Annotated in this window: 44 protein-coding genes and 2 pseudogenes; 26 read left to right on the top strand and 20 right to left on the bottom strand. The window is 57.5% G+C overall.

What is annotated here, in order from left to right; all coding sequences use genetic code 11:
* The first annotated feature begins 103 nt into the window (after nucleotides 1-103).
* The 11 genes and pseudogenes from AC1965_RS19865 (at nucleotide 104) to AC1965_RS19815 (ending at nucleotide 9,909) form a co-directional block, all read left to right on the top strand.
* Nucleotides 104-1,189, top strand: coding sequence for an oligopeptide/dipeptide ABC transporter ATP-binding protein (locus AC1965_RS19865; protein ID WP_483887369.1), 1,086 nt, complete (start codon nucleotides 104-106; stop codon nucleotides 1,187-1,189).
* A gap of 1 nt (nucleotide 1,190) precedes the next feature.
* On the top strand, nucleotides 1,191-2,162 hold the full coding sequence (locus tag AC1965_RS19860; protein WP_483887368.1) for an ABC transporter permease: 972 nt from the start codon (nucleotides 1,191-1,193) through the stop codon (nucleotides 2,160-2,162).
* 9 nt (nucleotides 2,163-2,171) lie between these two features.
* The gene (locus AC1965_RS19855; RefSeq protein ID WP_483887367.1) at nucleotides 2,172-3,035 is read left to right on the top strand and encodes an ABC transporter permease; all 864 of its coding nucleotides are present in this window, start codon (nucleotides 2,172-2,174) and stop codon (nucleotides 3,033-3,035) included.
* A 3-nt stretch (nucleotides 3,036-3,038) separates the two neighbouring features.
* Nucleotides 3,039-4,085 (top strand): ABC transporter ATP-binding protein, encoded by a 1,047-nt coding sequence (locus AC1965_RS19850; protein ID WP_483887366.1) that lies wholly within the window; start codon nucleotides 3,039-3,041, stop codon nucleotides 4,083-4,085.
* A gap of 48 nt (nucleotides 4,086-4,133) precedes the next feature.
* Nucleotides 4,134-4,598 (top strand): gamma-glutamylcyclotransferase family protein, encoded by a 465-nt coding sequence (locus AC1965_RS19845; RefSeq protein WP_483887365.1) that lies wholly within the window; start codon nucleotides 4,134-4,136, stop codon nucleotides 4,596-4,598.
* A 41-nt stretch (nucleotides 4,599-4,639) separates the two neighbouring features.
* On the top strand, nucleotides 4,640-6,250 hold the full coding sequence (locus AC1965_RS19840) for an ABC transporter substrate-binding protein (RefSeq protein WP_483887364.1): 1,611 nt from the start codon (nucleotides 4,640-4,642) through the stop codon (nucleotides 6,248-6,250).
* Nucleotides 6,251-6,337: 87 nt separating this feature from the next.
* On the top strand, nucleotides 6,338-7,495 hold the full coding sequence (locus AC1965_RS19835; protein WP_483887363.1) for an amidohydrolase: 1,158 nt from the start codon (nucleotides 6,338-6,340) through the stop codon (nucleotides 7,493-7,495).
* Nucleotides 7,496-8,013: 518 nt separating this feature from the next.
* On the top strand, nucleotides 8,014-8,430 hold the full coding sequence (locus AC1965_RS19830; protein WP_483887362.1) for a hypothetical protein: 417 nt from the start codon (nucleotides 8,014-8,016) through the stop codon (nucleotides 8,428-8,430).
* 3 nt (nucleotides 8,431-8,433) lie between these two features.
* On the top strand, nucleotides 8,434-8,649 hold the full coding sequence (locus AC1965_RS19825; protein ID WP_483887361.1) for a helix-turn-helix transcriptional regulator: 216 nt from the start codon (nucleotides 8,434-8,436) through the stop codon (nucleotides 8,647-8,649).
* A 216-nt stretch (nucleotides 8,650-8,865) separates the two neighbouring features.
* Nucleotides 8,866-8,964: pseudogene (locus AC1965_RS19820) on the top strand (IS6 family transposase); the annotation flags it as partial.
* 306 nt (nucleotides 8,965-9,270) lie between these two features.
* Nucleotides 9,271-9,909, top strand: coding sequence for a sugar transferase (locus AC1965_RS19815; RefSeq protein WP_483887394.1), 639 nt, complete (start codon nucleotides 9,271-9,273; stop codon nucleotides 9,907-9,909).
* 93 nt (nucleotides 9,910-10,002) lie between these two features.
* On the opposite strand, the gene AC1965_RS19810 is transcribed toward AC1965_RS19815, so the two are convergent.
* Nucleotides 10,003-10,503, bottom strand: coding sequence for a hypothetical protein (locus tag AC1965_RS19810; protein ID WP_483887360.1), 501 nt, complete (start codon nucleotides 10,501-10,503; stop codon nucleotides 10,003-10,005).
* A 200-nt stretch (nucleotides 10,504-10,703) separates the two neighbouring features.
* Nucleotides 10,704-10,967 carry a hypothetical protein gene (locus AC1965_RS19805; protein WP_483887359.1) on the bottom strand — a complete coding sequence of 88 codons (264 nt, stop codon included), beginning with the start codon at nucleotides 10,965-10,967 and terminating at the stop codon, nucleotides 10,704-10,706.
* A 201-nt stretch (nucleotides 10,968-11,168) separates the two neighbouring features.
* On the opposite strand from AC1965_RS19805, the gene AC1965_RS19800 reads away from it, so the two are divergent.
* Entirely contained in the window at nucleotides 11,169-13,319 is a 2,151-nt protein-coding gene (locus tag AC1965_RS19800) for a polysaccharide biosynthesis tyrosine autokinase (RefSeq protein ID WP_483887358.1), read from the top strand.
* Nucleotides 13,320-13,444: 125 nt separating this feature from the next.
* Here the strand turns inward: AC1965_RS19800 and AC1965_RS19795 are convergent, their stop codons facing one another.
* The 8 genes and pseudogenes from AC1965_RS19795 to AC1965_RS19760 form a co-directional block, all read right to left on the bottom strand.
* The gene (locus AC1965_RS19795; protein WP_483887393.1) at nucleotides 13,445-15,508 is read right to left on the bottom strand and encodes a CDP-glycerol glycerophosphotransferase family protein; all 2,064 of its coding nucleotides are present in this window, start codon (nucleotides 15,506-15,508) and stop codon (nucleotides 13,445-13,447) included.
* Between the two features lie 33 nt (nucleotides 15,509-15,541).
* Nucleotides 15,542-15,895 (bottom strand): annotated as a pseudogene (locus AC1965_RS19790) (FAD synthase family protein); the annotation flags it as partial.
* A gap of 173 nt (nucleotides 15,896-16,068) precedes the next feature.
* The gene (locus tag AC1965_RS19785; RefSeq protein WP_483887357.1) at nucleotides 16,069-16,869 is read right to left on the bottom strand and encodes a glycosyltransferase family protein; all 801 of its coding nucleotides are present in this window, start codon (nucleotides 16,867-16,869) and stop codon (nucleotides 16,069-16,071) included.
* 78 nt (nucleotides 16,870-16,947) lie between these two features.
* Nucleotides 16,948-18,426, bottom strand: coding sequence for a glycosyltransferase family protein (locus AC1965_RS19780; protein WP_483887356.1), 1,479 nt, complete (start codon nucleotides 18,424-18,426; stop codon nucleotides 16,948-16,950).
* Nucleotides 18,427-18,525: 99 nt separating this feature from the next.
* Complete coding sequence (locus AC1965_RS19775; RefSeq protein WP_483887355.1) at nucleotides 18,526-19,875, bottom strand: sulfotransferase family protein; 1,350 nt, start codon at nucleotides 19,873-19,875, stop codon at nucleotides 18,526-18,528.
* Between the two features lie 261 nt (nucleotides 19,876-20,136).
* Nucleotides 20,137-21,483 carry a polysaccharide biosynthesis/export family protein gene (locus tag AC1965_RS19770; protein ID WP_483887354.1) on the bottom strand — a complete coding sequence of 449 codons (1,347 nt, stop codon included), beginning with the start codon at nucleotides 21,481-21,483 and terminating at the stop codon, nucleotides 20,137-20,139.
* 31 nt (nucleotides 21,484-21,514) lie between these two features.
* Entirely contained in the window at nucleotides 21,515-22,147 is a 633-nt protein-coding gene (locus AC1965_RS19765; protein WP_483887353.1) for a YjbF family lipoprotein, read from the bottom strand.
* The gene (locus tag AC1965_RS19760; protein WP_483887352.1) at nucleotides 22,144-24,183 is read right to left on the bottom strand and encodes a YjbH domain-containing protein; all 2,040 of its coding nucleotides are present in this window, start codon (nucleotides 24,181-24,183) and stop codon (nucleotides 22,144-22,146) included. Before AC1965_RS19760 ends, AC1965_RS19765 begins: the two co-directional genes overlap by 4 nt.
* 206 nt (nucleotides 24,184-24,389) lie before the next feature.
* On the opposite strand from AC1965_RS19760, the gene AC1965_RS19755 reads away from it, so the two are divergent.
* Nucleotides 24,390-25,115, top strand: coding sequence for a metallophosphoesterase (locus tag AC1965_RS19755; RefSeq protein ID WP_483887351.1), 726 nt, complete (start codon nucleotides 24,390-24,392; stop codon nucleotides 25,113-25,115).
* 139 nt (nucleotides 25,116-25,254) lie between these two features.
* On the opposite strand, the gene AC1965_RS19750 is transcribed toward AC1965_RS19755, so the two are convergent.
* The 4 genes from AC1965_RS19750 to AC1965_RS19735 form a co-directional block, all read right to left on the bottom strand.
* The gene (locus AC1965_RS19750) at nucleotides 25,255-26,406 is read right to left on the bottom strand and encodes a glycosyltransferase family 4 protein (RefSeq protein ID WP_483887391.1); all 1,152 of its coding nucleotides are present in this window, start codon (nucleotides 26,404-26,406) and stop codon (nucleotides 25,255-25,257) included.
* Nucleotides 26,403-27,584 carry a glycosyltransferase gene (locus AC1965_RS19745; RefSeq protein WP_483887390.1) on the bottom strand — a complete coding sequence of 394 codons (1,182 nt, stop codon included), beginning with the start codon at nucleotides 27,582-27,584 and terminating at the stop codon, nucleotides 26,403-26,405. Before AC1965_RS19745 ends, AC1965_RS19750 begins: the two co-directional genes overlap by 4 nt.
* 106 nt (nucleotides 27,585-27,690) lie before the next feature.
* Nucleotides 27,691-28,092, bottom strand: coding sequence for a type II toxin-antitoxin system VapC family toxin (locus AC1965_RS19740; protein WP_483887389.1), 402 nt, complete (start codon nucleotides 28,090-28,092; stop codon nucleotides 27,691-27,693).
* Entirely contained in the window at nucleotides 28,089-28,337 is a 249-nt protein-coding gene (locus tag AC1965_RS19735; RefSeq protein ID WP_483887388.1) for an AbrB/MazE/SpoVT family DNA-binding domain-containing protein, read from the bottom strand. The genes AC1965_RS19740 and AC1965_RS19735 overlap by 4 nt, the downstream gene beginning before the upstream one ends.
* A 182-nt stretch (nucleotides 28,338-28,519) precedes the next feature.
* Here AC1965_RS19735 and AC1965_RS19730 point away from each other — a divergent pair, with 182 nt between their 5' ends.
* From AC1965_RS19730 to AC1965_RS19710, 5 genes are read left to right on the top strand one after another with little or no spacing between them, the layout of a single operon-like run.
* Nucleotides 28,520-29,218: a sulfotransferase family 2 domain-containing protein gene (locus AC1965_RS19730; protein ID WP_483887387.1), complete on the top strand. Its 699-nt coding sequence runs from the start codon at nucleotides 28,520-28,522 to the stop codon at nucleotides 29,216-29,218.
* Between the two features lie 59 nt (nucleotides 29,219-29,277).
* A complete protein-coding gene (locus AC1965_RS19725; protein WP_483887386.1) occupies nucleotides 29,278-30,522 on the top strand; it encodes a hypothetical protein in 1,245 nt (414 codons plus the stop codon).
* Entirely contained in the window at nucleotides 30,509-31,525 is a 1,017-nt protein-coding gene (locus AC1965_RS19720) for an acyltransferase family protein (RefSeq protein ID WP_483887385.1), read from the top strand. Before AC1965_RS19725 ends, AC1965_RS19720 begins: the two co-directional genes overlap by 14 nt.
* Nucleotides 31,522-32,850: an oligosaccharide flippase family protein gene (locus AC1965_RS19715; protein ID WP_483887384.1), complete on the top strand. Its 1,329-nt coding sequence runs from the start codon at nucleotides 31,522-31,524 to the stop codon at nucleotides 32,848-32,850. The genes AC1965_RS19720 and AC1965_RS19715 overlap by 4 nt, the downstream gene beginning before the upstream one ends.
* A complete protein-coding gene (locus AC1965_RS19710; protein WP_483887383.1) occupies nucleotides 32,847-34,019 on the top strand; it encodes a GumK N-terminal domain-containing glycosyltransferase in 1,173 nt (390 codons plus the stop codon). Before AC1965_RS19715 ends, AC1965_RS19710 begins: the two co-directional genes overlap by 4 nt.
* Here the strand turns inward: AC1965_RS19710 and AC1965_RS19705 are convergent.
* From AC1965_RS19705 to AC1965_RS19690, 4 genes are all read right to left on the bottom strand, one after another.
* A complete protein-coding gene (locus AC1965_RS19705) occupies nucleotides 34,009-35,259 on the bottom strand; it encodes a hypothetical protein (RefSeq protein WP_483887382.1) in 1,251 nt (416 codons plus the stop codon). The two genes, AC1965_RS19710 and AC1965_RS19705, sit on opposite strands and share 11 nt — an antisense overlap.
* Nucleotides 35,259-35,528 carry a spike base protein, RCAP_Rcc01079 family gene (locus AC1965_RS19700; protein WP_483887381.1) on the bottom strand — a complete coding sequence of 90 codons (270 nt, stop codon included), beginning with the start codon at nucleotides 35,526-35,528 and terminating at the stop codon, nucleotides 35,259-35,261. The genes AC1965_RS19705 and AC1965_RS19700 overlap by 1 nt, the downstream gene beginning before the upstream one ends.
* A 117-nt stretch (nucleotides 35,529-35,645) precedes the next feature.
* On the bottom strand, nucleotides 35,646-36,728 hold the full coding sequence (locus tag AC1965_RS19695) for a ParB/RepB/Spo0J family partition protein (RefSeq protein WP_483887380.1): 1,083 nt from the start codon (nucleotides 36,726-36,728) through the stop codon (nucleotides 35,646-35,648).
* A complete protein-coding gene (locus tag AC1965_RS19690; protein WP_483887379.1) occupies nucleotides 36,715-38,112 on the bottom strand; it encodes an AAA family ATPase in 1,398 nt (465 codons plus the stop codon). The genes AC1965_RS19695 and AC1965_RS19690 overlap by 14 nt, the downstream gene beginning before the upstream one ends.
* Before the next feature lie 585 nt (nucleotides 38,113-38,697).
* Between AC1965_RS19690 and AC1965_RS19685 the strand changes: the two genes are divergently transcribed.
* From AC1965_RS19685 to AC1965_RS19660, 6 genes are all read left to right on the top strand, one after another.
* Nucleotides 38,698-39,966, top strand: a complete 1,269-nt coding sequence (locus AC1965_RS19685; protein ID WP_483887378.1) for a replication initiation protein — start codon at nucleotides 38,698-38,700, stop codon at nucleotides 39,964-39,966.
* Nucleotides 39,967-40,547: 581 nt separating this feature from the next.
* Nucleotides 40,548-42,272 (top strand): thiamine pyrophosphate-binding protein, encoded by a 1,725-nt coding sequence (locus AC1965_RS19680; RefSeq protein ID WP_483887377.1) that lies wholly within the window; start codon nucleotides 40,548-40,550, stop codon nucleotides 42,270-42,272.
* A 35-nt stretch (nucleotides 42,273-42,307) separates the two neighbouring features.
* Entirely contained in the window at nucleotides 42,308-43,105 is a 798-nt protein-coding gene (locus AC1965_RS19675) for a transporter substrate-binding domain-containing protein (RefSeq protein ID WP_483887376.1), read from the top strand.
* Nucleotides 43,106-43,187: 82 nt separating this feature from the next.
* Nucleotides 43,188-43,856: an amino acid ABC transporter permease gene (locus tag AC1965_RS19670; RefSeq protein ID WP_483887375.1), complete on the top strand. Its 669-nt coding sequence runs from the start codon at nucleotides 43,188-43,190 to the stop codon at nucleotides 43,854-43,856.
* On the top strand, nucleotides 43,856-44,605 hold the full coding sequence (locus AC1965_RS19665) for an amino acid ABC transporter ATP-binding protein (RefSeq protein WP_483887374.1): 750 nt from the start codon (nucleotides 43,856-43,858) through the stop codon (nucleotides 44,603-44,605). Before AC1965_RS19670 ends, AC1965_RS19665 begins: the two co-directional genes overlap by 1 nt.
* Nucleotides 44,606-44,620: 15 nt before the next feature.
* Nucleotides 44,621-45,367: an IclR family transcriptional regulator gene (locus AC1965_RS19660; protein ID WP_483887373.1), complete on the top strand. Its 747-nt coding sequence runs from the start codon at nucleotides 44,621-44,623 to the stop codon at nucleotides 45,365-45,367.
* A gap of 68 nt (nucleotides 45,368-45,435) precedes the next feature.
* Here the strand turns inward: AC1965_RS19660 and AC1965_RS19655 are convergent, their stop codons facing one another.
* On the bottom strand, nucleotides 45,436-46,578 hold the full coding sequence (locus AC1965_RS19655; protein ID WP_483887392.1) for a pyridoxal phosphate-dependent aminotransferase: 1,143 nt from the start codon (nucleotides 46,576-46,578) through the stop codon (nucleotides 45,436-45,438).
* Nucleotides 46,579-46,819: 241 nt separating this feature from the next.
* Here AC1965_RS19655 and AC1965_RS19650 point away from each other — a divergent pair, with 241 nt between their 5' ends.
* Both AC1965_RS19650 and amaB read left to right on the top strand, forming a co-directional pair.
* Entirely contained in the window at nucleotides 46,820-47,731 is a 912-nt protein-coding gene (locus tag AC1965_RS19650; protein ID WP_483887372.1) for a LysR substrate-binding domain-containing protein, read from the top strand.
* A 129-nt stretch (nucleotides 47,732-47,860) separates the two neighbouring features.
* Nucleotides 47,861-49,372, top strand: a complete 1,512-nt coding sequence (gene amaB / locus AC1965_RS19645) for an L-piperidine-6-carboxylate dehydrogenase (protein WP_483887371.1) — start codon at nucleotides 47,861-47,863, stop codon at nucleotides 49,370-49,372.
* Between the two features lie 289 nt (nucleotides 49,373-49,661).
* Here the strand turns inward: amaB and AC1965_RS19640 are convergent, their stop codons facing one another.
* Entirely contained in the window at nucleotides 49,662-50,585 is a 924-nt protein-coding gene (locus AC1965_RS19640; protein WP_483887370.1) for a LysR substrate-binding domain-containing protein, read from the bottom strand.
* Nucleotides 50,586-50,595 lie beyond the last annotated feature (10 nt).

Below are 50,595 nucleotides of genomic sequence, written 5' to 3'. Positions count from 1 at the left end.
AAATCATTCCCATACGGAATGTTTGCACGGGAAATCGGCATTATGCAAACGCTTGTTTGTCGCCTAGCGTTGGGGCCTCTGGGATCACCTCAAAGGGCGACCTGTGCGTATCATCACTGATGCGCGCGGCAGCAAGGCGGTATCCAATTTGGCAGTGAAGGCAGATTTAATTGCGATGAACGACAAGGACATGATCAAGGTCGATAAACTTGCCAAGCATTTCATTCTGCGTCGCAGTCTAACTGCGGCCCTGACGGGGCGGGCACCTTTGGCGCTGCGCGCGGTGGACGGCGTGGATTTTGCCGTTGAACCCGGCAAGGTCATGGGGCTGGTGGGCGAAAGCGGCTGCGGGAAATCAACGCTGGCCCGTCTTCTGGTTGGGTTGGAAACGCCAACACATGGGGATGTATATTTCGGCACCGAAAGCGCGCTGGCGTTAAAACAGCGAGACAGACGCGCCTTTCACCGCCGGGTTCAAATGGTGTTTCAGGATCCATACGGATCGTTGAACCCGCAGCAGCGAATAAGCGAAATTGTGACGCGCCCGCTCATTTATCAGCGCAGCAACATGAGTGCGGAAGACATGCACAGATTGGCCTGCACCGCCTTGCAAGAGGCGGGGTTATCACCCGTTGACGATTATCTTGATAAATACCCGCATCAGTTAAGCGGTGGTCAACGGCAGCGGGTCTGCATTGCGCGGGCAATTGTGCTGGCCCCCGAATTGCTGGTCGCAGATGAACCCATTTCAATGCTGGATGTCTCAATCAAATGGGGCATCATCCAGTTGTTGAAACGTCTGGTGCGTGACCGCAAATTGGCCATGGTCTATATCACCCATGATCTGTCTTCGGCGGGGTCCGTCTGTGACCAACTGGCGGTGATGTATCTTGGCAAGATCGTCGAAACCGGCCCGACACAGCAAATCATTCGGAACCCGCAGCATCCCTACACCAAAGCCTTGCTTGCGTCGACGCCGTCGATTGATCCGGCGTTCACACGCGAGACCGCGCAGATCACCGGAGCCATCCCCAGCGCCGTTTCCGTTCCAAAAGGATGTCGGTTCCACCCGCGTTGCCCGATTGCGAAACCCATCTGCGGCACGGATGTGCCCCGGATCTGGACAACGACGGCCATCGCGCCGCCTGCCATTTCGCCTTTGGCCATACTCCTGAAGCGGAGGCATTGACATGAATGCATTCTGGGTACGCCGCCTGTGGCAATCGGTGCTGACACTACTGACCATGCTGACGCTGATGTTTTTCATGTTTCGCATGTTGCCAGGTGATCCAACCGCAACTGTCATCAGTCCGGCGCTTTATCCCAAGGCGCAGGAGATTCTACGCATTCAATTTGGTTTGGATAAACCCCTGTGGGAACAGTATTTTGTCTATCTCAAAAACCTGACGGTGTTGGATTTCGGCCTGTCCTTTCATACTGGGCGGCCAGTGGCGGATGAAATCAGTGGGCGGTTGCTGAATACTATCTTGTTGGTTTTCCCGTCGATGATAGCGGCCTATGCCTTGGGCGCTATCGTGGGGGCCATTGTGGGCTGGCGTCGGGGATCAAAGCTCGAAACGATCCTTGTGTTCCTGTCCACATCCTTGCAAAGCGCCCCGGTGTTCTGGCTGTCGATGTTGGCCATCCTATTCTTCTCGATCCGGCTTGATCTGTTTCCCATCGGGCATATCGTATCGCCCGGCATGTTCCCGGATGAAGATTGGCGCATGTACCTGTCGTGGGACTTTCTGCACCATCTGGCGCTGCCCTTTCTGGTTAACACGCTCTATCAGTTCTGTTTCCCTTTCCTGCTGATGCGATCCTCCATTCTGGCGACGGTGGGCGAAGACTATATCGAGCTGGCCAAGATGAAAGGCCTGACCGACCGGCGTGTTCTTTACCATCATGCGATGCGAAATTCGATGCTTCCGCTGGCCACGACCCTGCCCATGACGCTGGGCTGGGCGGTCGCGGGATCGGTGGTGATTGAAACCGTATTCTCATGGCCGGGACTGGGGCTGCTGATGGTCGAGGCCGTCGGGCGGTCAGACTACCCCGTTGTACAAGCGGCCTTTTTGCTGATCGCAGTCTTGACGGTCGTGGGCACACTTTTGGCCGACCTTCTCTACACGCTTTTAGATCCACGCATTGTGAATGAGTGAGCGAAACGAATGAAAACCTTTAAAACGTTCTTTAGCATTACGTGGAAAACGACCAGTGGCCGGATTAGTCTGTGCATTTTTGGCCTTTGCCTGCTTTTGGCTGTTATTGGCCCGGTCATCGCACCTTTTGGCCCGTCTGAACGGTGTTACGACGCCGCCGGAAAACTACTGCGCCTTGTGCCCCCGTCATGGGAACATCCGCTTGGCACTACCGTTCTGGGCCGCGATGTTCTGAGCCAAATGCTCTGGGGTGCACGCACGGCAATGATTGTGGGGCTTTTGACCGCCGCAGGTACGGTTGTTATCGGCCTGAACTTTGGCTTGGTCGCCGGGTATTTTGGCGGCCGCATTGATGCTATCCTCATGCGGATCACCGACATCATGCTAGGGCTGCCATTCTTGCCCTTCATCATCGTGTTGCTGGCCCTGACAGACCGTAACATCTGGACCATCATCCTTGCCATGACCTTTGTCATGTGGCGATCCACCGCGCGGATCGTACGGGCCGAGGTTATGTCACTGCGCGAACGCCAGTTTGTTGCCGCGGCCCGCACCACAGGGGCCAGTGACACCGACATTCTTTATCGTGAAATCGCGCCAAACGTCATGCCCCTCGCCGTGACCTCAATCACCTTTGCGCTGGCATGGGCAATCATCACCGAAGCAAGCATCGGGTTTCTGGGTTTTGGCGACCCCAACGTCGTGAGCTGGGGGTCCATCATCTATGACGCCTATGCATCGCAGGCCATGTACCGGGCCCCTTGGTGGGTTGTCCCACCGGGTGTGGCGATCATGGTTCTTGTCACGTCGGTGTATTTCATTGGCCGCGCTTACGAAGAGGTCATCAATCCTCGCTTGCAGGAAAGGATGTAACTGATGGCGCGCTTCACACCTGTCATTGACGTGAAAAACCTACATGTCAGCTACCGCACCGCAGCAGGCCCGGCACGGGCATTATTCGACATTAACTTGACCATCCAGCAAGGCGCGCGCATTGGCCTGGTCGGTGAATCCGGTTGTGGCAAAAGCACATTGCTTAAGACAATCATGGGGGTTTTGCCCCCCAACGGGGAAGTCACCGAGGGCCATATTTTTCTGGGTGACGATGATCTGTTAGAAATGGATGAGGAGCGCCGCCGCAAGACCCGCTGGGCCGAAATTTCGATGATCACGCAAAGCGCCCTGAACGCCCTGAATCCGGTCAGGCGTATTGATGCGCAAATTCTCGAAGCAGTCCGTGCGCATCGCAAGATCACTAGGGCAGAAGGTCAGGCGCTGGTTGCACGGCTGTTCGAAATGGTTGGCGTCAGCCCCGATCGCGCCCATGATTATCCACATCAGTTTTCCGGCGGTATGCGTCAGCGGGCAGTGATTGCGATGGCGCTGGCCCTGTCGCCGCAACTAATCGTTGCGGATGAACCGACCACCGCGCTTGATGTCATCGTGCAGGACCAGATATTTACGCAGCTGCGGGCGCTTCAGGACGAACGCGGGTTTGCCATGGTTCTTGTCACCCATGACATCGCCCTTGTTGTTGAAAACTGCCAGCGCATCTGTGTCATGTATGCCGGCATGATTGTGGAAACCGGGCTGACCCATGACATCGTCAAACGCCCGCGCCACCCCTACACCATCGGTTTGCTGAACGCGGTTTCCGTACTCGGATCTGAGCGCGAGCCGATCGCGATACCGGGCAGCCCGCCAAACCTGTTTGAAAAACTGGGCGGCTGCCGGTTTGCACCCCGCTGCCCCCTGGCCAGTAGGCTTTGTCACAATGAGGTGCCGCCTGTTGTCGATCTGGAAAACGATCAGACCGTGCGCTGCCACCACTGGCAACAGGCTGATGATTTCGCGCGCCGTGCGGCGGATTCCGAAACCTGGGCACAGGCCGCTACAGGACAATTTGATACTTCACCACCCTAATGCGCAACGGCACTGCCACGCATCACATTTCAGAACAGGAGACACCCTATGTACTACTTCGCCTATGGCACTTTGCTGGTTGAGGAAAACATGCGCAAGGCAGCACCCGGCGCACGCAATGTCGGATACATGCGCCTTGACGATTATGTTCTAGGCTTTGGGGAATGCAGTAAACCCGGCATCGCGGGTTGCAAGCTGATCCCTAAGAAGGGCGGCGTCACATATGGCATTCAATATGAACTGTCCGATGAATCCATGGCGGCCCTTGATGCGGCGGCACATGTACACGAAGAGCAATGGGTACATATCCCCGTCACGCTGAAAGACGAGGCAGGAAACACCGTCCAATCCAGCACATACACGATCCCCGGTGCACATAAGCCGTGGTCACCAACCGACGAATATGTCGCGCCCATCCTGCTGGGCCTGACCCAATGTGACTTTCCCGAGGAATACAAACATGGACTGCGGGCCATGATTGCGCATGAACAGGCAGCTGCCACTGCGCGCTAAAACCGCAACAACAAACTAAAAACGAAGATCAGGAGGATAATATGAAGCGATTAAAAACAACAGTTGCCGCGCTCAGCATTGTACTTGCGCCGATCTCTGCGCTGGCAGAAGGAAAGATTGTCCCGACGGTGGATTTCTTGACATGGCCATCGACGAAATATCAACATTATTACGAAACCAGTGCCTATCTGGCCGAAAGCTGGACCGAGCTTGGTCTTGACGTCAAACTCAACCCGCAGCCATTTCCAGCCCCCATGCTGGGCATGTGGTTCACCGACCATAAATTTGACGTTGTTCTGTCGGTCCTCTCCGGTTCCAGCGCAAGGTTTGAGCCGGATTTCTACAGCTCCAACCAGTTCGTGACTGAAAATTCTTCGCCCGGCGGTATGAACGTCGGGTCGTTTTCGAACCCAAAAGTGGACGAATTGACGAAAAAGCAACGCGCGATTTATGACCTCGATGAGCGCCGGAAGGTGATCTTTGAACTGCAAGAAGTGATCCAGGAAGAACAGCCCGAAGCGCTGGTGGCCTATGTGGTGAACACCACGGCCTATAACAAGGAAAACGTCAATATCGACAACTACCAAAGCACGCCCGAAGGGCTGCGGTCGATTTGGAACCTGCTCAAAATGAAGTCCCTGGACGGCGACGACCGGGTGTTGCTGGGTTGGACAATTGATCAGGACAGCTGGAACCCACTCACGTTCAAGACGCTGGAAGACCTGGACCGCCTTGGCCTTGTCTATGACCGATTGCTGGTGGTTGATCCGTCAGGCAAACCCGAAATGTGGGCCGCGCAAAGCCTTACCGCGGTCGATGACACAACATTCGAAGTGGTGCTGCGTGATGGCCTGATGTTCAACGATGGAGAGCCTGTAACGCCAGAGGATGTGAAGTTTTCCTTTAACTATCTAAAGGAAAACAACGCGGTCTATTTTCAGCAGTATCTGGAAAACCTCGAAGACATTTCTATCGATGGCCAGACAATCCGCTTTAAACTGGCAAGCCCCTCGGCGCCATTTGTTGCAGCGGCTTTGGGGCAAATCCCAATCCTGCCTGAACACGTCTGGTCAAATATCCTCGAAGAAACCGGGCTGAGCAAACCTCAGGATTACCGCAACACTGAAATCGTTGGCAGCGGGCCCTTTACGCTTGAATATTGGAAAGAAGGTCGCGAAATTTCTTTCAAGCGCAACGCCGATCACTTCATGAAGCCCCAGTCGGATCTATTGATGGTGCAATTCGGGTCAGCCGAAATTCTGACCTCGGCCTTGGCAAAGGGCGATATCGACATCTCGCTACAGCCCTTGGTGCCGACGGTCATTGAAGAGTTCCGCGAGTTTGACCAACTGGAATTGGTTCAAGCACAGTCAAATGGTTATATGTCTGCGCGCTACAACATCAATTCCGAAGCGTTCTCACACAAGGCGCTGCGGCAGGCCCTGTCACACGCGATCCCACGCGATGCCATCATCGAAGAAGTGCTGGGGGGTGATGCAGGACCAACTGCATCGTCTATTGTCCCATCAAACGGATTTTGGACAAACCCTGACATCGCGATCCCCGAATATGATCTGGATAAAGCACGTCAAATTTTGACGGATGCCGGATTTACTTGGGATGGTGATGGCAGGCTGCACTTCCCGGAATAGGGTCATCTGACGATAAAAACTTGAAAAGGGCCGCTCAGGCCCTTTTCACATGACTTAGCCTCACAGGTATAAGAAACCGGAGCCCCTATGCGCATCCCCAAACGCGTTACCGAAATTCACGACGATCTCATCCGTATCAGACGGCACATTCACGCCAACCCCGAATTGCAGTTTGACGTTCATCAAACGGCTGCATTGGTGGTAGCTGAATTGCATAAGTATGGAGTTGATCAAGTGGTGCCGGGTGTTGGCCGCACCGGCGTCGTCGGGGTTATCAAAGGCAATCGCCCCGGGCCGGTCATTGGTCTGCGGGCTGACATGGACGCCCTGCCAATCCATGAGGAAACTGGCAAATCCTATGCTTCTGGTGTTGCGGGGCATATGCATGCCTGCGGTCATGATGGGCATACGACGATGCTTTTAGGTGCGGCAAGGTGCCTATCCAAAAGCCGTGATTTCGCCGGAACCGTGGTTGTCATTTTTCAACCCGCCGAGGAGGGTGGTGGCGGTGGTCGAGAGATGGTTCAAGACGGGCTGATGTCACGTTTTGATATTGATCACGTCTATGGCCTGCATATCTTTCCCAACTATCCCGCAGGCAATTTTGCCATCCGCACCGGGCCTGTTCTGGCTGCGGTCGATACATTTTCTATCCGCATGATCGGACGCGGCGGCCATGCGGCCAAACCGCAAGCAACAAGTGACCCTCTCGTTGCCGGGGCCAATCTGGTCACCACGCTGCAAACCATCGTTTCGCGCGCGGTTGACCCAAAGGCAGCTTTGGTCGTTTCGGTGACAACGTTCAACGCGGGTCAAACTACAAACGTCATCCCACAAGAGGCCGTGCTAAGCGGCACAGTGCGCAGTCTGTCAGCGGAAGTGCGCGATCTCGCAGAAGCGCGCATTCGTGAAATTGTGCCTGCAACCGCCGTTGCCCATGGCTGCACCGCCGAGATCACCTATGATCGACATTACCCTGTGATGAGCAACCATGCCGAGCAGGCAGATATAGCCGCTGATACGGCCGCGTATCTAGTTGGTGCGGATCGAGTGAACCGTGACTACCCATCAAGCATGGGCGGCGAAGATTTTGCATTTATGTTAGAGGCAAAACCCGGTGCCATGATCTTTCTTGGGCAGGGTCCCGGTGCGGATCTGCACAACCCGGCCTTTGATTTCAACGACGATATGATCCCGCTGGGCGTTGCGTGGTGGTTGGAGTTGGTGAAAAACGCCAACGGGTAACATCGGCCATATATGCGTTTACGCGATCCTGCCGGCGGGATTTGAATTTGCTGAATATCTTCTCTCGTTTGCATGTCGGTCGATGGCAAGCCCAGACAGCATAACCGACGATCTCGCGAGGAAAACGGAAACCCTTCAGGCGCGGCATATGGGTTGGGATGGGCCATGATCTCTGTCCTTTGTGATCCGGTTTGAGGTCACAGGGCAAAAGGCGTTCTTTAACTTTCCTTCATGAGGCGGAGGGTCGGCAGAGAACGGCAGGCGTTGAAACCGCGGTGGTCCGGCTTCCAAACAGAAAATTTCGGAGCGACCCTTGGAGGTTACCACAATAAACGGCAACTCGGAGCCCTTGTCGACTGATCGCTTTGGTGCAGCGAATGTCTCCTCGGCCTATTTGAAGGGTCTCACCCAACTCGTTTTGAGGATCAATCGGTTCGCGGTGTGTCTAAAATATTTGACATGTTAAAAATATTCGACTATCCAGGTGTCGAAAATTCTTAACGCCAAGGAGGCGTCGCATGTCCACCCATCTCAAAACGATCTACTTTCTTTCGCTAGGCTTGTTGGCCGTTTTCGGATGGCATTTCGGTACCGTTTTCGGGCTTTTCGGTTCCGCTCCAGAAACTCAAATGGCGTTTATCGTTCGCATTGGTGGTATCCTGGTAGCGTTCTTTGTGGCGTCCGTAATCGCGTTTATGATGGTGGCCAAACGCGATGAAGATGCCGTGATGCCGGACGAACGGGAAGAGAAAGTCGAACTGAAAGCCGAGCGCAATGGTTTTTTTGCGATCTATGCCGGACTCTTGTGCCTGATGTGGTTCGTCTTTACGCCGATGACGCCGATGCAGATTGCAAATGGTATTTTGGCGATCGTATGCTTCACCGAGATCACAAAGCTTCTTTCGGGATTATACTTTCTGCGCAAGGGGGTGTAAAATGTGACCAAACGTCCACCGATTACAAACAGAGTCTGTGAACTTCGCAAAGCGAATGGTCAGATGAGCCAGGCGACATTGGCCAAGGCTATCGGCGTTACCCGCCAGACTATTATCGCAATTGAGCTAGGCCACTATTCCCCAAGTCTGGAAAGCGCATTTCGCATTTCGCATGTCTTCGATGTCGGCATTGAGGATGTATTCGGATGGGAAAAGTGATCTAGCGTTCATGAAAACCGTCCAATTCAGGACGGACATTCACCACGTTCCAGCCAAGGGCAGCTTCGTCCGCACTCCGAACCTTGCCATTAAGGGGGATGAAGGTCTGCTTGGAATGAACCGAAATCTCGAGAGGCTTTCGAGTTAGTTGCTCAAACCAGCAAAAAACTCCGCCAACACCACACTGCCCTCAGCTATTTCGCGACTTATTAGCTTCGCCCCCGCCGCTCCCGACTCACCGCAATCTCATACCGCCATGCCCGCTCGGATGCTTTCAGCCTCTGGGCCGACGACACCGTTAAAATGGCCGTATGATCCCGCCTTCTCAAAGCTTCACAAGTTGACGCCAACAACTTGGCGATACCGTCGTAAGGATTTTCTACCGGCTGCTGGTTAAATGATCCGTTAGAATATTGACTAAATTTTAACGAAGTTCCGCACAAACTACCCCCAGAAAAAAGATTCAATTCGGCTTTGCCACGGCCCGTTTGCTCGGATTTCCATGGTCGTAACCCTATGTAAACGCATCAGGTTTTGGCGCTTTCTGGTGGTTTAGCCGCGCTGGGGGACATCGTTAATTTGAAACACCAATCTATATATAATGCCGCTGTCGCAGATCATGTGGCTTTGGTTGATCAGGGTCGCGGTTCACATTACGCACGTTGGGGCAAAAGCGTTTTTGATGTCATGTTCGGGCTGGTCCTGCTGCCTGTCCTGCTGCCTGTTATTGTCGTGCTGTGCGCCTTGGTCGCGCTGGACGGCGGTTTGCCGGTTTTTGGCCACAAGCGGGTAGGAAAGGGCGGGCAAGAGTTTCGCTGTTGGAAAATTCGGACCATGGTCGTGGATTCACAGGAGCGGCTGAAAAAGCATCTCGCCGTCAACCCGGACGCGGCCGCCGAATGGCAGCGCAATTTCAAACTGGAAAATGACCCGCGCATCACCGGTATTGGACGATTTCTGCGCAAGAGCAGCCTCGACGAGTTGCCACAGATCTTGAACGTATTTCGCGGCGAGATGAGTTTTGTCGGCCCCCGCCCTGTCGTGCGCGAGGAGCTGGAGCGCTATGGCCTGAACCAGCAGATGTACAAAAGCATGCGCCCCGGTGTGACGGGGCTTTGGCAAGTGTCGGGTCGAAATGATGTAGCCTACGAAGAGCGCGTCACGCTGGATGTGCGATATGCCCGGCGCATGTGTCTGGCCGAAGATGTGCTAATCGTGGCAAAAACCGTAACGTCAGTTGTTGGGCTGACGGGGAAATAGAAAATTTTGCGGTCTCTGACATGTCGGGTTTATTGGCCTCGGTCCGCCCAAGACCGCAAATATTGTGTTCTTACGCGCCGGACGATCAGTCGCTCAACACGCCCTGATTCCCATTTTGATGATCTGAGCTCCCTTCACCTTGTAGAGAGTTTTGATCTTGTACCGCCCGGTTTCCATGTACCAGTTGCGCAGCGCCTGCGGATAGTGGCTGGCGATCAATCGCGATGCGCGGTTGAAGGTGATGGGGTCCAGGGCGCGACCGTAAGAGCTTGGCCCGTGAAAGCCGAAGGTCGTGTTTGGCGAGATGCAGGTTTGCGGCAACCCGAGCAACATCGTGCAGGTCGAATAGCAGATACCGCCGGTAATTTCGACGGGGCGGCCGGATTGACGCAACTCACCAAGCTGTAGCAGCCGCGCTCTGATCAGGCCGCCGCGGTCGTTTCCGACAACCACCGGGCTGGACTGCAAAGAGACGCGTGTTTGCGCCTGAACGGACGTGCCAGATGTCGACATCAGGCAGGCCAAGGCACCAACCGCCAAGCCAAAGACACAGTTCTTCATTTGGCGACGCACGCCATTTATCTGATTGGTCATTTTCCCACTCCACTCAACACGCTGCCAAGAACCGGCAGTACGGCGTGCCCCCACGCAGGAACAAGAAAACAGATCGGGATTAATGGCTGGTTTTCAGTGGCGGCCGCTCTCGCTTTAATTCAATACAAATTGAACATGACGGGGTGGCATCTCACAAAAACTTAGTCGGGGTGCCGAGGCTTTTGTAACCGCCTTGGGGATCAGTTGGTGCTTGGCGTGCTTGGTGTGCTGGAGGCTGATCCGCCACCGCCCAAACCTGCCAGTGCCGCTGCGCCCAGAACAGGGGCGACCAGGGGGACGAAATTGGTGATAGGCGCGTTTGGATCGGGCAGGCCCAGGCAGGCCTCCTTATCTATGTTCGCCGGGTTTTCGCAGTTGATGATCGGTGGCACGGCGGCAGTCTGCTGGGCAATCGCACCTTGAACGGGGAAAGCGATGGCCAAGATGGCCAAGATTTTTGTCATGACAAACAGCCTCCAAATTTAATTACCCATTTATGGCAGAGATCGGATACAACTTAAAGAGGTGGAGACTATATGGCCATGCAACTATAAGAAATTATGAATGATACCAAGTTTTGTTGCATTACCTGCGCGCGCGGCTGATCCGGTCACTGTGCCGCGATTGGTCGAAGGTCGCTTGCTTCGTAATAAGGTACTGTGCTTATGGAGATTTTCAGAGGTATCGGCCGGGGTTCTGGCAGTCATGTTACCCCCTCTTTCACGGCTGTGGACGAAGATGTAAGTGATCTGGGTGGCCTTTTCGCGACGCTATGGCGCGGGAAATGGGCCATTGCGCTTGGCGTCGTGATCGCAGTTCTGATCGGGGGCTACTACGCCTATGTCGTGGCGACGCCGCTTTATCGGTCGACGGCCGTGGTGATTCTTGAGACCAATCAGGATCAGATCGTGGATTTACAAAGCGTTGTTGGGGGGCTTTCCGGCGACACGTCCGAGGTAAATTCAGAGGTCGAAGTTCTGCGCGCACGCGGCCTGATGCGCAAAGTTGTGGCGCGGTTGAACCTGACCAGTGATCCGGAATTTAACGTGGCATTGCGAACGCCTGCGTTGGTCGAGCGGGCCAAGGATCGGATGAAATCGCTGATCGGGGTGGGTGACGCCGCCGTGATCCTGACGCGCGACGAAGAACAACAGCGCACCCGGGATGCCGTTATCTCCAAATTGCTGGAGAAGGTGACCGTGCGCAACGTGCCGTTGAGCCTGGTTTTTCAGGTGACGGTCGAAACCGAAAGCGCGCGGAAATCTGCGCGGATCGCGGACACTATTGTTGATCTGTATATTCTGAACCAGATCGAGGTGAAATTCGAGGCCACTGAACAGGCGACCATCTGGTTGAGCGAACGGGTGGCGGCCCTGCAAGGCAAACTTGAAACCGCAGAGGCGAAAGTGTCGGAGTTCAGCGCGTCGACGGAATTGGTGTCGGTCGAAGGGCTGCGCGCGCTTGAGCGGCAGATCAAGGAATTGCGCGACCGGATCGCATCGGCGCAGGCCAATCGGGTAGGGCAGGCCATGCAGATCGCGGCGCTTGGAAGGGCGGATGGCAGGGCGGAACAGGCGGACGCCGCCGACGACGCGCAGCTGTCGCGCTTTTTGCCAAGGCTGGAAACGGACCCCGAAACCGCCACCGCATTTGACACAAGGTTGCAGATCGTCATCCAGCGCAACCAGCAGAATCTGATGCGTGCGGATCAACAGCTTGCCGCGCTGCGCAGCTCTGAATCGGAACTGAACCGGCAGGTGGCGCAGCAAGGTGACGACCTGATCACGCTACAGCAATTGACCCGCGAGGCCGAGGCGACGCGAGTCCTTTATGAATATTTCCTGTCGCGGCTGAACGAAACCTCGGCGCAGCAGGGGGTTCAGCAGGCCGACAGCCGTATCCTGTCCGATGCCGTCGTGCCGACCGTTGCCTCCGCCCCACGCAAGTCTTTGATCCTGGCCATGTCGGCGATGCTGGGTCTGATGACCAGCGCCATGGTGATCCTGCTGCGCGAAATGCGCAACAACAGCTTTCGCACCGCGCGCGAACTTGAAGCGGTCACCGGGTATACGGTGCTGGGACAAATTCCCGCCATGCCTGCCGCATCGCGCATGAAAGTGTTGAAATACCTGTCTGACAAACCCACCTCTGCCGCTGCCGAAGCTGTGCGCAATCTGCGGACATCAATGATGTTGTCTGACGTGGACAATCCGCCAAAGGTGGTCATTTCCACCTCGTCGGTACCGGGCGAGGGCAAGACCACCAATTCGCTTGCGCTGGCGCAGAACTTTCTGGGCTTGGGCAAACGCGTGCTGTTGGTCGAAGGCGACATTCGCCGGCGCACCCTGCATCAGTATTTCAAGGATTTGCCGGACAAAGGCATCGTTTCGGTTCTAAGCGGCGAACAGACGCTGGAAGACGCCATCCACCGGACGCCGGACTTTGGGGCCGACATCCTGAGCGGCGAAAAATCCAACACCAACGCCGCCGATCTCTTTGCCTCTGATCGCTTCAAAGCACTGATCGACCAGGCCCGCGCCACCTATGACATGATCATCATCGACACCCCGCCAGTGCTGGTCGTGCCCGACGCCCGCATCATCGCCGACCAAGCGGACGCGATAATCTTTACTGTACAATGGGATAAGACGAGTAAAACTCAGGTCGAAGAAGCCCTGCGGATGTTTCACACGTCTCGGCAACGCATCACCGGTCTTGTCCTGAGCCAGATCAGCCCGAAAGGCATGAAACGCTATGGCTACGGCGGAACACATGGTGCGTATTCGGGTTTTGGGGCGTTGTACTATACAAATTGAAAGGGAGGTGCGGGCGTTTAGACGAAACGCCGAAAGCCATCCGCGCGATCGCATCCGGCCTTGTCTGCCACCCCGCGCTGCCTACCTAGGCGCGCAGGGGGTAGGGACGTACGGACCCCGGCAGATCAATACTCCAACCCCTGCTCCCGGCCGATCCGCATATAATGCGACGCTGCGCTGTCGATGGTGGTGACGCCGGCGGCCCGCAGCTTGGGGTTTTTGTCGATGTAGGAGCCATAATTAAAGCCCGCAGGCAGGTCGTATGCGAACAGCCTGTTTTCCTTGTGACCATAAGTCAGATAGTGGATCGCCGCCTGCACCTCGGTATCAATCCCGGCCGTCAGCAGATCACGGTTCAGAAACAGGTAGTGGCGCCAATTAAACCCTTCTGGGATGTCCTTGAACTCGAACTGGCGGCTGAAGTGGTCGGCGAACAGACCGACATTTTTCTTCAGAATCCGGGAATACTCTTCGGGTGGGGCGCCGTGTATGAACACCCGTTTCCAGAAAGCCTGCATGCGGGGCAGGGCAGGGTGATCGGCTGAAGGAACGCTCATGTGCTTGTTTGTATAGGGCACAGAGATGCCCCAGACAGCATCGGCGTTAATTTCGACACATCGGTTAATGAAGTCAAAGGCGTCGGTGCCCATGGGATCGCGGTAAAAATACTTCCAGACCGCCAGGATGACACGGTGGTAGCCCAGCCGCATCGCTTCGACAAAATCCGCAACCGAATAACATTGAATAACCGTCCGTTCGATCTGTCCATGCTCGGCGACGGCTTCGCGAATGGCTTGCGCCATCTGCTTGTATGTCTCGCCGGTCGGTTTGATGTCACAGACCAATGCCTTGCCGTTGCGGGTGCAGCGCTGGATCGCCTCGATCAGGGGCACCGGTGACAGCGCGTCCTCGTATTTGCTCGCGGCAAAGGTCGCGACATCGGTTTCGATAAACGGTGCGTTCAGCCCATAGCGTTCTTCAAAGCCGTCATGCGCGACGATGATACCGTCTTTGCCCATACAGAAATCCAATTCAACGATATTGGTCGCGTTCAACGCGGCCTCCATCGCTACTTGGCTGTTCGAGGCATGGTGGCGGTCGTAATTGCCGCCGCCATGGGCGATCATCCGGCTTTGCGCGAAAAACATATTGTGGCGGTGCCGTGGCGTCTTGCCCGACGTGGCAGCGGTCGCGGGCGTTTCGTCGGGCTCTTTGCGGGGCGTTTCACAGACCAGGGTTAACTGGTCGGCAATGCTATCGGTGGCCTGCGAACTGATGTAGGTCCCGGCGAGGATACGATCCTTGCAGGCGGTCATGGTGGCCACAACATCCACATCATCGCTCAACGCGCGCTCTACGGTCGCGACCAGATCCTCGGGTCGGCACGTCAGCCCGCCGCGGAAATGTTCGGCGGTCCCTGCCGACAGCGGAAGGTCATAGAGAAACGCGATGTTGTCGGGGTATTCCTTCAGCAGCACCTGGACGATGGGTTTACCCAGCGCGGCGGCCTCGTAGATCGTGGAAGAGAGGTCTGAGATCACCACATCGGCATGTTTCAGCAGTTCGGATGTGATCCCGTTGATGTTCCTGACGGTGTTCAGGGTGTTCATCGGCAAAAGCTGTGCGGTTTCCGGGTGGAAAGATGCGACATGGTTGTCGAGCTTGCGAACCTGTTCGATCGTGGCAATGATGTCGTCATTGGCGGTGATGTGCCACGTGGGGACAAACAGGACGATAGGCTTGTCCGGGTCCAGATTTGTCTGGGCGCACAGATCGGCACGGTTCATCTTTGGCGGCGACAACAGTTCGTCGGATTTGACAAAGCCTGCGGCGCGGACTTTGTTCATGCTTGGATCGTCTTCGAAAATTGCCTGAAGGGCGCGGACGTGGTCCGGTCCCGCCGTCAGGATCACGTCGAAGAAATCAAAACGGCTGCGCGACCCGAGGAACCATTTGAGGTGGCTGGCACCGTGGTCGATCAGCACACGCTGTTTTTCATCGTATTCCGAATAGGGATCATTGATGGGTTTGTTGAAATAGACCAGCGCATCGGCTTCGATACCGCGCGGCAGGGCGTTTTCCTTTGTCAGAATGGGTGCGACGTTGCGGCGAGTCATCGGGTTTACGATGCTCAGTGCGCAATCCATGTGTTTGTCGATATAGGTGTCGCCAAACAAAGCGCGCCCCATGCGGTGCCGATCCTTGATTTCGGTCTTGAGAAGGGTCGACGAGATGCCATCAGTACGCGGCAGGTATCTGACGTCGCAGCTTACCCAGTCGAATTTTCCGACCCAGTCATCACCCATCACCAGCAGGTCGGCGCCAAATTGCTTGACGTATTCGTCTTTAAGCTCGAGCGATTGTTCGAGAAAAACCTCGTCCACATAGCGCAGGTCCGCGACATAGGCGAGCCGCTGCGCTTCGGAAAAGACGGAGCGTTTACCCTTGCGGTCATTCAACTGGTCGCTAGAGACACCAACGATAAGATAGTCACCTTCGGCCTTCGCGCGTTCTAGAATGCGCAGGTGGCCTTCGTGCAACAGGTCGAACGTTCCGAAGGTGATAACTTTTTTCATCTGCTCATTTCCAAACTACCGGTCGTGGTCGCGTCGTCGACTTTGGCGCACTTTGCCTATTAACCCCCATACTGACAACTGCATCGATAGGACAGGTCAGTGTGCCGTTTCGGGCATTAATTTGCAAACCCGCAACGGAAACCGATGCGGGGTGGGGGTCTTTAATCGTGGCGTTACTTGATCCACTCTTCGCCGGCAAATTCCAGCCAGGCGGCGTTGCTGTGACGCAGGATCACGGTGTGCCGGGCCTGCGTCCACAGCTCATCCGCGACAACGTCATCGGGTGGCAGAAACACGTTCCGCGAGGAGTTCATCTGTTCGCCGCGCGACGAATAGAAGTTGTACAGACCGATCAGCCGTGACCGATGAAGGCCGGTGATCGGGTTCTGCGCAGCGACGCGCAGCAGCACATCATAATCCTCAAGCCGGATCAGGTCTTCGTCATAGCGCAAAAGCTGTCGGTCAATACGCGCGGTTTGGAACATATAGCTGTGCAGCGGCAGGAAATTGTCCTGCAATAGATTGCGCTTTGTTTTCTGGCTGATGTTAAAGATATTCTGAATATCGCGTAGATAGGTTTGCCCGCAGTCATAGAAAACATCTGCACAGTGTATGTCAGCATAAGACAGCACATATTTGCCGAGTTGAAGGGGCTCTACCAGTGTCGCAAGTGCGTTCTGGAACCAAATATCATCGTAGTCGATAAAGGCCAGATAGTCTGACCGGCCTGCGCTGTAATGGTAATCAACCAGGCTGTTCAGCAGGGCCGAGCGCAGGTCGCGCCCGTCAGGGTTGTGGATGTTCATCAGCTCAAAGTCGAACCCGGTGCCCAAAAGAGCGCGCTGCACGACGGCCTTTACCTCGGCTTCCTGCTCGGGGGTAAAGTTCTGCAAGGCAAGCAGAAGATGCACCGTAACGTCATTCTGCGCGGCGATACTGTCCAAGCAACGGCTCAGCAGTGGCAGGTGTCCCATGTTATGAAAGCGGACGCCAACAGATACATGCGGGAGGTCGGAGGAGTTATCGTTCAATGTTCAAGCCCTTTTGCATCATCATCCACCCCAGAACCGTAAGCGTGCAAACCGGTCTTTGGCCAGCAGCTCTTTGATTTTTGGGTCGACATCCGTCAATGCCACGGGCCGACGGGGCATCGGGATGTGAATATTCTTCTGCCGTTCGATCTCGCGCAGGATGGCATTGGCGCGGATTGCATCGCCCCATTTCTCGCAGAGATACCAAGACCCGATCAGCGACCGGTACTGGCGCCAGGGTTCGGGGGTATAAAACCGATAGCAGGTGTCGTGGTAATAGCGCGCGTTCGGCGCCACATAGAGCCCGACACCGGCTTGAAAGGCGCGGAATGACAGATCGACATCCTCGCAATACATCGGGAAATCAGGGTCGAAACCGCCGGTCAGCTCGTAAGCGCGCGCATCCAGAAGAAACGCGGCGCCTGACACCCAATGTGTGCGCCCGGTGACCGGGTGATACCATTTCGGATGGCTGAGTGGCTCGGCGTCCATTTCGATCAGCGCGGGCTTCGGCTTGGTCTTGGCAAAGCGGATGAGGTTTTCAACGCTTCTTGGCAGCAGGTGCCCATCGGGGTTCAGCCCGAGGTAATGGGTGCAGCCGGCGTCGAAACATTCCTGCATCAGGCCGTTGTGACCCTTGGAAAAACCGGGGTTTTCCGGGTGCGCCGCGAATATAATGTCGAGGCCCGGACAGACCTCGGCCAACGCGGCGGGATCCATCGGTTCGGGGCTGTTGTCCCAGATATGGAGCTGACACGGAAAGGAACATTCCCGCAGATTAGCCTCGTAAGAGCGCAGCAGCCGCGTGATCTCTCCCATATCGTTATTGTAGAACAACGTGCCAACCCCGAGCACGACATCAGAAGTGTCGACCTCGGCCTCCTTCAGGTGTCCTGACAGGTTGAGGGTAGCAAAACTGTTGCTTTTCAGGGGCTTGCTTTGGTTTAGCAGGAAATCATAATCGTGGTCATAGCGGTCGATATCCAGCAATTCTGGGATCAGGTGATTGCCCGAACGCAGGCGATTCTGGTGCAGGCCGTCGTAGAAAAGGTGCTGGATCGGATCGAGGTGAGACCGCAGCGCGACGTCCTTCTGGGCGCGCCAATAGGCCGCGATGTCGAAATTAAAGATTTCGGCATATGCTTTGTCGCCAACTGCGGCAGCTGCGTTAATCTCTTCCAGTGTGGCGGGCCCGCGCATCAGGGCATTGTGATAAATGCTGCCGCAAACCGTTGCCACAAACTCTTCGAACGAGGTGCTGCTGTCGGGGTACATCCGTTGGACAAACTGGGTATGCGTAAAGGGGTTTGGGTCGCGTCCCTCTTTCCAGCCAAACTTGGTGAAATGCAGGTACGGGTCCATCCCGTTTTCAGCAACATCCCTGTACCGGTAGCAGTAAAAGCTCGTATCCACGATCTTCTGTGCTGGACCCAGATCCGTAACTTCCTCTGTAACTGTCTTGGGCGCGCTGCGTCGCCAGTTGATCAAAGGTTTTGACATAATACTCTCTACCCGGTCGGGCTTTTGGACGGCCGCTGTGAAAAGGATTTGGCTCGGATAACCGGATACCAACATGAGCGCAAGCCGAGGCTAAAAAGGTCAGCTCGAACCGGCATGTTTTCCGCGTTTTAACGCGCCGATCAGCCGCCGCAGCGGAGTCGTTGAACGCCAAATCGTGCTGTTGAGCAGCGCATCGCGGTCGTGTTGGGCCTGCGCGACTTGCTGGGTCAACGCTTCTATCTCGTGCGCGCGACGGGCTGCCAGTTCCTGCGCCGTTGTCAGTTCGGCCACCGGACGCATCTGGGACATCTGCTGCTGCAAGACATCGTTGCGCGCCTCAAGCTGTCGCCGCACAAAGGTTTCTTGTTCGATGTGCCGGGCATTTTCCGCCAAGGTTTCTTGGCCTGCATTTACAGCATTGGATAGATCGCTCAGCCTGCTGTCTTTTTCCTGAAGCACCTGATTGACGTGGCGGCCCGTGCGCGCAAGAACGCCAGTCAACGCTGTGAGAGCCTTTTGGTCCAGGTCCGCTAGGTCCTGCGGTTCGGGCGCGCGTTCTGACCCGATCAATCGCAGTGCCAAAAGTAGTGTTTCAGGATCGGCGGCATCGCGGAGCGTCTCGATCAGGCAATCGTGAATCCGGTCGAGCGTCGCGTGATCTGCGGCGTCTTCCCCGGAGTCGGCCCATCGGTTCAGGATATCATAGACAGTGCGGATCATCGTCGGCAGCTCATCGGTCGTGGTTGTCTGGTGGTGGCGCTGATCAGGCGTCAGAAACGCTGCAAGCTCTTGTCGTTTACGCTCTGGCGGGTGGGGGAAACGGATGCCGAGCCGGTCCTGAACCAGCCGCAAAGTGTCGACCGGATTGGCAAGCAAATCGCCAAAACGGTTGAAACTCCGCCGACAGCCGCGGCTGTCCCGTTCGGCCTGAAGGACATGCCCAATCCACAGCAGCAGTCCCTGGCTGAGGGGTAACTTATCTCGCGCCATCAACGACTGGGCGACATCCATCGGGTGTCTGTGTGCATGGAGGACCACAACGTCTATTCCCGAGGCCTGAAAGACGTCCTTCCAGAAGGGGAACAGCCGACAGATACGCGGGTCTTTCATGGCATAGATCGGTGCCGCGCCGAATTCTTCGTTGATCAGCGTCGCGGCAGGTGTTTTTAGACTCGCCGTGGACTTTGCAGAAAACCATTCGGGCTGCATCGGTGCCCAGTCCTTCCACGACAGACCGCCGCTTTTCAGAAGGTCATCGTTGAAATAGGCAACGGGCCGGGATTCGAAAAAGCCCTTGGGGTTGTCCTTAGATTTAGGGATCTGGCTGGATGGCAGGCCGCATCCGAGGATACCAAGGCTGCCAGTCAATCCTGATGTGCCAGAGCGGTGCATGCCAAGAACCAAAACCACGCAATTGCGCGTTTCATGCATTTCTTGCTGCTGACGCATATTTTCTGCCCTTCCATTTCATCTCGGTTGGAATCTCACAGGCGACGAGCCAAAAGAACCTTCTCCCCTTGTGACTTAGTTCACTGGGGAATTCCAGATACACGCTGTAGTTCGGTTTCGCCAATACGGCGCGAAACCTCAGAACCCAATACTTTTGCGCCCACGCAGGTCGTGATGAGCAAATTTGCGCTATCCCGACAGAAGCGGGAAAGCGGCGGATATGCCGCCGCACGTATCGGAGCGGTCAGAGGCAAATCCGCTCTAATTCGTCGCGCTGATCAGCGACGGCACGATCTGTGCCACGGCGCGGTTCCACCTCGTAATGGGCTGTTGCGCAATAAAGACGATGTCGTCGGGGCGCAGTTCGAACCTGGTGCTAAGCGCGTAGTTGGCCGCGTTGCGGGCGTCGAGGTGCCAGGCCGTGACGGCGCCAAATTCACGCGGATCGGCAGACGCCCGCAGGACGTAAATTTGCGACACATCCCCGGTTTCAAACTTCACGCCCCCGGCATCAGAGAACATCGCATCAGCGAGATTTGCCTTGCGATCATACGGCAGTGGAAAGCGGGTCTGCTGGCCGATCTCACCAGTTAAGTACACATAATCACGATTATCGGCGCCGAGGTCGATCCGGGTCTGGTAGTTGGTGCGCGCTTCGGTCAGCTCGCTACGGCGCAGGTTCACTTCGAGTTGCAATTCGTTCAGGGCGGACGCGCGGGCCTGTTGCCGGGCACCAACCAGCGTGATCTGCTGTTCGAAATAGCTTTGGGCCTGCCCCAGTTGGTATCGCGTATCCACAAAAACGGCGTCACCTTCGATAAGTCGGGTGCGCAGCAGGTCGGGGCGTTCATAAAGCGTGGTCAGCGGTATCTGATAGAGCGTGCCATCACGGTAGATGCGCACCGAGGCGAAATCCTGATCCTCGACTGATACCCCCCCGGCAGAGGCCAGCGCCTCGCCGAGGTAGAGCGGCGTCAGCGCGACCGGCACCACACCGGGTTTACCCACGGCGCCGCCGATCGAGACCTTGCGCGCGTTGAATTCAGCAACTTCGAGACTGAAGGTTGGATCAAACTGATTTTCGACCAGTTTCTGAAACAGCGCCGCTTCGGCGTCTTCGATGGTCAACCCAGAGATGCGCACGCGGCCCACGTTGGGAATATTGATCGAGCCATCGTCCTGCACGGTATACCCCTGCCGCGCGTTCTGGGCGGCGAGCAGGCCAGAGAGCTGTTCAACCGTCGACCCGGTACTGGGCGTCGACAGCAGGACGACATCGCCGATGCCGATTTCGTAGGGGCCGGGATGTACCGCAGGCGGCACGCGCAGGGCCAGCGCGTCGGGGCGCTGTTCAAGATCAACTGTCGGCTGCGGCAGGGCGCCTGCGCCGCGCAGGCCAGACCCGCCGCCCGCCGTCATGGAAAACACCGCCGGAAGCGTCTTGGGCTGGAACACCGAGCGATTGGCCTGCACCACGGTTTCAGCCGTCAGCGGCACGACGCGGACGTTGGTGCCGTCACCGACCCCCGGCACCACCGAAGACGAGCGGTAGATCGAACCGCACCCAGCAAGTGCGGTCAGCGTCACCAGAATGATAAGTTTTTTCAACGTCCCGATCTCCTCTTGGTCCCTGCGAGCATCAGTCGACAACCCGTGTCGATAGTGCCCCGATAAACGGACCAGCCCATTGGCGCGATTGCACGATGCGTCGCGAACCGGGGGTGACCCAGTAGATATTCGTGAATTCCTGATCAAGGCTCCGACAGTTTTCCCGCATCTGAACGGTTTGCACCGTCTTGCCGGAAAGCCTGACGTCGCTTCGCTTCTCAACCGTGAAAAGGCAGCGATAGGTGCGCGTTACCGCCCGGTCATTTCCGTCGAGGTAGGTGTGAAACCGATCCGAATACCCGGGTTTCAGTCCGCGCACATGGGTCAGCGGCTGGCTGAGGTCCGAGGCCAAAAGCCCCTCGCCCAGCCCACGGGTGCCGTGCAGCAGGCCACCTTGCAGGATGATATGCGCGCCATCCGGGCTGAGCCAATAATCGAAATCACCGTCGCGCCTTTCAAGCAACATAACGCCGCCTTGCTGGCGTTCGACGAAACCAATCTGCAGGGCGGGTGCTTCGACCTTGAGAAGGGCGACAAAGCGCGCGACGTATTCCTGACCGCGCAGCCCAGCCATGGACTGCCCAATGACGGAATCGTTTTCCTGCGAAGTGCCGCAAGCGATCAGCAGGGCAAACAGAGGAAGCAGGGCGTGCCAGCGGTTCATCGGTAAAAACGCCCCCAGCCATCGCTCAGATTGTCGGCGCGGTAATCGCGCACGACATCATAGAGCCTGTTATCCACGTTCAGCCGCGCACCGCCGTCGCGTGTGACGGGCTGGATCACGCGGTCCACCGTCTTGCGCGAGGGCTGTCCGGTGAGCCAGGACAGTGGCACGCTGATCCGAATGCCCTTGTCAAACGACCCTTCTCCGAAATCGTCAAAGGACACATCGGTCAGCGTGAAATACGCACCAATCTTGAACCCGTTGTTAAATTCGCGGTCGACCGCAAAGGTCGCACCCCAATCCTTGGCCAGATAGCGGCCGACATCGAACTGCGTGGTGAACCCGTTGCCCAGATCGTAATAAGCCGAGGCATGGCCCGTGAGCACCTCGTAATTCTGGAACCCCAACAGCATGTCGAAATCACGCTGCTTGACGTAGTTGACCTCGGCCCCCAGGGCCAACCGACTGGCGACAGGAAACCACAGCAATTCACCCGAGACACCACCGTACATGTTTTCGAGATACCCCGCCGTGACGCGGCCAAAAAGATCCTGACCGGGGCGGAACATATACTCAGCGGTCAGTTTGTTGATCTCAAGGTCGGATTCAATCGCGTAGAGCACCGCATCAGAGCGCACCCGCTGAATGACCGAATTTGACCGACGTGTGGCCTTGTCGAGGGTGCCAGCCAGCGGATAACGAAAGGTGCCGGAAAACGTCAGCCCCGGACGTGGACGATAGGATGCCGTCAGCTCGGCCCCCACATCATAGCGCAGGGGGCTGTCGGGATCGAACAGCGACAGCGCCACATAAGGGCCAAACCCATAGCTGAATCTCGGGAAGGCATCGGGCAATTCGCCCGCGCGCCCGTCAGGCACCGCATCGGTGATCTGCGACCGCGTGAACAGATGCCAGGCGCCGTCGTAATCTGTCTGCAATTCTTCCAGATCATTCCGCGCGACGCTGACCGTGCTGATCGCCATGCCGTTGGTCTGAAAGGTGATGTCGAACACTTCGACATCCGCAGGCAGCGCCACCGCCATCGCCCGCGCCGCCCGGCCTGCCGCCTGTGCCTCGACGTCCCAGCGGTTGTTTTGCAAGCGCACCTCAGCCCGCCGCCCCTTTACCGCCAGCGCCTGAAGCGCCATCCCCTCTTGCGCCAGCAGCGCCTCCAATGTCCGATCCGCGCGCGCCTTGGCTCCGGGCTGGCGCAGGTCATAGCCTGCCAACACAGTCTGGCTGCGCGGCACCAGCGGCATTGGCGCTGCATCCATACCCCCCGGCGCCCGCCGCTTGGCCGGGTTCAACATAAGGCTGTACTGAAACCCGATCTCGGACCCGCCAATGACAAAGGCACGCAGGTTCGACCCGTTGGCGTAACTGTAGTTCATTCCGATGTTGAGAGGGGTCTTGATGTCTATGGCGCCACTTCCGGCTTCGCGGCTATAGGCGTCAGAGGAATATTCAAGCTGGAAGCTTAACCGGTCCGTCGCCTGATACTCCACCCCCCCGAACAGCGCGGCAGGGCCGCGAAACCATGCTCCGAAATCAAGCTGCCCCGTGGTGCTGATGCCACCTGCACCGACGCTCGGCCGCCTTTTGAACCGGTCAGAAATCACCCCAAGCGGGTTCGAAAACGCGCCACGCTGCGCCAGCCGCCCCCATCCCATGCCGCCGGTTGCCCTCAGCTTTGACCCAAAGCTCTTGGTTGCGACAAAATATTCGCTGGAATAAATCCCCGTGCCACCAAAGTCGCGCAGGCCCACGGCCAAACCAGGGAAGCGCGGGGTTTCATTGGTGATCTGGTAGTGCAAATCAAAACTGCGGTCGAAACGGGTGCCGTCCTGCGGCCCGCCCGGATCGAAATCGCGAATGATTGCATACCTGAACGTCCCGTAAACGCGCGGCAGCACCTGAAACGTCAGCGTATTGCGGTTGATATTGCCAAAATGGCTCGTTGTAAGGCCCACATAGCCATCCGGCAGCACCTGCGCCGTCGGCATGTCGATCAGACCGGGCGTCCCAAAGGTCGACAACGTCTGCGACTGAACGCTGCCGCTCCATGCTAGTGCGCCTATGACAGCGCAAATGACTCCATTGCCGTACTGCATCCAAACAAAGCACCTGAATTAGATGGCGAGGCAATCAAGCTGCGCCAAGACTTCACAAAGCCGGTGGAAGATCGTACCATTTTAACGTGCATTGCTACGTCATTGCAACACTCATAGGATGAATTCGCCAAATGCTCGGCAGTTGGATCAAGGCGTTGACCGCGCCCAATGCGCCCTACCCGCCCCCAACACCAGAGGCGCCGTTTGTCGTCTTGGGCGATCTGCACGGGCGCGCCGACCTGCTGGAAAAAACGCTGTCCGCAGTGCCTGCCAGCCAGATCGTCTGCGTTGGCGACTACGTCGATCGCGGCGAACACAGCGCCGATGTCCTGCGTCTGCTACAGGCACGGCCAGACATCATCTGCCTGTCCGGCAACCACGAGGAAATGATGCTGGGCTTCGTGGATCACCCGCAGCAATTCGGCCCCCGCTGGCTGCGCTGCGGTGGGCTTCAGACACTGGCAAGCTTTGGTATCGCGGGCGCCAGCGAAGGCAGCACCGGGGCCGCGCTTGATCAGATCGCCAAAGCCTTGCGCGCGGCCATGGGCGACGACCTGATCCAATGGCTCAGACAGCGCCCTGCGATCTGGCAATCGGGCAATGTCGCCGTCGCGCACGCCGGGGCCGACCCCAAGCTGCCGATGTGGGAACAAACCACCCAGACGCTGCATTGGGGGCACGCCGATTTTGCCCGTGTCGAACGCCGCGACGGTCTGTGGGTGGTACACGGGCATACCATCGTCGCCGCTCCGGTCTGTGACCGCGGGCGTATTTCTATTGATACCGGTGCCTATGCAACAGGTCGCCTGACGGCAGCGCTGATTATGGATGGCCGGGTGGAGTTCGATGCGCTTTGACCGGCGGTTCGAGATTGGTCGTGCCAATACCCACACGCAAGATGCGGCTCGTTGAATTTTGCAAAAGGTGGAACAGGCAGTCTGGCACAAGCTGAGCCCCTTGACGGCGGCGCAATGCGGGTTCCACACTGTTGGGGGGCTATGTGCGCAGGGCAGTTCGCCCGTTTACGTTCATCTGTTTTTGTTCCCGCCCAGCAAATTCGCACCGCACGCCCATCACCACCTCTGCCAAGGCCAGCGCACTCCTGCGCCAGCTATAACTCTCCGCGCGGGCCTTCCCGGCGCGGACCATCGCCGCCCGCGTCGCGTCGTCCATCTGGGCAAACCTGGTCAATGCCGCGCGCATGTCGTCGGTATCGCGCGGGTCAAACCACGAGGGCGCATCGCCCAACACGTCGGGCATCGCCCCGCTGCGCGCGCATAAGACCGGCACGCCCAGTCGCATGGCCTCGAGCGGCGGAATGCCAAAGCCTTCGTGCAGCGCGGCAAAGACGAAACCCGCAGCACCCTCGTACAGCCCGCGCAAATCATTGTCGGGCACCCGGCCAAGCGCCCGCACCCGCGCGCCCTGCCCCGCAGCATCGGTGGCGATGCCCGGCACGTCGCCGCCCACCAGCGCCAGTGGCGGCACGTCCGCGCCGCATTGGGCATGGGCGGCTGTCAGGGGGCCAAGGTTCTTGTTGGGGCTGCGGTTGCCCACGCTCAGCAGATAGCCTCCGGGCGTCAGCCCGTAACGCGCCGGCGCGTCGTGCGTCGCGGGCCAGTTCAGCGCATGATCGGCGCTGTTGGGCACAATGCGAAACCGCGCGGCATCCACATCCAGATGCCGCGCGATGGCCTGTGCCGAATGCCGACTGACCGTCAGCAGCGCCGCCGCGCGCCGTGCCAGACGGGGCCGCAAGAAACGGTGCAAAACCCGATACCGCCGCGCATAGGCCTGCGGAATTTCCCACAGGTTTGCGTCATGCAGACACAGTACATGCGCGCGGTGACGCAGCGGACCGGCATTGCCGAGGCTGACCAGCACGCCGTCGCGGCTGGCCCACCACAGCGCGCCCTGTTCCCACAGATGTCCGCCTCCGCCAGCGATGACGCGCGGGCGCAGCACCTGCCAATTGGGTATCTCGGTCCCCGGCGGCACCAGCACCTGCACCGGGCCGAGCTGCTGTTGCAACTGAACTGATTGTGCCAGTTCGGCATCCAGCGCGCCCATGATCTCGCGGGCATAACGCTGCACGCCCGACAGGGGCTGTGTCAGGAACCGGCCGTTGATATAGGTGGTCACGTTCACGTGGTTTCCAGCGCGGCAAAGGCGGGGATCGGCACGGCCCGCCGCACCGGCAGCCCATAAAGCGACGTTGTGCGTGCCCCCAATGCATCGAGCGCCCAGGCGCTGACATCGGTGGCCAGCGCCCCCGCGCGCAACCGGTTCAGCCGTTTATCATCATGCAGCAGCCCCGTGATATGCTGCACCACACCCAGCATGTCGTCAGCCTCTGCCACCATGCCGTTGCGATTATGCTCGACGATCTCGTCGATGCCGGGCAGGCGCTGCACCACCATCGGACAGCCCGCCGCCACCGATTGCACCGCCACGCGCGGCAGCCCTTCACGGGCCGAGGTCAACACCGACAGATCGGCCAGCGCAAACAGCGCTTCGGGGTCGGGGCGGTGGCCGCAGAACACCACCTGTTTGTCCAGCCCAAGGGCGCTGACAGCCGCCCGCACCCGTGCTTCTTCCGGCCCCGCACCGGCCAGCAGCAGTTTGAGATCTGGCAGCGTGCTGGCCACGCGGGCAAAGGCGCGCAGGAATGCGACATGACGTTTGCGCGGCTCGAACGCCGCCATCATCAACGCCACGCGGGGCCGGGTGTTGCCGGCTTTCACGCCCAGCAATTCGCGCCAGTCGGGTGGCAACGCCGCGTTGCGAAACCGATCGACGTCCATGCCCGATCGCACGCAATGCACCCTGCCCCGCCGCGTGATACCCGCCGCGACATAGGACCGGCCCACCGCCTCGGACACGCCGATGAACACATCCGTGTTGCGCGCCGCCAAACGCTCCGCCGCGATATAAAGCGCGCGTTTGACGGGGCTGGCGCCCTCAAACGGCACGATGTGGATACCATGGGCCACCACTGCCTCAGGTACCGCCCGCGCCGCCAACCGGCCCAGGATACCTGCCTTGCTCTGATGGGTGTGGATCACGTCTGGTTCCAGCGACCGATAAATTTGACGCAGCCGCATCGTGGCGCGGAAATCCTGCACCGGATGCGCCGGGTGGACCATCTGCGGCACCGCGATCCGCGCGATGCCCTGCGGTAGATGATCGTCCCAATAGGGGTCACTTTCGACCCCGTGGATCAGCGTCACCCGGTGGCCATGTTCGATCTGCCAGCGGCAGGTCTCCAGAGTGTTTTCCTCGGACCCAGCCCGCAAAAGCCGGGTCACAAGATGAACAATATGCATGTTCTCTCCTCGAAAATCAGTGTCTCACCACCGTTCAGTCGAGGTTAACCATCGGGTCTAAATCCTTACCAAAACCCTAACGCGACAAAATTTCGCACAATTCTACTTAAAGTGGTGCGATCAGCGTGACCGTCGGATAATATGCCCGGTAACGTCCGATATCGCGCGTCAGCAGCGGCAGCCCCGCCACGGCCGCATGTGCACCGATGAAGAAGTCAGGCAGCACACCAGTGCGCGTGCCCCCCGACTTGCGGTACTGGCGAAACACCTTCGCGGCCAGAAACAGCGCCGCGGCCGGGATCGGATCGTGCTTTAACCCGATGCCGCGAATAAAAGCGTCCAGCTTTTCCTTGGTCTCGTAACGCACTGACAATTCGGCATAGATCACATCGTTGATCACAAGCGGCCCGACCAGCGAAGCGGCCTCAAGCTGCGCGATCGACCAATCGGCAAACTGCGGGTCGTCCGTCACCAGATCCAGCAGCACGTTGGTATCAACCAGCGTCAAGCATCCGGTCCCGCAGGCAGATCACGCGTCAGCGCCATGATGGCGTCGGTGTCCATCCCCGCCCCCGCATGGCCGCGAAACCGTGCAAAGCTGCTGTGCTTTGGCGCATCATCCTGCGGCACCAGTTCAACCCGTCCATCCGCTGTGCGGCGAAAGCTCACCTTGCTGCCCGCGTGCAGACCCAACAGATCGCGCACGGCCTTGGGGATGGTCACCTGACCCTTGGATGTCACAGTTGTCTGCATGGCGCCTCTCCTTTGGCAGGGCGTTTCCTGTGGTAAGGAATTGTATCTGCAAAGTATTACTTTTGCACTCCGATTTCAAGAGGCCCTGCGGCACACGTTAATCCCGCGTTAACCATCGCGGTGCAATCCTTTCGAAAAGGCTAACGCGGGCCACCCCCCGCCCCTACCGCACAAAGGAACCCATGAGCAGGATCATCTATATTCACGTGCCGAAATGTGGCGGCTCCAGCTTTGGCGCGGCGCTGCGGCTGCGGTATCTGATGTCGCAGGCCACGATTACGCTCGATCAGGGCGATCCCGCATTGCGCGGCGAGGCGCGGATACTCGACGATTACGCCCACCGTCGGGCGCAGTTGCATGCCCGCGTCGCGCGGGGCGTGCGGATGATCGCAGGCCATGTGCAATATGATGCGGCACTTCACGACGGGGCGGCACGCAATTACGCCTTCATCACCCTGCTGCGCGATCCGGTCGCGCGCTTTGTGTCGCATTACAACTACCTGCAACGCCGCCACCCCACCCCGGCACGCGCGCCCACGCTGGCGGCGTTCCTCGACACGCCTGATGCCGCGCGCATCGCCTCGCAATATCTGTTCTACTTCGCCGGGCAAAGCCAGCGGCAAGGGAGCGATCCCGCCCCCCTGATTGCCCGCGCCACCGCCGCGCTGCACCGCTTTGATGTGATCGGCGACCTGTCGCAGCCCGCAACCTTTGCGCGTGATCTGCAACAGTTGATCCGCACGCCCCTGCCGCGCTGGAAACGCAACGCCGCCCCGGCCCCCACCCAGATCCCCGCCAACCTGCGCCCCCGTATCGAAGCGCTCTGCGCCCCTGACATCGCCATCTACCGCGCCCTGCACCCGCACCGCGCCGCCGCATGAGGCACGCGCTCTCTCCCTTGTCATTGCTGCTGATTTGCTGGGGTCTTTCTGGTGCCGGCATGGCCCTGACGCTGGCGCAACTGCATCACCTCGATCTGGTGCAAACCTTTATGCGGCGCGAACACCTCAACCCCTCGGTCTTTGGGGCCACAGGGCTGGTCTGGCTGCTGCTGGGGCTGTTGTTCTATGCCGTTGGCGATACCGCCGGCCGCTTCTCTCGGCGCAAACCCCGGCCCCCGGCCCGGCGCATCAATCTCACCCGCGCCGCACGTCTGACCTTTGCGCTCAACCTTGTGCTGCTGGGTGTCACCGCATTGTGGATTCTCACCGCCGCGGCCAAGGCCGGCGGGCTGATCAATCTCGCCGCCGCCGCCTATATCGACAGTATCACCACCCGCGACATTCTGCTGGAAAACAAACTCTTTACCGGAATGCGCCTGTTTTACGCCGCCCTGCCCGCCACCGCCTGCATGGCCGCCGCGATCCTGTGCCTCGGCCCCCTGCCCCGGCAGACCCGCACGATGATGACCGTAACACTGGCCTGCAACACGATTGCTCTTTTCATCTTGCCCATTGTCATGAGCCAGCGCCTGCTACTTCTGCAACTGTTGCTTTCGGCCTACCTTGTTGCCTGCGTGGTGCGCGGGCGGCTGATCGGGCTTGGCTGGCTCATGCTCGCCATCGCGCTGTTCCTCGGACTCTGGATGGCCCGCGAGGCGATCACCAACCCGATGTTCAACCGCTCCGCCCTGGATATTGGCCTGCAAAAGCTCGCCTTTTATGTCGTCAACGACATGTGGAACGCCTTTGCCCCGCTGATGGTTGATATCCCACACACCTGGGGCGGGCTGAATTTCGAAGGGATCATGTTCCTTACCTTCACCGACGATTATTTTGCCCGGCTGCTGACCCCGCGTAGCTTGGCACTCGACGCCGTGCTCGGCGGGGGCGAGTTTCCGTTCCTCACCGCTGCCTATGTTGATTTCGGCCCAATGCTCGGCGCGGTTTTCATCGCCGTGACCGCCTTTGTCATCAGGCGTGTTTTTGTGCGCGCGCAGCACTCGCTCGGTTTTGCCGTGGTCTATGCACAGATCGGCGCCGCGCTGCTGTTTTCCAGCCATTCAGTCTATTTCACGCATCAGAATTTCCTGTTCTCCCTGGCCCTCGTCGGACTGATCATGCTGCTGTCGACCCAGCGTATTGCCACGCGCGATCACCCTGACCCGCTGCCGACCTTCCGCTCACGCCGCACACCACGGCCACAGCTGCCCCCCATGTCCGAGCGTCACAATGAACCCGCCTAGGCTTCCCGGCCTTCAGGCCCTGCGCGGACTTGCCGCCGTGATGGTGCTGATCGGTCATGTTCTGGCCGAGGCCGAGCATTACTTTGCCTTGTCGCTGCCCGGTGACGCCGTGCCTTGGACGCGCGGCGTCGATATTTTCTTTGTCATCTCCGGCTTTGTCATCACCCTGTCCGCCGCCCGCTACGCCGGCCGATCCGGCGCATTTCTCTGGCGACGCATCCTGCGGGTCGTCCCGCTGTATTACCTCTTTACGACCCTCATGGTCGCCGCCCTACTGTTCCTGCCCGGTGGGGCCAAAGACACCACCCTGGACCCCGCACAGATCCTCAGCTCTTACGGGTTTTTTCCCTATGCACGCGCCGATGGCCGCATCGCCCCGGTTCTGTCGCTGGGTTGGACCCTGAATTACGAGATGTTCTTTTATGCCCTCATGGCGCTCTGCCTAGCCCTTCCCCGCCCGCTCGTCACAGTGGCGGCGCTGCTAACCGCCCTCGCGCTTCTTGGGCTCGCGGTTGATTTCACCGCCCCGCAGTTTGCCTTCTGGACCAATCCGCTAATCTTGGAATTCCTCTACGGCATCGCGCTTGCCCGACTGTGGCAACGCGGCTGGTCCCGACCCGACACCGCCCTAAGCATCGCCGCGATCGCACTTGGGTTCGTGCTGCTCATCGCGCTCGATCCGCTGCCCCTGCCCCGTTTCATCGCCGCTGGCCTGCCCGCCATGCTCATCGTCGCTGGCGGCACCCTGCTCTGCCCTGACCGCCGCCTGCCCGGCCAGCTTTTGGGCGATGCCTCCTATGCCCTGTATCTGTCGCACCGTTTTGCCCTGCGCGCCGCCACGCTGCTGTTGATGCCGCTGCTGCCCGCCACCGCCTTTGGCGCATGGCTCTATGTCGTCACCATCTGCGCCCTAGCCCTCTGCTCGGGCATCCTCATCCATCTCGCAATTGAACGCCCCCTGATGCGTGGCGTCACCGGTCGAAAACAGGCGGCCCCGGCATGAAAACGCGCGTCTGGTCCTTCGCCCTGCAATGGTCCCGCGTCGGCATCAACGCCGCGCTGTTTCTCATCGCCACACGCTTTTTGTCACTGGCCGAGATCGGCGCCTTCGCAACCGCTTTTGCCCCTATCCGCATGACCCAAAGCCTGCACAAGGCCGGTATCTGCGAAAGCGTCATCATCCTCGGCCATACGTCACGCCGCCGGGACGCCCTGTTTGCCCTCTCCCTCGGTTCAGGTCTGGCCCTCACCCTCGGCCTTGCGGCTCTCGCAGTTATCGTGCGATCCCCTCTCCTCCTCGCCCTCAGCGTTATCCCCTTTCTCAACGGCCTCGGCGCGGTTTCCGAAGGCATCTTGCGCCAATCCCTCCGCCTGCGCGCCCTCGCCCTGCGCACGATGGTCAGCCAAACCGCCGCTGCCGCCCTCGCGCTGTGGATGCTATTCCACGGGGCTGGCCCTTGGGCGTTGGTCGGGTTCGCCCTGACCAATGCAGCACTCACCGCCGCCCTCTCGATCCACGTCGCACACTGGCACCCCCGCACCCTTCCCCATTGGCAGTATCAGACTCTAATACTGCCCAAAACGGCCCAAATCGCGGCACGCGATTTCCTCACCGCCGCCCTCATCCCGCTCACGCAACTGACCGTGGGCCTCGCCCTCGGCCTGCCCGCCGCCGGCGCATTCCAGATCGCCAGCCGCATGCTCAGCCTGATCGACGCGCTCACCCTCTCGCCGTTACGTTTCATCGCCCTGCCGCAACTACATGGGTTGCGCGGCCCCGTCTTTCGCACCACCCTCGCCGCCCAGCTCCGCCTCACCGCAACGCTCTCGGTCTGGATCTGGTCCGGGACCTGCATCGCAGCCCCGCAAATTCTCAGCCTTCTCACCGGCACAACCCACGCCGCCGCCACCGCGCCCATCCTCATCGCCCTCAGCGGTTTCGGCCTGCTGTCGGCCCTCACCATGCCCATCAATCAGGCTCTTACCGCCCAGGGCCACACCGGCCTCATGCTCACCCGCGCTGCCACGATGCTCGCCCTCGGCACCCTCTGCTCCCTGCCCGCGCTGACGCTTTCCCCCACCGCAGTCGCAACCGCCCTTAGCGTCGCGGCCCTGCTTTCGACGCTCTGGCACCTTACCCACGCCTTGCCACGCCTCGGCGTCGGCCTGCGCGATCTCAGCCCCCTCTGCGCCCCGCTCGCCGCAGGCACGTTTATGCTCGGGCTTTTTGCCCTGCTTCCGCCACTGCCTGTCGCCGCCCAAATCGCCCTCGGCAGCGCCCTCTACGCCGCGCTTCTCCTCCCCCCGATACAGAGGAGCACCGCATGAAACGTGCCGTCCTGATCACAGGTCACTTCCCCCTGCAAAAACGCCGCCCGTCGATGCTTTGGGTGTCGGATCATCTTCAGGCGGCAGGCTGGCACGTGACGCATGTCACTGTGGGATATAGCTGGGTATCTGCCCTGCTGGGCGACGTCCGCCTGCGCGCCCTCGATGCCCCACCCCGGCGCGGCACATACCAGCACAGCCCGACCCTCACCTCGATCTACAGCCTACCGCCGCTCCACCCGCTAAAATCCAAAAATACCGCCCTAAACGCCGTTTTAGAGTCTCTTTTTCCGCTGTTCTCAGCCCACTGGCGTCCCATCCTGCGCGCGCCTTTGAACCACTCCAACCTCGTAATTTGCGAAAGCGGCCCACCGGTCCTGCTGGGCCCGCTTCTGGCTCAACAGGCCCCGCAGGCCACACGCATCTACCGCGTCTCTGATGATATCCGCCTGTTGAACGCCCCCGACGCCCTGCTGCGCGCCGAACAGGCGCACCGCCACTTTACCCGCATCAGCACCGCCAGCCCGCATATCGCCGCCCGCTTTGCCGATCACCCCAATGTCACGATCGATCCGGTCGGCATCCCGCACGATGAGATAAATGTCAGCACCCCTGACCCTTATCCAAGGCCAAGACCTGGCCCAATTGCAGTCTGTGCCGGGACGACCCTGCTCGATGTCCCGGCACTCACCCGCATTGCCCGCCAACGACCCGACTGGCAGATCCACGTCCTTGGCAGGCTGCGCAGCACACCGCCTGCCCTGCCGAACATCACTTGGCACGGCGAACAGCGCTTTGACACGACCCTTGCCCATATCGCCCATGCCGACATCGGGCTTGCCCCCTACCGCGATACGCCGGGCGTGGAATACCAGACCACCAATTCCAACCGCATCCTGCTATACCGCCACCACGGCCTGCCGACGCTGGGGCCGGACCGGCTTTGCCACCCTGCCCTACCGTCAATCATCGGATACACCACACCCGACGCCCTGTTTCGCTGCGAAACCTGGGCGCGCGCACCCGAAGCCGTACCCGACTGGATCGACCTTGCCCGCCGCCTCGCTCAGAACGGCGTTACTGACCCACCTGACGACGCCTCGACAGTCCCTGCAACAATCGTGAACCCACGGATAAAAACAGTCCCTGAATTGGCTTCTAGAGCATGATTTTCGACTGATCCCGCCGCGTCGCCCACGCAATCCTGCAACCACATGACCCCATCGTTGGAACACTTGAACGCGACGGAAGTGCCGTCAAGATCCGCGCCACCGCCCGGCACCCGGCGGCCCAGGTCTGCGTCGACTGGATCACATGCACCTCCGTGCCATTGCGTGACAGGCCAAAATCGCCGTCCAGCAGGATCGCCCGCACCGCATCGTGGCTGGTAAACCCGTTGCACGACGTCGCCCCGGTGATCCCGTTGCGCCAGCCGGTACAGCCCTGCAACAGCACATGCATGCCCAGCGTGCCATCCTCATGGAACGACCACCCATCCTTGGCCCCACCCGACGCATCGCAGCCAAAAAACGCAACCAGCCCATCGGTGCGCCGCACCCGCACAGCATCCTGCGGTGATGCCGGATTGGACGGCGCACTATAGCGGAACGAACAATTCACCCCGACGATGTTGCGCGACGCCACCGCATCAAAATGCAGCGCCCCGGTGATTCCGCCCTCGGCATGGACATTCTCCAGATAGAAATCCTGATCATGCGCCATGAACCGCGCCCCGTGAAACGACCGGATTACCGCAATATCCTCCGGGCCCGGCGCACCACCGATGTTCACATGCACCAGTGATCCATCCTGAACCCAACTGTCCGGCGTCGCGGCGCAACTGGCCACATCGGCCACATTGATCAATTCGGTGTTCAACCCTTCTGGGGTCTGCACATCGCTGCGAAACACCCGCCGCACGGATGTTTCCGGCGCGGAATATGTCCCCCCCGCATCCGTCCAAACGACCGAAAATGGCCCCGACCGATAGCGCAACGCCCCGCCCCACCCGATCACCGCCACCGCCTGCGTCGGTTCGTCATTGCCGTTGCGGGTAAAGGCAGATTCCGCGTAATCCCCCGGCTTTACCAAGACACGATAAGGCGCGCCCGTGGCATTGCCCGCGACAAATGCGGCATAGATCGTTCGCTTTGCATCGGAAAAATCGCCATCTTGCGCGCCCGCACCGCTGTTGGTGTCGTCGCCGGCCACCCCATCTACATGCACTGCGGCGCCGGCCCAGATTGCCGGATCAACCAGATCGCGCGGCTCGACCTCCACCGCATAGCGCCCTGCGTTGTGGTAGATGCCCAGATCAAACCGCCCCTGATCCCAGCCAAAGCCATCGGGAAGGTCGACCAGGGCTTTGCTGCGATACTGCGGGGTCAATCCCACCGCCAGACCCAGCATCACACCAGCCCCTTGACGCCCGCCGCCGTGGTCCCGGTGGCCAGCACACGCTGCAACCGCACCGGATAAATCACGCCGGGCGCGAGGCCGGGCAGGGTGATCGTATCGCCATTTTTTAACGTCACCGCCAGATCGCCCGCCGTGCTCACCATGACCGCACGCGTGACCTCGCTCAGGTCCGCACCGTCAGCGGGGGTGATGTCAAAACCGCCGCAGATCGGGCCGGTCAAGCCTTCTTGATAGCTGCTGAACGAATCGAAAATAGGCATCGCGGCCTCCTCTTATTAATGAGTTCTCAGCATCCGTGGCTTGCCTTAACCCATTAATAACCCACCGTGCGATGGGGCAGGTCGGGGTAGGTTTCGCGCGCGAAACCTACCCCGAATTCAAACCTGCTCGAGCAGGTATTTGATCCGGTCCATGACCAGATCAATCATCTCTTCGTTGACCTGTTTTCCGCGCAGACGAATCGCAAATCCATCCTCTGTCTGCACCCGTTCCATCGTCACGTTATTGGCCAATCGCACAGGGGCCGACCGCTCGATCACCTTGCGCGGACGACCACCCCGGCTGGGGTCCACCCCGATGCCTTCAATTGCTTCGATCAACGGCTCCAGTACCGCCCATTCGTCCGTTGCATTGGCCACCGCGTGGGTTTCCAGCGCGGTGCGCATCGCCTCGCTTTGCCCCGCGCGCAGCCCGGCCGCAACACGCAGACATTGACGCTCGCTCAGCTGTGATCCAAATCGCAGCATGTCGCCCAGTTCCTCATGCACCAGCGCAAAGGATCGGATCTTTGACCGCTTCGCTTTGCTGGCCGACGAAAACAGCGTCGTCACCGCCTCGTCCACGGTGCTGAACACCCCATCATGCACCGCAATCGCCGCCGCACGGCCGCGCTCATATTGGCTCAACCCGGTCCTGATCTCATTTTCTTCGATCATCGCCACGATGGCATCGGCCAATGTGTCGGGCTTGCGAATAAAGGCCGCAATGGTGGTGTGTCGTTCACCCCCGGAAAGGGCATTCAATTCGCGCACCGCGGCCAGTCGGCGAAAGCCTGAAATCAGCGCATATTTGCCCGCAGCCTCGGGATTTGTTGGTTCAAAAACCTCAATCGGAAGGCGTAATCCATGGTCCATGATCGACCGGCGCAGCTCGGCCAGATCTTCCTCATCCATGTCCATCCGGTCCCGGCTCAGCGCATCTGCCGTGATCTCGTGCAGCGGCAATTCCATCACCACCAGCCCCTTGTCACGCGCGGTTCTCAGCGCCTTGGCATCGGCCTTGTCGCGCGCATTTTCCTCGCGCAGATGCTGGGGCAGGGGGTCCGCGTGGCGGGCCGCATCGCCGGCCACATCTGCGATCGGGGCGCGGGTACCGGGACGGGAGGTTTCGCGCGCGAAACCCTCCTCAATCTCCTTCAGCGCTTCCGCCGAAGGGACCTCAAGCTGTCTACGTTTCGCCATTCTCTGACACCTCCTTGCGCTCCTGATCATCGCGCCACCAGGCGCCCAGCAGTATCTCTTTGAACTCGGCATAGGTCCGGTCAAACGTCTCGCGTCCGCGGGTATATGTCTCGCGGTTGAAATCGCGATAATCGGCCTCATAAATACCGTTCACACTCTCTCCGGCCTGTCCCACCATGGCGGTAAATTCCTGCCTGTAGGTATTGGTCATGTCACCGAAATACGCCTGAATCACATTCGCCAGATCGGTTTGCTGGCTGGCGTCAAACCGGGTGATAATCGCCCGCACCACGTCCCATTCAAACTTCATCTCAGGCAGCCCGTTGCGCCTGCGCGCCGCGTTCTCGCCTTCTTCGATCGAGGCAAATGTCGAATAGAGCATATCAAAGAAACGTCCGGTCGAATCAAACTCCAGAAACGACGCCCCAAGCGGCACGAGAATGATGTCCGCCGCCGCCAAGGCGTTGATCGTCAGATAGCCCAGGGCAGGGGGGGTATCGAGCAAGATGATGTCGTACTCATCGAGCGCCCCGCCCGCCTCCAAAGCCGAAGATAAGGCATCCCACAAAGCCCAATGCCGCAGCGCCATCCGCCAGACCGGAATTTGGAATTCCGCCCAGTAGAGATTCAGCTGCGCGCCGACCAAATCAATGTTGGGCCAATGGGTCTTTTGCACCACATCCTTGAGCGAGATTGTCAGCGCTTCGGTCAGGGTTTCATCCATTGGAATCTCAGGTTCATCTGCCGCCACGCGGACCCGGTTTTCGGCCTGCACCTGTACCGCGTAATCCCGCGCCAAAAGCGGAAAGATCGTCTGCCATTCGTCCTGTACCTGCCCGCCCATGATCGACGTCATGGAGCCTTGGGAATCCAGATCAATCACCAGCACCTTGTACCCATCCAGAGCCGCCGACATCGCCAGATGGGCCGCCGTGGACGTCTTGCCGACGCCGCCTTTGAAATTGGCCACCGCGACCACTTTTGCAGGCAACCCCTTGGGCCGATAAGGGCGGTATTCCTTGGTGCTTACCCCTTCCTCTGCAAAGTGGTTTCGCAGCAAAAGGATGTCTTCCAGACTGAATCGTTTTACGTTCCCAGACCCCTCACCTTGCGGCAATTCGGGATGCTTGTTCAGCACCCGCCGCAGATGTGCCGGGGCGACCGGAATCAGATAGCGACAAATTTCCCAAGTCGAGAATTTTCGCAGCTTTTTCTTGCCATCCGGCGCATAACCCCGTTTGGCCAAATCTGCCCGCCCCCGCCCGGCAAAAGCCGCCGCCTTGGCGAATCGCGCAGTATCCACCGGCCCGCTCAACTTGGCTGCGGCCGCTTTTGGGTCCAGATTGAAATAGGGGGGCAGCGGGGTGCCTGACTTTTTGTCCATGTTGTGGTGCCTCGATCAGATCATCATTATTCGATGTTATCATGCTAATCATGGCACATCTTTGCAGACATGTGAATCGATAAGAAGGGGTGTATGTCTGGAGGCACGATCAGGGTTTCGCGCGCGAAACCTGACCTTCGTCACCTTATAACGTATAAATAAACAGCCACATATGTTGTATTTCTTTTATCTTCTTTGGAATCTTTGGCTAAAGATAGTCCAGCCAAATCAATGTAGTGGCGGGAGTTAGGCACCGATCTGCGGGATCATAGGCACCCATTTACAGGGTCAAGGGCACCCAGGCACGGTTTTGCAGGTGCCGATTCGCAGGGGGTAGGGCACCCATTGACGGTTGGCCCGCATTAGACCCTGTTTTATGACTCCGCCGAGTCGCTTTTCGCGCCGTGCCGTCCCTTATGGTACCGTCGGCCCCTCATAGGAACCCGTTTGCAGGAGCAGCGCCCCCCGTAAATGGGTGCCCATAGAAAGATTGAGCCCAGGCACCTTTTGCGGCATACTCTGGTCCAAAGTCACCCCAAAGAGCGGTCACCGCCATCCAACGTGACACGAGAGCAGAGCACAGACATGGACCCCAGTATTCCTCACGACAAGCTGACAGGTGCGCTGCGCCGACAATCGGTTAAAAAGAATGTGGCCGCGATCCACGTCTCTGGCAAGCTGACATTGCTGCAACGCAAGCTGAGCAATGTCCTGCTGCTTAATGCGTATGACACGCTGGTCACCCGCAACAAACATCAGATCGACGCGCGCACACTATGCATGATGGTGGGCTACAACTCCAATGATATGGACACGCTGAAACAGTCCCTGCGCAGCCTGGCAGAGACGACCGCGGAATGGGACATGTTGGATGCCAACGGGCGGCAGGAATGGGGGGTATCTGCGCTGCTGTCCTATGCCAAGCTGTCGGGCGGGGTCTGTGAATATGCCTATTCCCCGGCACTGGCGGAAAAGCTGCACGATCCCAAGGTCTTTGCCCTGATTAACCTGAACATCCAACGCCGTTTTACCTCTGGCCACGCGCTTGCACTTTATGAAAATTGTTATCGTTTTGTGCGAACCGGGTCGACGGGATGGTGGCCGATCGACCTGTTTCGGCGGTTGATGGGGGTGGACGGCAGTGCCTATTATGAAAGTTTCAAACATCTGAACGCCAAGATTATCAAACCAGCCGTCGCAGAGGTGAACAAGACGTCGAATATCCTGATCACGCCCGAACTGCACAAAATGGGTCGGCAGGTCAGCGATGTGCGGTTTCTGATCAAGGAGAACCCACAGCTGGCAATGCTGGACATTGATGACGGCGAGGCGCTGCGTCAGGGGCCGGTCTATGCCGAATTGATGGAACTGGGCGTGAGCGACCGTTTGGCGCGTCAGTGGATATCAGAACACGGCGAAGATTATGTGTTGGAAAAGATCACATATCTGAAGGGCAGGGGGGCTGTGGACAGTCCGGTGGGGTATCTGCGCGCGGCCCTGCGCAATGATTACAAGACGCCTGCCGCGCCCGAACCTACGCCCAAGGCCAAGGCCGCCGCAACCCAGCGCCGACTTCGCAGCACCGCCGCCGATAACGCCGAAGCCGAGCGCGCCCGGATCGTGGAAGAAGAACGCAAAGCGCGCGCGGGGATCATGGCGCGGGTGCAAGAGGTTGTCGAAGCGCGCTCTCCGACGCAGCGCGACGCAGATCGGCGGCTATTTCTGGCATGGCTGGACGACGACGTGCTGAAGTCGGAATTTTCCCGATTGGGCTGGAAGGCAGCCCTATGCGCGACGGAGATGGTAGCGTTCTGGACAGACCTTATTCCTGATGCTTTTGACGATATGTCGTAAGGGGTCTGTCGCATTAATATGACTGATTTGTGTTATGGGCTCATGGCCTCCTATTGTCAGGCAACCAAGCCAAGTAGGTATTCAACAAAACGGATTTCGCCTTTGATGCCGGTTCCCTTCCCGTGGGCTGGCCACGGTTGATGGTCCTGATTGCTTTGACGCCGCGTTCTGGCAGCAAATCCCGCAGGTCTCGACACGAAAGCGCGAAGCGGCACTGCCAGGGTACCGCACGCAGCATCACATCAGGCGGAAACCGATGATGTTTGAACCGGTTGCGCTGCATGACAGCCTTCCAGGCTACTGACGTAACCTCGAAGCTGTAACCTGAGGCGGATTAATGCAGCAGACCCCTACAATTTCATCACCAAAGTTACGCGCGCTGCGGGTTTGCCGAATTCTTTGATTCGATGCACGCCAGCCGAGAAATCAGCAAAGTCGAATTTGTCTATTCTCACATAGTGGGATGATTGACTAACGATGATGTCTAATATCAGCGTTAATACAATAATATTTTGACAGGATTACATCCAGATGTTTCGCTTTAGGTGAAATATAATCCCGCTATATGGAGCTTAATCGAGATGCACGAAAGACTATCGAGCCAGACGAGAACCGCCACGGTGGCGCAGTTGATGGCTGAGACATTGGCCTTGTATGGCGTCGAGTTTCTCTTTGGGATGGAAGATCCAGTTTATCTTTATCATCATCTAGATCGAACAAAGATCAGGCCGATCACCATCCGGGACGAAAAGCATGGGGCGATCATGGCGCATGGCTATGCCAAAATGTCCAAGCGCCCGGGTATTTGCGCATCCACCTTCGGGCCAGGCGCCACCAATTTGATCACTGGCCTGCTGGAGGCACAGAAAAGTTCGATCCCTGTCATCGCTTTGATTCAGGAAATTCCGGCAAACCAGCGCGAACGCAATGCGAGCAGTGAGATTGACCATATTGCGGCGCTCACACCATTTACCAAAAAGGTCTTTCGGATTGATACGCCAGAACGCTGTTGCGAGGTAATTCGCCGCGCATTTCGCAGCGCCACCAGCGGTCGCCCTGGCCCGGTCGCAATTTTATGCCCCGCAGATATTATGACGATCGAAACGACTGCGGATACCTATGCCGAACCGGAGTTCGCGACGTTTCCAGCCTCACGGCCACGAGCAGCCAAAGCTGAAATCGAAGTGGCTGCCGGGTTGTTGGCAAGTGCTGAGCGCCCGGTGATCATCGCCGGCGGCGGCAGCATCCTGTCAGGGGCCTCGCAAGAAGTAATTGCCTTGGCCGAGCGCCTTGGCGCACCGGTTGCAACTACAATGAACGGACGCGGCACAATACCCGACAGTCACCCGCTTTCGGCGGGTACGTTGGGATCGTCAACCAGCGGCACACATGGGCGCGGCCATATTTCAAATGAGGCTGTCAGCAATGCAGATGTCGTCCTGATCGTTGGGTCGCGAACAGGCCAGATTTGCTACATGAACTGGCAACAGCCGGGACCTGAAACACGTGTGATCCATCTTGATATTGATCCGGAGGAACCGGGGCGCAATTTTCGGACTGATGTGACATTGATCGGTGACGCTCGCGAAACACTGGCTGATCTTATAGCAGCCCCCGTCACCGACAAACCCGGCCGGTCCGGAGCCATCGGCGAGGCGCTCGTTGCTAAGAACAACCAGTGGAAAGCTTCATTCAAGAAAATTTCATCCTCAACGGCTATTCCAATGCGTCCCGAATGCGTCCTTGGCGAAATATCCAACCGGATGGACGCCGAGACCATTTTGGTCACGGATGCAAGCTATGTTACAGGCTGGGCCTTCAGCCATATTGATAATGTATCCGTCGGTGGGCGCATCCTGTCGCCCCGTGGCACAGGCGGTATCGGTTGGTCCTTGCCAGCGGCCCTCGGCGCTAAACTTGCTGATCCAAATGCAAAGGTCGTCTGCCTGACAGGGGACGGGGCTTTCGGTTATGTCATGGCCGAGATGGAGACTGCTGCGAGGTGCGATATCCCCGTCGTTGTTGTTGTTATTAACAACGCGACATTGGGCTTTCAAAAGCACTTTGAGCAAAAGTTATTCGATCAATACGGAGAGTGTGACCTGTCAGGTATCGACCACGCGGTTCTCGCCAAGGCACTTCATTGTGACGGGGAGCGTGTTGAAGATCCGGCTGATATACCAGCCGCCGTCGACCGCGGTCTGAAAAGCAAAAAACTCTATCTAATTGACGTCGTGGTGGACAATCGTGCCATGGCGCCAATCCTGGGGCTAGATCGCAACGAAGATGCCCCGAAAAGCCACTAAAACAATATAAAAAACCAACAAATGGAGGACTAAACATGGTGTATTCACTGATCAAAAGTATTGTTGTTGCTGCGGTATGTACAATTTCCACGGCCGCTTGGGCCGGGGAGACATTTGACCGGATTATGTCGTCGAACAAAATGACGGTCGGCGTTGCCCCTTGGAATGGATTTGTCGCAAAAAACCCATCTAGCGGCAACTTTGAAGGGCTGATTGTTGACGATATCGCAATGCTCTCAGAGCTGACAGGCATCGAGATCGAATTGGTCAACACGACCTGGAGCGGGCTGATTGCTGGTCTGCAGGCCGGTAAGTGGGACGTTATCATGACGGGCATGGGGGCGACACCTGAACGCTCAAAAGCCGTGGCATTTACCGATGGTTGGGGCTTCTTGTCTCCTCTGGCGCTGGTCGGCACTGACAGCCCCTATCAAACAAGCGACGACTTGAACCAAGAGGGAAATAAAATCACCGTCGTTTCGGGTACCAGCGCGCACCGCCTGGCAGCGCGTCTGTTCGACAAGGCAGAGGTGGCGTCATATTCAGATACCGGTGCTGCCGTACTTGAAGTGATGCAGGGCAAAGCCGCCGCTTATGTTGGGGATTCAATTTCGAACACGAAACGCGCAGAAGAACGCTCTGAACTGCGAGCACTCGAGTTTGATCCGTCTGTCATTGAATGGAATAGTCTGAACCACGCTGTGCGATATGACGATCCCGAGCTTTTGGTGTTTTTGAATACCTACATCCACACAATGCAATTGCGTGGATGGTATGTTGAACTTGCCGAGCGCTGGGGCATGCCTGCAAGCTTGGCGACGGGTCCGACCTAACTGCCATTAATTTAACTGGGCCGGAGCTTTACAGGCTTCGGCCTAGATAAAAAACTGAGGATCATACGATGGAGAGGGCAGCATGAACTATAATTTTGATTTTGGAATCCTATTCCAATACGGGGACTACCTAGCCGGGGGGGTTTGGTATGCGGTAATCATCGCCTTTCCAAGCATCATAATAGCGACAATTGTGGGGATGATATTAGCAGCGGCACATCTTTCCCCCGTCCGTGTTTTCCGTATGGCCAGCTCTGTTATCGTTGATGTATTCCGCACCCTACCGGTTGTGGTTCTATTGATCTGGATCCATTACGTATTTCCAATTCTCACCGGCCTATCAATGAGCCCGACACAAAGCAGCATACTTGCCTTGTCCTTGAACGGCAGCGCGCTGGCATGTGAGGCCTTCCGTGGTGGTTTGCAGGCAATCCCCGGCACACAGCGCCAAGCGGCGTGGTCACTCGGGCTGTCGAAAATAGACACTCTGAGGTTTGTGATCATCCCCCAAGGCTTCTTCTCGACCCTGCCAGCACTGACAAATGTGCATATAACAATAATCAAGAACGTCACTGTCACCGTGCTGATTGCCGTGCCCGAAGTGATGTTCCGCGCGCAGGAACTAACGGTTCAATTTTTCCGTCCTCTCGAACTCTATACTGGGGCTGCTGTTGTTTATGTGGCACTCATTCTGTCTTTTACTGTGGCAATGCGCCGCCTCGAAAAACTTCGCAAATGGGAGAGCGTCTGATGTCTGAGAAACCTTTCCTGAAAATTGATGGCCTGACTAAGAAATATGGGGATACGACCATTCTTAGCAATATTGATCTAAGCATCAATAAGGGTGATACGCTGATGATATGTGGGCCGAGTGGTTGTGGCAAAAGCACCCTCCTGCGATGCCTGAACGGGTTGGAGCAGGTTGAAGCTGGCTCTCTCACGATCGGCGAACGGCACGTTGATTTGAGCGATCCCAAACAACGAGAGTCAGCACGGCAGGGCACGGGTTTGGTGTTTCAAAACTTCAACCTGTTTCCCCATATGTCCGTGCTTGATAACATCACGCTTGCCCCGCGCCGCGTTATGAAAACGCCCAAATCTACCGCTGAAGATGACGCTAAAGACTTGCTGGACCTCATTGGACTAACCGACCGAATGCAAGCATACCCTTGCGAATTATCCGGTGGCCAACGCCAAAGGGTTGCAATTGCGCGGGCGCTGGCCATGAACCCAGAACTGTTGATGTTTGATGAACCCACGTCTGCTCTTGACCCGGAAAAGAAAGAAGAAGTTCTTGGCGTGATCCGCGAACTCAAGAGCATCAAGAACGTTACAATGATCGTCGTCACACATGAAATTGGATTTGGAAAAACCGTTTCTGATTGGGCTATGTTGCTCGAAGCTGGTAAAGTGGTTGAATTAGAACCATCAAAAGATTTTTTCAACGCACCAAAATCTCAACGCACGAAAGAGTTTTTGAGTGCGATTGTAAACGCCTGAAGTCGAGCAAACCATATGAAGACCCTCAACAACATGACAAAAGCTTTGAAGCTTGTTGCGGCATCACCAAAGCCGATAGCGGTCAGCGAGATTTGTACGGCACTTGGTCTGCCACGAAGCAGCGCATCTCGTCTGATGGCATCATTACGTGATAGTGGACTGATTGAACAAGTGCCCAAGTCACGCCGATATGTTGCCGGACCGCTTGCCTGGGAACTGGGTGTTCAATATCGTCCGTTGAATTTTAATCTGGATGCCATCGCGGAAAGTCTGGCCCATATTTCACTTCTAACGGGCCTTTCCACATGGCTCGCTGTATTGGACAAATGTGAAATCATTCTGTTGCGTCACCATCAGGGATCAACACCCATATTGATATCTGTACGTCTGGGGCAACGCCTACCTGCGCATACAACAGCGATGGGCAAAGCGTTGTTAAGTCGTTTGTCAGATCGCACCATCAAAGAACTGTATGACGAAATCCTGCCAGGTTTGACGGGGCGAAGCCTTCAGACGCGCACTGAATTGATTGCAGAACTAAATAAGATCAGGCGCACCCGCTTGGCCTATTCACGTCAGGAAGCATTTCCGGGCATTGTTTCGGTCGCAGGGGCGATCATGGGCGTCGCCAACGATTATCCGATCGGTATCAGCATGTCTTACCAAGCGCAGCAGAAAAATGCGGCGGATCTTGACCCCATATTAGAAAATGAACTGTTAGCAATTGGGCAGCAATTCGGGGATGATTATTGGACCACCTGACGTCGCGAGGCTTTGTTTTACAAATATCCTGATGCGGACGAAAAATTAGCAATACCCTTCAGGTTTGTCTAAGCCAGCATGGCGGTCGCGCGGTGCAGACGGGCCATGCCATCGCTCAGTTCTGCATCGGAATAGGCATAAGATAGGCGGAAATGTCCGGGCATCGAAAATGCACTGCCCGGAACCAAAGCCAGCCCTTCCGCGGCCAAAACGAAGCGACAGAAATCCCCGTCACTATTGATGAAAGAGCCTTCTGGAGTACGCTTACCAAGCGCATTTTCGCAGCTCGCAAAGGCGTAAAAGGCGCCTTCAGGCACGCCACAATGCAGCAAGGGATCATCATTGATTGCGTTTACGACAAGATCCCGGCGGGCGCGGAAGATCGTTGCGCGTTGGGCCAGCAATGTCTGATCGCCCAGCAATGCGGCACAGGCTGCTGCCTGCGAAATCGAACAGGCACCAGAAGTGCTTTGTCCCTGCACATCCTGCATCGCCACGATCACCGCTTTGGGACCGATGGCCCAACCAATGCGCCAACCGGTCATAGAATAGGCCTTTGAGACACCGTTGATCACGACCATCCGGCTTGTCAGATCTGGCAAGGCATCGCGAACCGAAGTGAACGGCGCGTACGCGATATGCTGATAGATTTCGTCCGAGGCAATCCAGACGTGGGGATGACGTCGTAAGACGGACCCCAAGGCTATGATCTCGGCACGAGAGTACATTGCGCCGGACGGATTAGATGGTGAATTCAGCAGTAGCCAACGTGTCCGCGGGGTGATCGCTGTTTCGAGCTGTTCGGGGGTGATTTTGTAGTTTTGATCTAAACCGCAATGAACTTCGACCACATTTCCGCCGGCGAAACGGATGATGTCGCGGTAACTTGTCCAATAAGGTGTAGGGCAAATGACGTCATCGTCGGTGTTCAAGCTGGCTAGAAATAAATTCGACAAGACCTGTTTTGCTCCGGTCGAAATGATCACGTTGGTCCGCTCGACACCCGCATGCCGCGCCACTGCATCGCGCAGGGCGGCTGTGCCGGCGGTTGGTGGATATCGGGTTTGCCCAGCGGTCATTGCGCGCGTTGCGGCATCACATACATGCGCAGGCGTTGGAAAGTCTGGTTCACCGGTGGCCAGGCTAAGAACATCTTTTCCGTCGGCGCGTAGCTGCGCCGCGGCTTCGGAAATCTGAACAATCTCGGACATGGCAATCGCGGCGATGCGATCCGCTCTTTGGAAGGGGGTTCCTGTGGCAGATGTGGACATGTTGGGCTTCCTGATCCTGATCTTATTAAGAGCCTAGATAGGCTTGTGATTCAGTTGAAAATATCATTGTTTAAGCATCACTTGATGATCACAGCGCATGAATGGATGGGCGGGAACGCCTTTGCGACCAAAACAGCGGTACGTTTTGGCGTTCCTACCAGCGCACTCTAGGAAACTCTTGATGACGACACCGAAACTGAATACGCAGCGGCGTTTTTTGCCCTCTAACGCAGTGCTGCGTAGTTTTGAATGCGCTGCGCGCCACGAGAGTTTTACCCTAGCGGCGGAGGAGTTGCACCTGACGCAAAGTGCGGTGAGCCGGCAGGTCAAAGAATTGGAAGATACCATTGGGACAGCGTTGTTTCGTCGTGTTGGGCGTCGTGTTGTCCTAACGTCGGCTGGTCGCAATTTCGTCACTGAACTCTCTGTTGATTTGGAGAATATTCACCAAACAGTTATGCGTGCGATTTCGGCCGGGGCGACAGGTGCGGTCATTCGGGTTGCAACCCTGCCAGCATTTGCGAGCCGTTGGTTAATCCCGCGTTTGCCGGGCTTTTTTGACCAACATCATGAAATTGAAATTAACTTTTCAACCAAGCTTGAGCCCTTCGACATGAACCGCGAACATTTTGATCTGGCAATTCATTTCGGCACCCAGGATTGGCCGGGAACCGACATGGCGCTTTTGTGTTCGGAAACTATGGTGGCCGTTGCCGCACCTGATTTTAAGGCGCGGCATGACATTGTTTCCGGTGCGGATCTGCTGGAAGTCCCGTTGTTGCATTTGGAGACTCGCCCTGGCATTTGGCAAGATTACTTTGACCGCATGGGGATTAATGCTGATGCGACGCGTAAGGGAAAGTATTTTGATCAATTCACTTTATTGATTGCCGGGGCCGTTGCGTCACTGGGTGCCGCGCTTTTACCGACCTATCTGATAGAACTGGAACTAGCAGATGGCAGCCTTGTTTTGCTTGATCAGATGACGGTCACAACAGGGAACAACTATTATCTGGTAACACCAGAGAGTACCGAAAATGAGAATGTTGCTCTTTTTGCGCGTTGGATGAAACAATGCGTTAACGCAATGTAATACATTCGCTTTAGTCATGAGTTCATTCGTGATCAATGATTTTTAATGAACTGTTTTTGCGGCAATCTCTTGGTGAATGGTGCCGAATTCCGAGGTGCCTATATCACTGACACGGATACGAGGTTCCCAATGAATGTTGCTAAACTGACCGAAGAAACTCTGAACCGGCTTGGCGTTGATCAGGCGCTTTGGACCTCTGGTGCGCTTGATATCCAAAGCCCTGTGACCGGTGAAAAAATCGCAAAAGTTCGTATGAACACTGTGACAGAAGTGGCTGACGTGGTTACAGCGTCCAAAGCCGCATTTGCTGAGTGGCGCAAGGTGCCAGCGCCGCGTCGTGGCGAATTGATCCGTCTCTTGGGCGAGGAATTGCGCTCTTCAAAAGAAGATCTTGGCAAGTTGGTGTCAATCGAGGCGGGAAAATCCGTTTCCGAAGGGCAGGGCGAAGTGCAAGAGATGATCGACATCTGTGATTTCGCAGTTGGTCTGTCGCGCCAATTATATGGCCTCACCATCGCCACCGAACGTCCGGGCCATCGGATGATGGAGCAGTGGCATCCTTTGGGTGTTGTGGGTGTGATTTCGGCTTTCAACTTTCCGGTTGCAGTATGGTCGTGGAACACAGCACTTGCACTGGTTTGCGGTAACCCCGTAATCTGGAAACCTTCCGAAAAGACCCCTTTGACTGCACTCGCCTGTATGGCCATTTTGGATCGCGCACTTTTGCGTTTTTGCGATGCACCCAAAGGTCTTGTCTCGTTGATCAACGGCCGCGGTGATGTGGGTGCTGCGATGGTCGAGAACCCTGATGTTGCTTTGATTTCTGCCACCGGATCGACCCGCATGGGCCGTCTTGTTGGCCCCAAGGTGGCAGAACGCTTTGGCCGTTCGATCCTTGAGCTTGGGGGTAATAACGCCGGCATCGTCGCCCCCAGTGCGGATCTGGACATGACCCTGCGTGGCGTTGCCTTTGGTGCGATGGGTACGGCCGGCCAGCGGTGCACAACTTTGCGGCGCCTGTTTGTGCATACATCGGTTTATGATCAACTGGTCGGCGGCCTCAGGAAAGCCTATGAAAGCGTTTCGGTGGGCAACCCCTTGGACAGCGACGCGCTGGTTGGTCCTTTGATCGACGAAGATGCGTTTGACGGGATGCAATCTGCGCTGGACGCCGCGTGCAAACTGGGTGGCAAAGTGACTGGTGGCGAACGTGTCGAGGTTGCTGGTGCAGAGGGTGGATTTTACGCCCGTCCTGCATTGGTCGAGATGCCCAAACAATCCGGCATCGTCTGCGAAGAAACATTCGCGCCGATCCTTTACGTGATGAAATACGATGATCTAGGCGACGCCGTTACGCAGCATAATGCGGTGGGGGCGGGGCTGTCGTCGTGTATTTTTACAATGGATATGCGTGAAGCAGAGACGTTTATCAGCGCCACGGGGTCGGACTGCGGTATTGCCAATATCAACATCGCCACCTCAGGCGCAGAGATCGGCGGTGCCTTTGGCGGCGAAAAGGAAACCGGCGGCGGGCGCGAAAGCGGATCGGACGCATGGAAAGGCTATATGCGCCGTGCGACCAACACGATCAACTATTCCGCCGAATTGCCTTTGGCGCAGGGTGTTTCATTCGATATTTGATCAGTTGCCTGCCCCTGGCTTTCCAAGCCGTTGGGCGGGCAACGCCCTCTTTGGAAGAGTCGCAGGCAAGCAATCTGACGTTCGTATCGAAGGGTTCCAGATTGTCGACCTATTGTCCTTGTCAGGACATTGTCGCGCTGCAATGACCGACTGGTGTTGCCAAGGTGTTGGCGGCATCTGATCTGGGTTATGCCTACTTATTCGGCGATCTCTGCGACGGGATGGCCCGGCTAAGCCGGGCCTTGGCCGCTTTGTCCGACAACTAAACTTTGTCTAACACGAAAACCGCTTATTCATTTTTGAGCTTAACACGGTTTTGCACAAGATATATCGCGCATTGTTGTTGCAGCCAGAACCCGAATATCTGCGCATTCACACTGTTGACCATCCGGTGAGGGTAAACAAAATAATACCCATCCTCAAAGGTTTCGCGGCTGCCAAAAGGGACGATTAGACTGCCTGCACCTAGCTCCTTCTGCACCACCAAATCTGACATCAGTGCGATGCCGATGCCGTTTGTCGCCGCCTGAATAGCATGTGAATAAAACTCAAACTTCGGGCCGCGGGCAGTTTTTGTTGTCTCGATACCCTTCGTTCTGAACCATGTATTCCACAGCAAGGGGCGCGTGGAATGCTGGATCAGGGGAAATTGCAACAGATCGGCCGCACTTTCGATCTTGGCATTCTGGATCAGTTCCGGTGAACAGACCGGCACCAGATAGTCCGACATCAATGGCTGCAAATACACGCCGGGCCAATTTCCATCGCCAAGATAGACCGAGACGTCGATGTCTTCTTCGTCAAAATCAAAACGGCGAATTTTGGATACCAGGTTGAGGTCGATATGCGGGTGCTGAGTGATAAAGTCATTCAATCTGGGGATTAACCACCGCGACGCAAATGTCGGTGGAACGGCAACGGTCAGAAGCCCGGTTTCTTGGCCATCCGCGATAAAACGGGTGGTCGCCGCCTCAATCTCGGTCAATATCCGGCCCAGATCCTTGCCGTATTGTATTGCCGCTGCTTCCGGGATCAATTTGCGCCTAATCCTTCGAAATAAGGGCTTTCCTAGCTGTTTTTCCAAATCAATCAGGCGGCGGCTGACGGCACTTTGGGTCATGTTCAGCTCTTCGGCGGCGCGTGTCACGCTTTGATGTCTAAAAGTTGCCTCGAAACAGGCAAGCGACGTTGTTGATGGCATCGTGCGGCGCATGGTAATTCCT

The organism is Sulfitobacter sp. KMM 9851, assembly GCF_057178245.1.
Note: the sequence above shows the minus strand (reverse complement) of the source record. Positions and strands in the feature narration are given on the sequence as shown.

Bases quoted from the DNA above. Each gene is read 5' to 3' on its own strand.
- AC1965_RS19655 (WP_483887392.1), bottom strand. From the start codon at position 46,578: ATGTCCGAGATTGTTCAGATTTCCGAAGCCGCGGCGCAGCTACGCGCC.
- AC1965_RS19830 (WP_483887362.1), top strand. From the start codon at position 8,014: ATGTCCACCCATCTCAAAACGATCTACTTTCTTTCGCTAGGCTTGTTG.
- AC1965_RS19725 (WP_483887386.1), top strand. From the start codon at position 29,278: ATGGCCCTGACGCTGGCGCAACTGCATCACCTCGATCTGGTGCAAACC.
- AC1965_RS19665 (WP_483887374.1), top strand. From the start codon at position 43,856: ATGTCTGAGAAACCTTTCCTGAAAATTGATGGCCTGACTAAGAAATAT.
- AC1965_RS19805 (WP_483887359.1), bottom strand. From the start codon at position 10,967: ATGACAAAAATCTTGGCCATCTTGGCCATCGCTTTCCCCGTTCAAGGT.
- AC1965_RS19720 (WP_483887385.1), top strand. From the start codon at position 30,509: ATGAACCCGCCTAGGCTTCCCGGCCTTCAGGCCCTGCGCGGACTTGCC.
- AC1965_RS19685 (WP_483887378.1), top strand. From the start codon at position 38,698: ATGGACCCCAGTATTCCTCACGACAAGCTGACAGGTGCGCTGCGCCGA.
- AC1965_RS19755 (WP_483887351.1), top strand. From the start codon at position 24,390: ATGCTCGGCAGTTGGATCAAGGCGTTGACCGCGCCCAATGCGCCCTAC.
- AC1965_RS19705 (WP_483887382.1), bottom strand. From the start codon at position 35,259: ATGCTGGGTCTGGCGGTGGGATTGACCCCGCAGTATCGCAGCAAAGCC.
- AC1965_RS19860 (WP_483887368.1), top strand. From the start codon at position 1,191: ATGAATGCATTCTGGGTACGCCGCCTGTGGCAATCGGTGCTGACACTA.
- AC1965_RS19700 (WP_483887381.1), bottom strand. From the start codon at position 35,528: ATGCCTATTTTCGATTCGTTCAGCAGCTATCAAGAAGGCTTGACCGGC.
- AC1965_RS19650 (WP_483887372.1), top strand. From the start codon at position 46,820: ATGACGACACCGAAACTGAATACGCAGCGGCGTTTTTTGCCCTCTAAC.
- AC1965_RS19690 (WP_483887379.1), bottom strand. From the start codon at position 38,112: ATGGACAAAAAGTCAGGCACCCCGCTGCCCCCCTATTTCAATCTGGAC.
- AC1965_RS19695 (WP_483887380.1), bottom strand. From the start codon at position 36,728: ATGGCGAAACGTAGACAGCTTGAGGTCCCTTCGGCGGAAGCGCTGAAG.
- AC1965_RS19675 (WP_483887376.1), top strand. From the start codon at position 42,308: ATGGTGTATTCACTGATCAAAAGTATTGTTGTTGCTGCGGTATGTACA.
- AC1965_RS19640 (WP_483887370.1), bottom strand. From the start codon at position 50,585: ATGCGCCGCACGATGCCATCAACAACGTCGCTTGCCTGTTTCGAGGCA.
- AC1965_RS19680 (WP_483887377.1), top strand. From the start codon at position 40,548: ATGCACGAAAGACTATCGAGCCAGACGAGAACCGCCACGGTGGCGCAG.
- AC1965_RS19735 (WP_483887388.1), bottom strand. From the start codon at position 28,337: ATGCAGACAACTGTGACATCCAAGGGTCAGGTGACCATCCCCAAGGCC.
- AC1965_RS19800 (WP_483887358.1), top strand. From the start codon at position 11,169: ATGGAGATTTTCAGAGGTATCGGCCGGGGTTCTGGCAGTCATGTTACC.
- AC1965_RS19795 (WP_483887393.1), bottom strand. From the start codon at position 15,508: ATGGGGCGCGCTTTGTTTGGCGACACCTATATCGACAAACACATGGAT.
- AC1965_RS19730 (WP_483887387.1), top strand. From the start codon at position 28,520: ATGAGCAGGATCATCTATATTCACGTGCCGAAATGTGGCGGCTCCAGC.
- AC1965_RS19785 (WP_483887357.1), bottom strand. From the start codon at position 16,869: ATGGGACACCTGCCACTGCTGAGCCGTTGCTTGGACAGTATCGCCGCG.
- AC1965_RS19670 (WP_483887375.1), top strand. From the start codon at position 43,188: ATGAACTATAATTTTGATTTTGGAATCCTATTCCAATACGGGGACTAC.
- AC1965_RS19715 (WP_483887384.1), top strand. From the start codon at position 31,522: ATGAAAACGCGCGTCTGGTCCTTCGCCCTGCAATGGTCCCGCGTCGGC.
- AC1965_RS19745 (WP_483887390.1), bottom strand. From the start codon at position 27,584: ATGCATATTGTTCATCTTGTGACCCGGCTTTTGCGGGCTGGGTCCGAG.
- AC1965_RS19765 (WP_483887353.1), bottom strand. From the start codon at position 22,147: ATGAACCGCTGGCACGCCCTGCTTCCTCTGTTTGCCCTGCTGATCGCT.
- AC1965_RS19835 (WP_483887363.1), top strand. From the start codon at position 6,338: ATGCGCATCCCCAAACGCGTTACCGAAATTCACGACGATCTCATCCGT.
- AC1965_RS19780 (WP_483887356.1), bottom strand. From the start codon at position 18,426: ATGTCAAAACCTTTGATCAACTGGCGACGCAGCGCGCCCAAGACAGTT.
- AC1965_RS19845 (WP_483887365.1), top strand. From the start codon at position 4,134: ATGTACTACTTCGCCTATGGCACTTTGCTGGTTGAGGAAAACATGCGC.
- AC1965_RS19660 (WP_483887373.1), top strand. From the start codon at position 44,621: ATGAAGACCCTCAACAACATGACAAAAGCTTTGAAGCTTGTTGCGGCA.
- AC1965_RS19775 (WP_483887355.1), bottom strand. From the start codon at position 19,875: ATGCGTCAGCAGCAAGAAATGCATGAAACGCGCAATTGCGTGGTTTTG.
- AC1965_RS19810 (WP_483887360.1), bottom strand. From the start codon at position 10,503: ATGACCAATCAGATAAATGGCGTGCGTCGCCAAATGAAGAACTGTGTC.
- AC1965_RS19850 (WP_483887366.1), top strand. From the start codon at position 3,039: ATGGCGCGCTTCACACCTGTCATTGACGTGAAAAACCTACATGTCAGC.
- AC1965_RS19855 (WP_483887367.1), top strand. From the start codon at position 2,172: ATGAAAACCTTTAAAACGTTCTTTAGCATTACGTGGAAAACGACCAGT.
- AC1965_RS19710 (WP_483887383.1), top strand. From the start codon at position 32,847: ATGAAACGTGCCGTCCTGATCACAGGTCACTTCCCCCTGCAAAAACGC.
- amaB (WP_483887371.1), top strand. From the start codon at position 47,861: ATGAATGTTGCTAAACTGACCGAAGAAACTCTGAACCGGCTTGGCGTT.
- AC1965_RS19840 (WP_483887364.1), top strand. From the start codon at position 4,640: ATGAAGCGATTAAAAACAACAGTTGCCGCGCTCAGCATTGTACTTGCG.